Origin of the sequence: Polynucleobacter sp. JS-Polo-80-F4 (assembly GCF_018881965.1) — a bacterium.
In the GTDB taxonomy this organism is placed as follows: domain Bacteria; phylum Pseudomonadota; class Gammaproteobacteria; order Burkholderiales; family Burkholderiaceae; genus Polynucleobacter.
On the sequence record NZ_JACVPI010000001.1, the window covers coordinates 1,620,768 to 1,678,438 of the forward strand.

52 protein-coding genes (2 of these 52 cut by a window edge) are annotated in these 57,671 nt (G+C 44.6%); 39 read left to right on the forward strand and 13 right to left on the reverse strand.

All coding sequences use genetic code 11. The features are described 5' to 3' along the window. The 17 genes from ICN20_RS08330 to mnmH form a co-directional block, all read left to right on the forward strand. Positions 1-246, forward strand: partial view of a helix-turn-helix transcriptional regulator gene (locus ICN20_RS08330; protein ID WP_216239497.1) — the 3' portion only. It extends 90 nt beyond the left edge of the window; the window shows 246 of its 336 coding nt (coding positions 91-336); its start codon lies beyond the left edge, outside the window; the stop codon is at positions 244-246. Positions 247-294: 48 nt separating this feature from the next. Continuing rightward, positions 295-1,695, forward strand: coding sequence for a sulfite dehydrogenase (soxC, locus tag ICN20_RS08335; RefSeq protein WP_216239499.1), 1,401 nt, complete (start codon positions 295-297; stop codon positions 1,693-1,695). After that, entirely contained in the window at positions 1,679-2,767 is a 1,089-nt protein-coding gene (locus tag ICN20_RS08340) for a c-type cytochrome (protein ID WP_216239501.1), read from the forward strand. Before soxC ends, ICN20_RS08340 begins: the two co-directional genes overlap by 17 nt. A gap of 67 nt (positions 2,768-2,834) precedes the next feature. Continuing rightward, entirely contained in the window at positions 2,835-3,287 is a 453-nt protein-coding gene (gene soxY / locus ICN20_RS08345) for a thiosulfate oxidation carrier protein SoxY (RefSeq protein WP_216239504.1), read from the forward strand. A 56-nt stretch (positions 3,288-3,343) separates the two neighbouring features. Beyond that, entirely contained in the window at positions 3,344-3,652 is a 309-nt protein-coding gene (gene soxZ, locus ICN20_RS08350) for a thiosulfate oxidation carrier complex protein SoxZ (RefSeq protein WP_087909856.1), read from the forward strand. 55 nt (positions 3,653-3,707) lie between these two features. Continuing rightward, entirely contained in the window at positions 3,708-4,523 is an 816-nt protein-coding gene (soxA, locus tag ICN20_RS08355; RefSeq protein WP_216239506.1) for a sulfur oxidation c-type cytochrome SoxA, read from the forward strand. A gap of 18 nt (positions 4,524-4,541) precedes the next feature. After that, positions 4,542-5,180, forward strand: coding sequence for a sulfur oxidation c-type cytochrome SoxX (gene soxX, locus ICN20_RS08360; RefSeq protein ID WP_216239508.1), 639 nt, complete (start codon positions 4,542-4,544; stop codon positions 5,178-5,180). Between the two features lie 46 nt (positions 5,181-5,226). Continuing rightward, the gene (gene soxB, locus ICN20_RS08365) at positions 5,227-6,957 is read left to right on the forward strand and encodes a thiosulfohydrolase SoxB (RefSeq protein ID WP_216239511.1); all 1,731 of its coding nucleotides are present in this window, start codon (positions 5,227-5,229) and stop codon (positions 6,955-6,957) included. A 32-nt stretch (positions 6,958-6,989) separates the two neighbouring features. Then, positions 6,990-7,427, forward strand: coding sequence for a DsrE family protein (locus ICN20_RS08370; protein WP_216239513.1), 438 nt, complete (start codon positions 6,990-6,992; stop codon positions 7,425-7,427). Between the two features lie 41 nt (positions 7,428-7,468). After that, positions 7,469-8,389 carry an MBL fold metallo-hydrolase gene (locus ICN20_RS08375; protein WP_255534695.1) on the forward strand — a complete coding sequence of 307 codons (921 nt, stop codon included), beginning with the start codon at positions 7,469-7,471 and terminating at the stop codon, positions 8,387-8,389. Positions 8,390-8,453: 64 nt separating this feature from the next. Further along, positions 8,454-8,765, forward strand: a complete 312-nt coding sequence (locus ICN20_RS08380; RefSeq protein WP_216239516.1) for a hypothetical protein — start codon at positions 8,454-8,456, stop codon at positions 8,763-8,765. A gap of 20 nt (positions 8,766-8,785) precedes the next feature. Next, positions 8,786-9,907 carry a YeeE/YedE family protein gene (locus tag ICN20_RS08385; RefSeq protein ID WP_216239517.1) on the forward strand — a complete coding sequence of 374 codons (1,122 nt, stop codon included), beginning with the start codon at positions 8,786-8,788 and terminating at the stop codon, positions 9,905-9,907. Positions 9,908-9,931: 24 nt separating this feature from the next. Next, positions 9,932-10,369 (forward strand): YeeE/YedE family protein, encoded by a 438-nt coding sequence (locus tag ICN20_RS08390; protein WP_216239518.1) that lies wholly within the window; start codon positions 9,932-9,934, stop codon positions 10,367-10,369. A gap of 1 nt (position 10,370) precedes the next feature. Continuing rightward, the gene (locus ICN20_RS08395; protein WP_216239520.1) at positions 10,371-10,814 is read left to right on the forward strand and encodes a YeeE/YedE family protein; all 444 of its coding nucleotides are present in this window, start codon (positions 10,371-10,373) and stop codon (positions 10,812-10,814) included. A 55-nt stretch (positions 10,815-10,869) separates the two neighbouring features. Next, entirely contained in the window at positions 10,870-11,214 is a 345-nt protein-coding gene (locus ICN20_RS08400) for a TIGR01244 family sulfur transferase (protein ID WP_216239522.1), read from the forward strand. A gap of 22 nt (positions 11,215-11,236) precedes the next feature. Continuing rightward, positions 11,237-11,656, forward strand: a complete 420-nt coding sequence (locus tag ICN20_RS08405) for a thioesterase family protein (RefSeq protein ID WP_216239523.1) — start codon at positions 11,237-11,239, stop codon at positions 11,654-11,656. A gap of 6 nt (positions 11,657-11,662) precedes the next feature. After that, entirely contained in the window at positions 11,663-12,733 is a 1,071-nt protein-coding gene (gene mnmH / locus ICN20_RS08410; protein ID WP_216239524.1) for a tRNA 2-selenouridine(34) synthase MnmH, read from the forward strand. Positions 12,734-12,765: 32 nt separating this feature from the next. Here the strand turns inward: mnmH and ICN20_RS08415 are convergent, their stop codons facing one another. Further along, positions 12,766-13,950, reverse strand: coding sequence for an acyl-CoA dehydrogenase (locus ICN20_RS08415; RefSeq protein ID WP_216239525.1), 1,185 nt, complete (start codon positions 13,948-13,950; stop codon positions 12,766-12,768). Between the two features lie 105 nt (positions 13,951-14,055). Between ICN20_RS08415 and ICN20_RS08420 the strand changes: the two genes are divergently transcribed. Together ICN20_RS08420 and ICN20_RS08425 are read left to right on the forward strand one after the other, a co-directional pair. Further along, positions 14,056-14,766 (forward strand): queuosine precursor transporter, encoded by a 711-nt coding sequence (locus ICN20_RS08420; RefSeq protein WP_216239526.1) that lies wholly within the window; start codon positions 14,056-14,058, stop codon positions 14,764-14,766. Between the two features lie 114 nt (positions 14,767-14,880). Next, on the forward strand, positions 14,881-16,488 hold the full coding sequence (locus ICN20_RS08425; RefSeq protein WP_216239527.1) for an ABC-F family ATPase: 1,608 nt from the start codon (positions 14,881-14,883) through the stop codon (positions 16,486-16,488). A gap of 42 nt (positions 16,489-16,530) precedes the next feature. On the opposite strand, the gene ICN20_RS08430 is transcribed toward ICN20_RS08425, so the two are convergent. The 4 genes from ICN20_RS08430 to ICN20_RS08445 all read right to left on the reverse strand — a co-directional run bounded on the left by ICN20_RS08430 (position 16,531) and on the right by ICN20_RS08445 (position 20,105). Next, positions 16,531-16,794 (reverse strand): DUF1289 domain-containing protein, encoded by a 264-nt coding sequence (locus tag ICN20_RS08430; protein WP_216239528.1) that lies wholly within the window; start codon positions 16,792-16,794, stop codon positions 16,531-16,533. After that, positions 16,791-17,963, reverse strand: a complete 1,173-nt coding sequence (locus ICN20_RS08435; RefSeq protein ID WP_216239529.1) for a GNAT family N-acetyltransferase — start codon at positions 17,961-17,963, stop codon at positions 16,791-16,793. The genes ICN20_RS08430 and ICN20_RS08435 overlap by 4 nt, the downstream gene beginning before the upstream one ends. Positions 17,964-17,965: 2 nt before the next feature. Continuing rightward, positions 17,966-18,352, reverse strand: a complete 387-nt coding sequence (gene gloA, locus ICN20_RS08440; RefSeq protein WP_216239530.1) for a lactoylglutathione lyase — start codon at positions 18,350-18,352, stop codon at positions 17,966-17,968. An 82-nt stretch (positions 18,353-18,434) separates the two neighbouring features. After that, the gene (locus ICN20_RS08445) at positions 18,435-20,105 is read right to left on the reverse strand and encodes an electron transfer flavoprotein-ubiquinone oxidoreductase (protein WP_216239531.1); all 1,671 of its coding nucleotides are present in this window, start codon (positions 20,103-20,105) and stop codon (positions 18,435-18,437) included. A 158-nt stretch (positions 20,106-20,263) separates the two neighbouring features. Here ICN20_RS08445 and ICN20_RS08450 point away from each other — a divergent pair, with 158 nt between their 5' ends. Genes ICN20_RS08450 through ICN20_RS08465 form a run of 4 tightly spaced genes read left to right on the forward strand, consistent with a single transcriptional unit; the run spans position 20,264 to position 25,641 of the window. Further along, positions 20,264-20,965 (forward strand): CoA transferase subunit A, encoded by a 702-nt coding sequence (locus ICN20_RS08450; RefSeq protein WP_216239532.1) that lies wholly within the window; start codon positions 20,264-20,266, stop codon positions 20,963-20,965. Between the two features lie 58 nt (positions 20,966-21,023). Beyond that, the gene (locus ICN20_RS08455) at positions 21,024-21,674 is read left to right on the forward strand and encodes a CoA transferase subunit B (RefSeq protein ID WP_216239533.1); all 651 of its coding nucleotides are present in this window, start codon (positions 21,024-21,026) and stop codon (positions 21,672-21,674) included. Positions 21,675-21,709: 35 nt separating this feature from the next. Continuing rightward, complete coding sequence (locus ICN20_RS10345) at positions 21,710-23,581, forward strand: alpha/beta fold hydrolase (RefSeq protein WP_216239535.1); 1,872 nt, start codon at positions 21,710-21,712, stop codon at positions 23,579-23,581. 26 nt (positions 23,582-23,607) lie between these two features. Beyond that, a complete protein-coding gene (locus ICN20_RS08465; protein ID WP_216239537.1) occupies positions 23,608-25,641 on the forward strand; it encodes a bifunctional (p)ppGpp synthetase/guanosine-3',5'-bis(diphosphate) 3'-pyrophosphohydrolase in 2,034 nt (677 codons plus the stop codon). Positions 25,642-25,654: 13 nt separating this feature from the next. Here the strand turns inward: ICN20_RS08465 and ICN20_RS08470 are convergent, their stop codons facing one another. Then, positions 25,655-28,951, reverse strand: coding sequence for a hypothetical protein (locus ICN20_RS08470; RefSeq protein WP_216239539.1), 3,297 nt, complete (start codon positions 28,949-28,951; stop codon positions 25,655-25,657). A gap of 153 nt (positions 28,952-29,104) precedes the next feature. Between ICN20_RS08470 and ICN20_RS08475 the strand changes: the two genes are divergently transcribed. The 12 genes from ICN20_RS08475 (at position 29,105) to ICN20_RS08530 (ending at position 45,038) form a co-directional block, all read left to right on the forward strand. Then, entirely contained in the window at positions 29,105-29,704 is a 600-nt protein-coding gene (locus ICN20_RS08475) for a hypothetical protein (protein WP_216239541.1), read from the forward strand. A gap of 13 nt (positions 29,705-29,717) precedes the next feature. Beyond that, on the forward strand, positions 29,718-30,449 hold the full coding sequence (locus ICN20_RS08480; protein WP_216239543.1) for a hypothetical protein: 732 nt from the start codon (positions 29,718-29,720) through the stop codon (positions 30,447-30,449). Further along, positions 30,446-31,861: a hypothetical protein gene (locus ICN20_RS08485; protein ID WP_216239545.1), complete on the forward strand. Its 1,416-nt coding sequence runs from the start codon at positions 30,446-30,448 to the stop codon at positions 31,859-31,861. The genes ICN20_RS08480 and ICN20_RS08485 overlap by 4 nt, the downstream gene beginning before the upstream one ends. Before the next feature lie 63 nt (positions 31,862-31,924). Next, on the forward strand, positions 31,925-33,028 hold the full coding sequence (locus ICN20_RS08490; RefSeq protein WP_216239546.1) for an AAA family ATPase: 1,104 nt from the start codon (positions 31,925-31,927) through the stop codon (positions 33,026-33,028). Between the two features lie 3 nt (positions 33,029-33,031). Continuing rightward, positions 33,032-34,390: a VWA-like domain-containing protein gene (locus tag ICN20_RS08495; RefSeq protein WP_216239555.1), complete on the forward strand. Its 1,359-nt coding sequence runs from the start codon at positions 33,032-33,034 to the stop codon at positions 34,388-34,390. Between the two features lie 111 nt (positions 34,391-34,501). Next, positions 34,502-36,442, forward strand: coding sequence for an OmpA family protein (locus tag ICN20_RS08500; RefSeq protein ID WP_216239556.1), 1,941 nt, complete (start codon positions 34,502-34,504; stop codon positions 36,440-36,442). Positions 36,443-36,458: 16 nt separating this feature from the next. After that, entirely contained in the window at positions 36,459-37,106 is a 648-nt protein-coding gene (locus ICN20_RS08505) for a hypothetical protein (protein WP_216239559.1), read from the forward strand. 43 nt (positions 37,107-37,149) lie between these two features. After that, complete coding sequence (locus ICN20_RS08510; RefSeq protein WP_216239560.1) at positions 37,150-38,712, forward strand: DUF4407 domain-containing protein; 1,563 nt, start codon at positions 37,150-37,152, stop codon at positions 38,710-38,712. Between the two features lie 32 nt (positions 38,713-38,744). After that, positions 38,745-40,706 (forward strand): caspase family protein, encoded by a 1,962-nt coding sequence (locus tag ICN20_RS08515; RefSeq protein ID WP_216239562.1) that lies wholly within the window; start codon positions 38,745-38,747, stop codon positions 40,704-40,706. Beyond that, positions 40,703-42,349, forward strand: a complete 1,647-nt coding sequence (locus ICN20_RS08520) for a DUF4407 domain-containing protein (RefSeq protein WP_216239564.1) — start codon at positions 40,703-40,705, stop codon at positions 42,347-42,349. Before ICN20_RS08515 ends, ICN20_RS08520 begins: the two co-directional genes overlap by 4 nt. Further along, entirely contained in the window at positions 42,285-43,955 is a 1,671-nt protein-coding gene (locus tag ICN20_RS08525) for a C1 family peptidase (protein ID WP_216239566.1), read from the forward strand. Before ICN20_RS08520 ends, ICN20_RS08525 begins: the two co-directional genes overlap by 65 nt. 3 nt (positions 43,956-43,958) lie before the next feature. After that, positions 43,959-45,038, forward strand: coding sequence for a hypothetical protein (locus ICN20_RS08530; RefSeq protein ID WP_216239567.1), 1,080 nt, complete (start codon positions 43,959-43,961; stop codon positions 45,036-45,038). Positions 45,039-45,111: 73 nt separating this feature from the next. Here ICN20_RS08530 and ICN20_RS08535 read toward each other — a convergent pair whose 3' ends face one another. Beyond that, a complete protein-coding gene (locus tag ICN20_RS08535; protein ID WP_216239569.1) occupies positions 45,112-47,007 on the reverse strand; it encodes a hypothetical protein in 1,896 nt (631 codons plus the stop codon). Next, the gene (locus ICN20_RS08540) at positions 47,000-47,974 is read right to left on the reverse strand and encodes a hypothetical protein (RefSeq protein WP_216239571.1); all 975 of its coding nucleotides are present in this window, start codon (positions 47,972-47,974) and stop codon (positions 47,000-47,002) included. The genes ICN20_RS08535 and ICN20_RS08540 overlap by 8 nt, the downstream gene beginning before the upstream one ends. 137 nt (positions 47,975-48,111) lie before the next feature. On the opposite strand from ICN20_RS08540, the gene ICN20_RS08545 reads away from it, so the two are divergent. Next, the gene (locus tag ICN20_RS08545; protein WP_216239572.1) at positions 48,112-51,465 is read left to right on the forward strand and encodes a hypothetical protein; all 3,354 of its coding nucleotides are present in this window, start codon (positions 48,112-48,114) and stop codon (positions 51,463-51,465) included. A 19-nt stretch (positions 51,466-51,484) separates the two neighbouring features. Here the strand turns inward: ICN20_RS08545 and ICN20_RS08550 are convergent, their stop codons facing one another. From ICN20_RS08550 to ICN20_RS08570, 5 genes are all read right to left on the reverse strand, one after another. Continuing rightward, a complete protein-coding gene (locus ICN20_RS08550) occupies positions 51,485-51,643 on the reverse strand; it encodes a hypothetical protein (RefSeq protein WP_216239573.1) in 159 nt (52 codons plus the stop codon). Positions 51,644-51,757: 114 nt separating this feature from the next. Further along, entirely contained in the window at positions 51,758-53,590 is a 1,833-nt protein-coding gene (locus ICN20_RS08555; protein WP_216239574.1) for a hypothetical protein, read from the reverse strand. A gap of 40 nt (positions 53,591-53,630) precedes the next feature. Next, on the reverse strand, positions 53,631-53,801 hold the full coding sequence (locus ICN20_RS08560) for a hypothetical protein (protein WP_216239575.1): 171 nt from the start codon (positions 53,799-53,801) through the stop codon (positions 53,631-53,633). Positions 53,802-53,824: 23 nt separating this feature from the next. Continuing rightward, the gene (locus tag ICN20_RS08565) at positions 53,825-55,744 is read right to left on the reverse strand and encodes an AAA family ATPase (RefSeq protein ID WP_216239576.1); all 1,920 of its coding nucleotides are present in this window, start codon (positions 55,742-55,744) and stop codon (positions 53,825-53,827) included. Positions 55,745-55,791: 47 nt separating this feature from the next. Beyond that, positions 55,792-56,292 carry a hypothetical protein gene (locus ICN20_RS08570; RefSeq protein ID WP_216239577.1) on the reverse strand — a complete coding sequence of 167 codons (501 nt, stop codon included), beginning with the start codon at positions 56,290-56,292 and terminating at the stop codon, positions 55,792-55,794. Positions 56,293-56,503: 211 nt separating this feature from the next. Here ICN20_RS08570 and ICN20_RS08575 point away from each other — a divergent pair, with 211 nt between their 5' ends. The 3 genes from ICN20_RS08575 to ICN20_RS08585 form a co-directional block, all read left to right on the forward strand. Beyond that, positions 56,504-56,950 carry a hypothetical protein gene (locus ICN20_RS08575; RefSeq protein WP_216239578.1) on the forward strand — a complete coding sequence of 149 codons (447 nt, stop codon included), beginning with the start codon at positions 56,504-56,506 and terminating at the stop codon, positions 56,948-56,950. A gap of 64 nt (positions 56,951-57,014) precedes the next feature. Then, positions 57,015-57,308, forward strand: a complete 294-nt coding sequence (locus tag ICN20_RS08580) for a hypothetical protein (protein WP_216239579.1) — start codon at positions 57,015-57,017, stop codon at positions 57,306-57,308. Next, on the forward strand, positions 57,290-57,671 hold the 5' portion of the coding sequence (locus ICN20_RS08585) for a hypothetical protein (protein ID WP_216239581.1). 8 nt of this gene lie beyond the right edge of the window; the window shows 382 of its 390 coding nt (coding positions 1-382); it begins with the start codon at positions 57,290-57,292; the stop codon falls past the right edge of the window. The genes ICN20_RS08580 and ICN20_RS08585 overlap by 19 nt, the downstream gene beginning before the upstream one ends.

Genomic DNA, 57,671 nt, shown 5'->3' on the forward strand with positions numbered 1-57,671 from the left:
CTGTCTGAGCCTGCTCGTCTGCGGATCATGTACGCGGTCTGCAGCGGTGAAAAATCCGTCTCTGAGGTTGTAGAGATGTGTGGCACGAGCCAGGCCAATGTTTCTAGACATTTATTGGCGCTTCATAAAGCTGGAATTTTAATGAGGCGAAAAGAGGGCGTTACGGTTTATTACTCGATTGCGGATAACGCAACCGTAGAGATGTGTCAGATAGTCTGTGCAAAGATTGCTGAAGGCATTCACTAAGAGTTGTTAATAAGTTTTGCAGTAAATCACTTTTCAAGTAGAGGTCAAATGACTAAGAAGCAAATTGAATTAAGTGCCGAGGATATCTCGGCGGTTGAGAAGCCGGCCAATAGAGCTCGCTTGGTGAAAGCGCCGGAGCACTTTATCTCACAAGAGTTAATTGCTGATATCAATTCAAATGGTCTGGATGAAACGCGCCGTGGTTTCTTGCGTAAAGGTTTTTTATCGGCTATTGGTGGTGCGGCTGCTGGCTTGGCTGCTCCAATGGCTTTTGCTGCTGGAGAGGGTGATCCCGCCATTCTGGAAAAGCAAGAATGGCAAACCACTCTCGGTAAAAACGTTGCCACCATGCCATATGGCGTTCCATCAATCTATGAATCTAATCTCATTCGCCGTGAATCTCCCGGCTTAACTCGCGTATCTGCTGCTTCAGTGGCATTTACGCCATTGCAGGGTTTGTTTGGAACTATCACTCCTAACGGCTTACATTTTGAGCGTCATCACCAGGGTTGGTACAACCTCAATCCTGAGACGCATCGCTTGATGGTGAATGGCATGGTCAAAAATGCCCGCGTATTCACGATGAATGATTTGATGAGATTGCCTTCAGTTTCTCGTACGCACTTTATTGAGTGTGGTGCCAATACTGGATTGGAGTGGGGTAATGTTGCAGTACCAACAGTACAGTACACCCACGGTATGCTGTCATGTTGCGAGTTTACGGGCGTGCCTCTCAAGGTGTTACTTGAAGAGTGCGGCGCTGATCTCAAAAAAGGTAAGTTCTTACTTGCTGAGGGTGGCGACGGTTCTGGTATGACTCGTACCATCAATCTGGAAAGCTGCTTAGAAGACACTATTGTTGCTTGGAGTATGAATGGCGAGATGTTGCGCCCGGAAAACGGCTTCCCATTGCGCCTAGTAGTTCCAGGCGTCCAGGGTGTTAGCTGGGTGAAGTGGTTGCGCCGTCTAGAGGTTGGCGATATGCCATGGAATGCCAAAGACGAGGCAGTTCATTACATTGAGTTGATGCCAGATGGCATGCATCGTCAATATGCATCGATTCAAGAATGCAAATCTGTTATTACCACTCCTTCTGGTGGTCAGCAATTGCTGGACAAAGGTTTCTACAACGTGAGCGGCATGGCTTGGTCGGGACGAGGCAAGATTAAACGTGTAGACGTCTCATTTGATGGCGGCAATAACTGGCGCCAAGCACGTTTGGAGACCCCGGTCCTTACTAAATCAATTACCCGCTTCAATATCGATTGGGTGTGGGACGGTTCGCCGGCAATACTGCAATCAAGAGCAGTGGATGACACTGGCTATATTCAGCCATCTATTAAAGTATTGCGTGATGCACGTGGAAATCGTTCCATTTATCACAACAATGCAATCCAATCATGGAAACTGGATTCAAATGGCGAGGTGAGCAATGTACAAGTTGGATAAATTATTTGCTCGCTTGACTGTTGTAGGCTTAGCAGCCTTATCAATTCAATGTGCTTATGCACAAAATACCCAAGGATCTGTAAAGTTTCCAGGTATTGGTCGTAATGCCACGCCTGCCGAAGTGATGGCTTGGGATATCGACGTACGCCCAGACTTTAAAGGCCTGCCAAAAGGATCTGGCTCTGTAGAGCAGGGCCAAGCGATTTGGGAATCTAAATGCGCCAGCTGTCATGGCGTCTTTGGTGAATCCAATGAGATCTTCACGCCAATTGCAGGTGGAACTACTGCCGACGATGTAAAAACAGGCAGAGTTGCTTCTTTGGGCGATCGCAAGCAACCTCAGCGCACCACTTTGATGAAAGTTCCAACCGTCTCGACTTTATGGGATTACATCTATCGCGCAATGCCTTGGAATGCACCAAGATCATTAACACCGGATGACACCTATGCTCTGGTTGCATTTATCTTGAGTTTGGGTGAAATTGTTCCGGATGACTTCGTGCTGAGCAATGCCAATATTGCGGAAGTGCAGAAGAAGATGCCGAATCGCAATGGCATGACGCGTAATCATGGTTTCTGGAGTGTGAACGGTAAACCGGATGTGAATGGATCCTCTTGCATGACTAATTGCGTGAAGTTTGTGCAAATTGGTTCTACGCTTCCAGACTTCGCCAGAAATGCCCATGGCAATATTGCGGAGCAAAATCGCCTATATGGCCCGTATCGTGGCTCAGACTCCACCAAGCCGCCACTGGATAAATTGCCTGGCTCTACAGGCGAAGGCCTGGCACATGCTGCTGATACCCATGCGGCCACTACAAAAGGCCCTGCCGCGCTATTTAAGAATGAGAACTGCTCTGCATGCCATGCACCAAACGCCAAATTGGTTGGGCCATCCATTGCCGATATTGCAGCGAAATACAAGGGGCAGAGCGGGGCTCAAGAAAAGCTCATGGCTAAGGTTAAAAATGGGGGTTCGGGGGTGTGGGGGGCGATTCCAATGCCACCACAAGCGCAGTTATCGGATGAGGACAGGGCGACTCTTGTGCGCTGGGTCCTTACTGGGCAATAGGTTTACAGAAGGTTTTTTGAAATACCGCTATATTTGATACTAAGAGTAGATTATTAAAGGAGTTTTTATGAATCAGCAGCGACGCAGTTTATTGAAATACTCAGCCGTTTTCGGCTTAATGGCATCTGCGGGTCTCATTAGCGTGGCCCAAGCACAAGAGTGGAATAAAGCCGCTTTTGAAGGCAAGAGCCTCGACGATGTATTCAAGATTTTAGGTGCAGGTAGTCCAGATAAGTCTGGAGCTGTTACTTTGAACGCCCCAGATATTGCAGAAAATGGTGCGGTAGTTCCAGTTGGCATTGTCACAACTCTCAAAGCAGAGCAAATGGCAATTTTGGTTGAGAAAAACCCAAGTGCCTTAGCTGCACAATTCTTTATTCCTGCCGGTACCGAACCATTTGTTACTACTCGTATCAAGATGGGTCAAACCTCCAACGTGTATGCCTTGGTAAAAGCTGATGGCAAGTGGAGTATGGCCGTTAAGGAAGTGAAAGTAACTTTAGGTGGTTGCGGCGGTTAATCAACCCCAATCCAAATAAATACCATTAATTAATTACTAGATTACAAGAGGAAAACATGGCTGATCCAATGCGCGTTAGAGCTGCTGAGAACGGTGGAATTGTGGATGTAAAGATTTTGATGAAGCACGATATGGAATCTGGTCAGCGTAAAGATGCTGCCGGCAAAACGATTCCTGCATGGTTCATTAGCACTATTAATGTCAAAGCCAATGGCAAAGATGTGTTGAATGGTCAGTTTGGTCCAGCGGTTTCTAAGGATCCATTCTTGAACTTCAAATACAAGGGTGCTAAAGGCGACAAGATTGTGGTGAGCTGGGTTGATAGCAAAGGCGACAAGCGTACTGACGAAGCAACTGCTTCTTAATCGCAGGTTGAATCAATACATCTTTACTATCTCATGGGTTTTGAAAGGGTTGCAAATGCAGCGTAAATTTACTTTAGGGCTAGCCTCCGGATTATTGGCTACCTTATTAACGGTGTCATCGTCAGTCTCAGCGCAAAATAGTGCTGCAGACGATATTGCAAAATATCGCGAGATGATTGCTGATGGCAATCCTTCAGAACTTTATGAGGCAGCTGGTGAGGAGCTTTGGAAAAAGCCTGCTGGCCCGAAGAATGCCACTCTAGAAAAGTGTGACTTAGGTTTAGGCCCAGGAGTAGTGAAGGGCGCTGCAGCGCAACTGCCGCGTTACTTCAAAGACACAAACAAGGTTCAAGATCTCGAATCCCGTTTAATGACTTGTATGCAAAAGCTACAAGGGCGTGATCCGCAAGAGATGATTGATGCGCCGTTTCAAAAAGGTCCCAAGAAAGATATGGAGGCTATTGTTGCTTACGTAGTCACCTTGTCTAAAGGCGAAAAAATTAAAGTTAGTACAGCACATCCAAAAGAAAAAGAAATGTATGAGCTTGGTAAGCGCACATTCTTTTTCCAAGGCGGCCCAATGGATTTCTCATGTGCCTCTTGTCATGCTGAAAATGGTAAACGCATTCGACTGCAAGATTTGCCTAATTTAACTGAGCAAAAGGGTGCTGCAATGGGTTGGGGTTACTGGCCTGCTTATCGTGTTTCGAGTGGACAGTTCTGGACGATGCAACAACGCTTAAACGATTGCTATCGTCAACAGCGTTTCCCGTTCCCAATCTACGGATCTGATGTCACGATTGCCTTGTCCATGTATATGTCCAAGACTGCAAATGGCGGCACAGTTGAAACTCCTGGTTTAAAGCGTTAAGAGATAAGAGACAAAGACATGAAAAATACCAATATCAAAAAGCTCTTAACTATTGCTGGATTTATCGTTGCTTCAAGCCTGCTGCAGAATGTTGCGGTAGCACAGCAAAAGAACGACCCAAAGTTTAATAAGATGATGACCGATAGCTTCAGAGCTGATGGTATCGCTGGCTTAGATCGCATCCAACAAGACGAAACTCAAAAGTTTTGTTCTGACCCTGTGTTTACTAGTAGCAAGCAAGGTGAAAAAATGCGTGAAAAGATTCAGAAAATGAATATGGATAGCATCAAACAACCATCTGATGGCAAGTACATTGGTGATTGGAAGAAAGGTGAGGCGATTGCGCAAAGTGGCCGTGGCGCTACTTGGACCGACAAGGCTGATACTGTTATTGGCGGCGGTTGCTATAACTGTCACCAGATTGATCCTAAAGAAATTTCCTATGGAAATATTGGCCCGTCATTAACTGGCTATGCAAAGTTGCGCGGTTATTCCCAGGAAGTGGTTACCTATACCTGGAATCGTATTAATAATTCAAAGGCATACAACGCATGTAGCAATATGCCGCGGTTTGCGCACTTCAAGCTCTTAAATGAGCAACAGATTCAGGATGTGATGGCTTTGCTGCTTGATCCTGCTTCACCAGTAAATCAATAAATAAGTAAAAACAGGCCGACAGGCCTGTTTTCATAAGGGGAAATTTATGTCTTTAAGTCGCCGCGATTTTTTGCAGGCATTGGCTATTGCATCTGCAGGTGGAATGAGCTTGCAATCAAACTTTGTGAATGCGCAAAGTACTGCACAAAAATTCTATGACATGCCTAAATTTGGTAATGTGCACTTTCTACATTTCACAGACTGCCATGCGCAATTACTACCAATTTATTTCCGTGAGCCGAATGTAAACCTCGGCATTGGCGCGCAAGAAGGTAAGACGCCGCACTTGGTTGGCGAATATTTCTTAAAAGCCAATGGTATTGCCCCGGGTACTCGTGATGCCCATGCATTTACCTATTTAGATTACGTGGCTGCCGCGCAGAACTACGGCAAGATGGGCGGCTTTGCTCATATGGCTACATTGATTAAGCAAATGAAAGCCAACCGTCCTGGCGCTTTGTTGCTTGATGGTGGTGATACCTGGCAAGGCTCTGGAACTGCGCTTTGGACTAATGGTCAAGACATGGTTGATGCCGCCCTAGCATTGGGTGTAGATGTCATGACACCACACTGGGAAATGACGCTGGGTGAAAAGCGCGTGATGGAAATCGTAAATGGTGATTTCAAGGGCAAAGTTTCTTTTATTGCCCAAAACATTAAGACATCCGACTTTGGGGATATGGTATTTAATCCATACGTTATGAAAGTCCAGAATGGCATTCAGGTTGCCATTATTGGACAGGCTTTCCCATACACGCCGATTGCGAATCCTCGCTATTTCACTCCCGATTGGACTTTTGGTATCCAAGAAGAGAATATGCAGAAAACAATTGATGAGGTCAGGTCAAAAGGGGCGAAGGTAGTGGTGCTTCTATCTCACAATGGCATGGATGTAGATTTAAAGATGGCTTCCCGTGTACGTGGCCTAGATGCCATTTTAGGTGGCCATACGCATGATGGCGTTCCCATTCCAGTGAAGGTAAAAAATGCTGGTGGTGTAACACTTGTTACCAATGCTGGATCAAATAGTAAGTTCCTTGGGGTGCTCGACTTTGATGTGAAGGGTGGCAAGCCCGTTGATTTCCGCTACAAGCTATTACCAATCTTTTCGAACATGATCCCTGCTGATCCGGCGATGAGTAAGTTGATCACCAGGGTCAGGGCACCATATGAAGCTAAGCTGAATGAAAAGCTTGCCACAAGCGAAGGCCTCCTATATCGCCGTGGTAATTTCAACGGTAGCTTCGATCAGTTAATCCTAGATGGGTTGATGGCGCAGAAGAATGCAGAGATTGCTTTCTCACCAGGCTTCCGTTGGGGAACCAGCCTGTTGCCAGGCCAAGCAATTACACGCGAGAATCTTTTGGATCAAACAGCGATAACCTATCCGTACACCACCGTTACTAATATGACTGGTGAAACAATTAAAACCATTCTTGAAGATGTAGCTGATAACTTATTCAACCCAGATCCGTATTACCAGCAGGGCGGTGATATGGTGCGCGTGGGGGGCATGCAATACACCATTGATCCAGTGCAAACTGCTGGTAAGCGAATTACCGATATGCGTTTGAATGGCAAGCCGATTGAGGCCAGCAAAACCTATAAGGTCGCTGGTTGGGCTCCGGTAAGTGAAGAGGCGAAAGATGCAGGTGGCGAAGCCATTTGGGATGTGATGGAGCGACACTTGCGCGATGTCAAAGTCGTTAAAGCGGTCAAGCTTAACGAACCGATTATTAAAGGGGTTTCCAATAACCCTGGCATGGCCCCAATTTAATTGGTTTTATATCTAACTACACGAGAATCAGTATGAAAAAAATACTATCCATCATTACTGCTGCGGCACTTGCATTTGGATTTGCTTCCATTGTTTCAGCTCAGACTAGTGGCAACACTAAAGTGGTTTATCACATCGATGATGCCGAGACTCAAGGTCTGAAAGGGTTGCGTAATATTCGTAACCATCTCGATACCTCTCCAAACACCACCATTATTGTGGTGACTCATGCTAATGGCGTAGATTTGCTAATGGAGGGCGCTAAGGACAAAAAGAATAATGTCGAATATGCGCCATTGGTCGGAGCTCTTAAATCTCGTGGTGTGAAGTTTGAAGTTTGCGAAATTACGCTAAAGAATCGCAATCTTAAAAAAGATCAGTTCACACTTGATGCGGATTTCACGCCATCAGGAGTCGTACGTGTAGCTGATCTGCAATACAAAGACGGCTTTGCATACATTAAACCCTAACTGGCCGTATGAATTGTCTTAAAAGTCTTCTTAGGATCCTTTTGGGATCCTTTGTCCTATGTGGCCTAGCCTTTGGACAAGTTAAGCCCGCTGATACAGTTCAGCTAAAGCCTATTCAGGTCGCGCCGCACACTTACTTTGTACGCGGATTTCCAGAATTGGGTAGCAGTGCTAACCAAAACTTTATCTCCAACGCAGGGTTTGTGATTACTCCTGCCGGAGTAGTGGTGGTAGATGCTTTGGGTTCACCCATTCTTGCCCAAAAGTTAATTGCCGAAATTAAGAAAATTACTCCCCAAAAAATCGTCGCCGTGATTGTCAGTCACTATCACGCTGATCATGTTTATGGTTTGCAAGAATTTAAAAAAATTGGTGCAAAGATTTATGCTCAGGGAGAAGGGCGAAACTATCTGTCTTCAGAAACTGCAAAACAGCGCTTGATTGCATCCAGAATAGATTTTGCTCCTTGGGTCAATGACAAAACACAACTCACCTCAGCAGATGTTTGGGTTGATCAAAAAACCAAGTTAACAGTTGGTGGCGTGGATTTCTTGATCAGTAGGGTGGGGCCTGCTCATGCGCCCGAAGATCTCATGGTGTATGTGCCCTCAGAGAAGGTTCTTTTTGCCGGTGACTTGGTCTTTAGAGGGCGCATCCCATTTGTCGGTAATGCCGATAGTAAAGGCTGGCTCGTTGCCCTGGATGAAATCGAAAAGCTCAATCCAAATATCGTGATTCCTGGGCATGGCAATTATTCAGTTAAGCCAGTTGAAGATATCGTCTTCACCAGGAACTACCTAAAATACCTGCGTGAATCCATGTCCAAATCGGCCATCAACATGGATCCGTTTGAGGATGCTTACAAACAGACTGACTGGTCAGAATACGAAGGGATGCCGCTATTTAGGGCTGCTAACCGTATGAATGCTTATAACGTCTACCTGTCCATCCAGGCCGAGTAGGGCAAATTTGGCCGTTGGGCCTTAAAATAGGGGATTAATGCTAAATCCTTGATTTTTAATCAAAATGACTTTTCTTAGAATCCTTTCTGCAATCTTGTTGAGCGCCCTAATCAGTGCGCCAGTGATCGCTGCTCCGGATTTGGCAAATGGCAAGATCATCGATCAGCAGAAATGCTACGCCTGTCATGCCAAGAAAACTGGCTTTGGTAATGGCGACATGATTTACACCCGCTCTGATGGCAAAGTGAAGTCACGTGCGGATTTAAAGAAGATGGTTGGCTTATGTAATACCGAGCTCCGTCTTGATTTATTTCCCGAGGATGAGGCAGACGTTACCGCCTTTCTCAATCAGCAGTTTTATAAATTTAAACCTTAATTTTTCAAGATACAGTCGCTATGGATGTTGTTGATATCAGCTCTTTAAGTCAGTCAGTTCTCTGGGCAACCTTTGCTATTACCTTTTTTCTTGGCGCAGTCATGCAAAAGACAGGTTTTTGTAGCATGGGTGCCGTATCTGATGTTTTCATTATGTCTAGCTGGGATCGCTTAAAGCAATGGTTCTTAGCGATTGGTGTTGCCATTATTGGATTTACAGTCATGTCTTATTTTGGATTGATTGATCCTCTCAAAAGCATGTATACCGGCAGTAAATTTTTATGGCTTTCCACTATTGTGGGCAGTATTTTGTTTGGTATCGGAATGGTTTTAGCCTCTGGTTGTGGCAGCAAAACATTAATTCGTATCGGTGGCGGTAATTTAAAGTCTATCGTTGTATTTATGGTGCTTGGTCTAACCGCCTACATGACGATGCGCGGATTCTTGGGTGTCATTCGCATCAATACACTGGATACTTTTTTCATCGCCTTTAATACCCCGCAGGACTTGCCTAGTCTTTTAAGTACCCCTCTTGGCATTGCGCGTCCTAACCTTCACTTGGCCCTGGGCTTAATTATTGGCGCTGCATTTATTACTTACGCCTTAGTGAGCAAAGCATTTTGGACTGCTGAAAACCTATTTGCTGGTATCGCAGTAGGTTTGGCGATATGCGCGGTGTGGTGGGTATCGGGAAACCTTGGTTATGTTGCTGAAGATCCAAATACACTAGAAGAAGTATTTTTAGTAACAAATTCAGGGCGCATGGAGAGCTTATCTTTTGTAGCCCCATATGCCTATTCCCTTGACTGGTTGATGATGTACAGCGACACCTCTAAAGTGTTAACGGTTGGCATTATGGCTGTTTTGGGAATGATCCTAGGATCAGCCGCAGTTTCTATTGCGACAAAAACATTTCGCTGGGAATCCTTCCGTAATACTGAAGACACTGCGAATCATTTGGTTGGTGCTGCATTGATGGGCTTTGGTGGCGTGACTGCTTTAGGTTGCACGGTAGGGCAGGGTTTAAGTGGTATTTCAACGTTGGCACTGGGTTCATTACTAGCGTTACCAGGATTTATTTTTGGAGCTTATTTAGGCTTGCGTTACCTGCAGGTACGTCTTGCCCCTAACCCTTGCAGCTAATTTTAAAGATTGCTTGAATAAATAATGCAAATTGATTGGATATCTTTCACCCCTTTGCCTTCGCTGCTTGGTGGGATGATTCTTGGGGTTGCTGCGGCTCTATATGTATTACTTCACGGACGCATTTTAGGTATCAGCGGTATTGTTTCTGGCTTGTTGCATCCAAAGTTGACGGATTTGGCATGGCGAGTCAGCTTGGTATTAGGCTTAGTCTCAGCGCCATTTCTTGCGGCAGTGTTTTTTGGGATATTTCCAATTGTAGAAATCGAATCCGATTGGATTGCTATTGTGATCGCCGGTCTTTTGGTTGGCTTTGGTGCTCACTATGGATCTGGTTGTACAAGTGGGCATGGCATCTGCGGACTTTCACGTTTGTCGCCACGCTCCCTTGTCGCCACCATCTCTTTTATGGGTGCAGGCTTCCTGACGGTTTTTATTCTTCGCCATTTGATCGGAGTCTGAGATGAAAAAACATTTTGGTCTTTTGAGTCAATACGCCATTGGTGTTCTATTTGGCTGGGGCTTAATCATCTCAGGCATGAGTAATCCCCAGAAGATATTGGGATTTTTAGATTTAGCAGGGAATTGGGATCCATCCTTAATATTTGTGATGTTGGGTGCAGTAATAGTCGGTCTTGGTGGGTTTTATATTGTTAGCAAAAGAACAGAAGCCTTTTTTGGTAACGCTTTGCATATCCCAACCCGCAGAGATATCTCGAAGCCCTTGATTGTTGGCAGCCTCATTTTTGGTGCAGGCTGGGGAATTGCTGGTTTTTGTCCTGGTCCAGCGCTAGTAGCCTTGGGTGCCGGTCACCTGAAAGCCTTAGTGTTTGTTGCCGCCATGCTTGTGGGTATGGAAATCTGCGAACGTTTCTTTACTGCCCATAAAGCCAACCCAAACACCTGAGTCAAGCCTGATTTAAAATCAACCCTATTGCTATTTATTGAATGTAGAGGGTTTCATGAGTCTTCCTATTTCTTGCCATAACGCTCAGTTTGGCACTCTCGGTCAGATCGACCCTAGCCATTTGGCTGAAATTGCGGTGCTAGGCTATAAGAGCGTAATCAATAACCGCCCTGACGGTGAGGGTGGTCCAAGCCAGCCCTTGAATGCCGCTATTCAGGCTGAAGCTGAAAAGCTTGGTTTAACTTATGTTTACTTGCCAGTGATTCCTGGTGCCTTTACTCAGGCCCAAGTCCAAGAAATGGCCCGCCTCTTAAAAACACTGCCTGGTCCTGTGCTTGCATTTTGTCGCTCAGGCGCGCGCTCTACAAACTTGTATCAACTTGCTTTGCAGCTTGGTTAATCAAAAGAGTATTCGCTAAAGCATGCGTATCGCCATTCCCGAAGAAAGAAAGCTGGTTCATGAAATGATCATGCCCATTCGTTGGGGTGATATGGATGCATATGGACACGTGAACAATACTATTTACTTTCGGTATATGGAGCAAGCACGTTGTGAGTGGATCACCTCTATGGGGTACGACGTTGCTCCTGGCCGCGAATCGATGTTGATGCTTAATGGCTTTTGTAATTTTTATCAACAACTGACCTTTCCAGGGGATTTAATTCTCAAGACTTCGATTGGTGCGATTGGAAGAACCAGTCTCGATCTCTACACCAGCATGGCATTGACCACCGCGCCTGAGATTGAGGCTGCTATCGGCGGCGCAACCATGGTTTGGGTGGATCTCACCACCAATAAGTCTGCTCCTTGGCCAGAACATGTATTAGAGAAGTTGCGCTAGTCGATCGTGCAACCTAGCAATCCATACATCCTAAGATCCGAACAATTTCTATCCGAGCTCGATAGCTTTGATGCCATCATTGATGTGAGATCGCCGGCGGAATTTGCGCTGGATCATATTCCAGGTGCAATGAATTTTCCGGTGCTCAGCAATGATGAGCGCGTAACCATCGGCACTTTATACAAACAAGAATCTCCCTTTGCCGCCAAAAAACTCGGTGCTGCATTGGTCTCAAGAAATATTGCTAATCACCTAGAAAATCATTTACTAGAAATGCCTCGTGAATGGCGTCCGTTAATTTATTGCTGGCGTGGCGGCGAGAGAAGTGGCGCATTTACCCACATTCTCAATCGCATTGGCTGGAAGGCTAGGCAACTTGAAGGCGGTTATCAGGGTTTTAGAAGGGCCGTCATTGATGGTTTGGACCAAATGGCCAACCAGTTTTCATTTCAGGTTATCTGTGGAATGACGGGTAGCGGCAAAACAAGAGTCCTGCAGGATATTGGTGCTCTCGGTGCTCAGATTCTAGATCTAGAGGGCTTGGCTGTGCACCGTGGCTCCGTATTGGGTAATGAGCCCAATATTGACCAGCCATCCCAAAAAGGCTTTGAGACTGCACTTTGGAATGCCTTGCGCTCGCTTGATCCCGCTAAGCCCGTGTATGTCGAGTCTGAAAGCAAAAAGGTGGGTGGCTTGCATGTGCCTGATGCCTTGATGGAAAAGATTCGCAATGGCGCTTGTATCGAACTAAGGTCGAGCACTCAGACCCGCGTTTCTTGGTTAATTCGTGAATACCATCACTTCTTAACAGATACCGACAATTTCAAACAGAAGTTAGCCTTGCTCACTGCGCATTATGGAAAAGTACAAATCTCCAAATGGAATGAGGCTATTGATGCAGGTAATTTTCCAGAGCTGGTTGAGGAGTTGCTCGTAAAGCATTATGACCCCTCATACCAATCATCGATTGTGCGTAATTTTCCTCAATACAAGATCGAGAATTTTGTGCAACTGGATGATGATAGTGACGAGGCCTTTGCTAAAGCAGCAAAGGCCATTGTGGCTAAATTAAATTAAATAAATTAAGCTAAGTTCTTAGTATTGGCTGGTTAACTAAACGCTTGAATACCAGTTTGCGCACGACCTAGAATGAGGGCATGGATATCGTGAGTACCTTCATAGGTGTTCACAACTTCTAAATTCAGCATGTGACGTACAACGCCATACTCATCAGAGATGCCATTGCCGCCGTGCATATCGCGCGCCATACGTGCAATGTCTAAGGACTTGCCGCAAGAGTTGCGCTTCATGATGGAGGTGATTTCAGGAGCGGCAATGCCTTCGTCTTTCATACGACCCAGACGCAAACATCCTTGGAGACCTAAAGTAATTTCAGTTTGCATGTCAGCTAGTTTCTTTTGAATCAACTGGTTGGCGGCCAGTGGCTTACCAAATTGCTTGCGGTCCATGGTGTACTGGCGAGCAGCATACCAGCACCATTCAGCTGCACCTAGCGCTCCCCAGGCAATGCCATAGCGAGCTGAATTTAGGCAGGTGAAGGGTCCTTTGAGGCCTTCAATTTCAGGGAATTCATTTTCTGCGGGGACAAATACTTCATCCATCACGATTTCGCCGGTAATAGACGCACGTAGACCCATTTTGCCGCTTATTTTTGGGGCGCTTAAGCCCTTCATGCCTTTTTCTAGGATGTAGCCGCGGATGATGCCTTCATCATTCTTCGCCCACACTACAAATACATCGGCAATCGGAGAGTTGGAGATCCACATCTTTGAACCCGTTAATGAAAATCCTCCAGGAACTTTCTTGGCGCGGGTGATCATGCCACCAGCATCGGATCCGTAATTTGGTTCTGTTAAGCCAAAGCAACCAATCCATTCGCCACTTGCTAATTTAGGCAGGTATTTTTGCTTTTGCGCTTCACTACCAAATTCATTAATAGGCACCATGACTAAAGAGGACTGAACACTCATCATCGAGCGGTAGCCAGAATCAACACGCTCAATCTCACGTGCAATTAAGCCGTAAGAAACATAATTCAAATTCGCTCCACCATACTGTTCAGGGATCGTGATACCCAAAAGACCAAGCTCACCCATTTCACGGAAGATTGCTGGGTCAGTTGTTTCATTGCGGTAAGCATCATGAATGCGTGGCATGAGGCGTCCTTGAGCATATTCAGCGGCTGCGTCACGGACCATGCGCTCTTCTTCAGTTAGCTGGGTATCGAGAAGCAGGGGATCTGCCCAGTTAAAGCTTGCCTTACTTTTGCTCATTGCCTTGTCATCCTATATTCGGTTTTATCGTTACTTTTGACCTGCTTCCTGCGAATTTTCAGGAATACAGATATTCTTAATTCTATTATCCATTTTTCTGCGCTTATGCACTCACCAAGACGCCATCACCGCTATTACGATCTCATTCTGGCTGCATTCGTAGTCGTTTTACTGTGCTCGAACTTTATCGGCGCTGGTAAGGCGGCGGTAGTGGATTTGCCGTACTTTGGAACCGTTCCATTTGGCGCGGGAATTCTATTTTTCCCAATCGCTTATTTCTTTGGTGACATCCTCACCGAGGTTTATGGGTACGCCTATGATCGCAGAGCAGTTTGGGCAGGTTTTGTTGCTCTCGCATTTGCGGCCATCATGGCGCAGATTGTCATCGCCTTGCCAGCCGCACCAGGCGAGTACATGGCCAACTACCAGAATGGCCTGGAAGCGGTTTTTGGAAACTCTTGGCGCATCGCCCTGGCCTCGATGTTCTCCTTTTGGTGCGGCAGTTTTGTGAATAGCTATGTTTTGGCCAAAATGAAAGTCTGGACTCAGGGGCGTCATTTGTGGATGCGGACTATAGGCTCCACTGCGGTAGGGGAGATGGTTGATTCCTCATTCTTTTATGTATTGGCTTTTTATGGCGTTTGGCCAACCCATGAAGTCATTCAGGTAGCGCTGGCCCAATATGTGCTCAAGACTGCCTGGGAGGCGCTGGCAACCCCCATGACCTATTGGGTTGTGAGCTTCCTCAAGCGCAAGGAAAACGAGGATTTTTACGATATTCATACGAATTTCACCCCATTTAGGGTCAAAGTCTGATTTAGATCACTGGCTTCCCGCCAATCCAAGCGTCTAAACCGTTAAAATAACGGTCTTTGCCCCCAAAGTCGGGGGTGACTATCCAATTGAATTTCAGAAAGCTAGAAAACATCCGTGCTGTCAGCATCTAATATCACTATGCAGTTTGGGGCGAAGCCTCTGTTTGAAAACATTTCCGTGAAGTTTGGCGGCGGTAATCGTTATGGCCTCATTGGCGCAAACGGTTGCGGTAAATCAACCTTCATGAAAATTTTAGGTGGTGAGCTTGAGCCAACTAGCGGTAATGTGAGTTTGGATCCTGGCATTCGTTTGGGTAAGTTACGTCAAGATCAATTTGCATATGAAGATGTGCGCGTACTCGATGTTGTGATGATGGGTCACGAAGAGATGTGGAAAGCCGCTGCTGAGCGCGATGCAATCTACGCCAATCCAGATGCTACTGATGAAGATTACATGAAGGCCGCTGAGCTTGAAGGTAAGTACGCTGAATACGGTGGTTATACGGCAGAAGCCAAGGCAGGTGAATTGCTTTTAGGTATTGGCATTCCTATCGAGCAACACAATGGACTGATGAGCAACGTTGCTCCAGGTTGGAAGTTGCGTGTGTTGCTTGCGCAAGCATTGTTCTCTGACCCAGATGTATTGTTGCTTGATGAGCCAACCAATAACTTGGATATTCACTCCATTCATTGGCTTGAGGATATCCTTAATCAAATCAAGAGCACCATCGTCATCATTTCTCACGATCGTCACTTCCTCAATGAAGTCTGTACGCATATGGCGGATATGGACTATGGAACATTGAAGGTCTATCCAGGTAACTACGACTCATACATGCTTGCTTCTGTGCAGGCAAGAACACAGCAACTCAGTAATAACGTAAAAGCTAAAGAAAAAATTGCCGAATTAGCAGCTTTCGTAGCCCGATTCTCTGCAAATGCTTCTAAAGCGCGTCAAGCTACTTCACGTCAGAGGCAGTTAGAGAAGATTGAGATTGTTGAAGTAAAGCCTTCTTCACGTCAGAACCCATTTATTCGTTTTGATACCGAGAAAAAATTACACAATATGGCGGTGGAGTGCAATGCACTTACTAAGGCTTATGACCGAGTTATCTTCAAGAATTTCAAATTAGGCGTGCGTGCTGGTGAGAAGATTGCAATTATTGGGCAAAACGGCGCTGGCAAGACAACACTTCTAAAGACTATTTTGAGCAAGCGCTTTGATGGCATTGCTGCGGATAGCGGTGATGTGAAATGGGCTGAGAATGCCAATGTTGGTGTGATGCCCCAAGACAATACTGAGATGTTTGCTAAAGATGAGCTACTCATGGATTGGATGAATTGGTGGCGTAACACTGGTGATGATGACCAAGTCATTCGTGGCACATTGGGTCGTCTCTTGTTCTCTGGTGATGACATTGGCAAGTCCGTCAAAGTGCTCTCTGGTGGTGAAAAGGGCCGCATGATTTGGGGCAAGCTGATGCTCCAAAAATATAACGTCCTAGCTATGGATGAGCCAACCAACCACATGGATATGGAATCTATTGAGAGCTTACAAATTGCCCTTGAGAAATTCGATGGCACTTTGATATTTGTTTCTCATGACCGCGAGTTTGTATCGGCATTGGCTAATCGCATCCTAGAAGTGAAGATGGATGGAACGGTTACGGATTACTCGGGTACTTACGAAGAGTATTTGCGTAGCCAAGCGTTAGAGGGCTAAGGCAATCCTTAGCAATTAAAAAATAAGCCCACAAATAAGCCCCTAAGTGGGCTTATTTTCTTTGGCTTGTCGTTGAAAGCGCATTGCAGTTCCTTCTGCTCGAATGCGCTGCCATACTGAATCTTTTTCTTCTTGAGAAAAGAATACCCAATTGCTGACTTCACCCAATGTTCGTCCGCAGCCTTGGCAGATCTCATCGTAAAGCGTGGTGCACACACCAATGCAAGGCGAGTCAGAGTCTGCATCTCCAGTGGACAGAGAATGCGAGCCGTCTTGCAGGGCTGGTTTGGTGTCTTCAGAATTCATGGCTGTACTTTAGACGATTTCAAGGGGCTGTGCTCGGCAAGCTCATCTACATAAGCCCCTATGCCTTGATGTTCACGATCTAAAAAGTGCTGTACTGCTTTAGCAAATTGGGGGTCAGCAATGAAGTGTGCTGATTGTATGGTCTTTGGCAAGAAGCCTCTGGCCATCTTATGCTCACCTTGTGCGCCGCCCTCAAACGTTTGAATCTGATGGGCAATGCAGTATTCGATCGCCTGGTAGTAGGCAGTTTCAAAGTGTAAGCAGGGGACATGTTCGATGGCGCCCCAATATCTGCCATAAGCCTTGGAAGTAGTAGGGTCAACTACGAGCAATGATGAGGCGATTGGGCTGCCATTGCGCTCAGCAATAATGAGGTGCAGATTATTGGGCATGCGCTGCGCCCATAGCTTAAAGAAAGTCACATTCAAATAAGGGCTCGAGCCATGCTCTAAATACGTGTTTGCATAGCACTTATAAAAGAGCTCCCAATCGGCATTCGTTGATGATTCTCCTGAAACATGCCTAAAGCTGATTAGCTCCCGTGCAACCTGCTCACGCTCACGCCGAATATTTTTACGGCGTTTCATGGTGAGGGCAGCTAAGAACTGCTCGAAATTCTCAAAGCCCTGGTTATGCCAATGAAACTGCACCGAATCGCGCATCATAAAACCTTGCTCCTTCAATGCCTCGGCCTCGGTTGCATAGGGAAATAAAACGTGCGCAGATGACAGATTGTTTTGTAGAACTAAAGCCTTTAAGCCTTCAATTAAACGGCGCTCAATTAATCCAGTGTCGATATTGCCGGCACTCAGAATTCTTGACCCTTGTACTGGGGTGAATGGAATGGCGCAGAGTGCTTTTGGAAAGTATTGCATTCCTTGTTGCTCATAAGCTTGCGCCCACGACCAATCAAATACAAATTCTCCATAAGAGTGTTGCTTAAGGTAGAGAGGCAGGGCGCCTATGAGCTTCTGATCATCTCTTAGAATGAGGTGGGCAATTTGCCATCCTGTATTACCACCAACGCAACCCGTCTCTTCTAAGGCGCTAAGAAATTCGTGGCGAAGAAAAGGCCCTGAATCTGCAGGAAGTAGGGCGTTCCACTCCTCCGAAGTAATATCGCTAAGGCGATCTACTATTTCTAATTGAAACGAATCGGGCTCTGCCACGATTAACGCTGAATGAGTTCTATTTTGTAACCATCTGGATCGGTAACAAAAGCGATGATGGTATCGCCGCCAGCTACAGGTCCAGCTTCACGGGTGACATTGCCTCCAGCTGCCTTGATGGCGGTACAAGCAACGTATGCATCAGGAACTTCAATCGCAATATGACCGTAGGCGGTACCCATCTCGTAGCTAGGAACACCATGGTTATAAGTCAGCTCAATCTCAGATTGGCCATCACCATTGCCCTTGCCAAAACCAACAAATGCAAGGGAATATTTTTGCTCAGGGCGTTCAGTGGTGCGCAGTAAATTCATGCCCAGTACTTTGGTGTAGAAATGAATAGAGCGATTGAGGTCGCCGACGCGAAGCATAGTGTGTAGGATCATCATGACTTGAATATAACGCTATTTATTTTTTCGTGTTGAGATGAAAAACCCCGGTATATAACCGGGGTTAGATGATGACATTTTCTTACATGGAAGCGTAGTTTGGGCCACCACCACCTTCTGGTGTTACCCAGACGATATTTTGAGTTGGATCTTTAATGTCACACGTTTTGCAATGCACGCAGTTTTGCGAATTGATTTGCAAGCGAGGCTTGCCATCTGTTTCCACGTACTCATACACACCTGCAGGGCAGTAGCGTTGCTCTGGACCAGCATAGGTTTTGAGATTGACATCCACAGGCACAGAGTCATTTTTTAGCGTTAAGTGAATCGGTTGATTCTCGGCGTGGTTGGTATTGGAGATAAATACAGAAGAGAGGCGGTCAAAGGTGATCTTGCCATCTGGTTTGGGGTAGTCAATTGGTTTATGTAGCGCTGCAGGCTCCAGACATTCATGATCGGCATGCTTCAAATGCACCGTCCATGGCATATTGCCCCCTAAAACCTTTTGCTCCAGTCCAACCATCAATGTGCCAAGGTAAAGCCCTTTAGACATCCATGGCTTAAAGTTGCGCGCTTGATTAAGTTCGGTATGTAGCCAACTATTTTGGAAAGCAGCTGGGTATGCGGATAGAACGTCTTCAGAGCGATTTTCGTTAATCGCAGCTACTGCAGCTTCAGCAGCAAGCATGCCAGTTTTAATTGCAGCATGACTCCCTTTGATGCGAGAGGCATTTAAATAACCAGCATCGCAACCAATCAGGGCGCCACCAGGGAAGACTGTTTTGGGTAGGCTATTTAAACCACCGGCAGTTAAGGCACGAGCGCCATAAGAAATGCGCTTTCCACCCTCAAATGTCTCGCGAATCTTCGGATGTAATTTGTAGCGTTGGAATTCTTCAAAAGGAGAGAGGTAAGGGTTCTTATAAGAAAGTCCAACCACCAATCCAACAGCAACCTTGTTATCGCCTAGGTGATAGAGAAATGAGCCGCCATAGGTATCGCTCTCCAATGGCCAGCCAGCCGTATGCACAACAAGCCCTGGTTTGCTCTTGGAGGGCTCTACTTCCCAAAGCTCTTTAATGCCAATGCCATAACTTTGTGGATCTGCATCTTTATCTAATGCAAATTTGGAAATAAGCTGCTTGCCAAGATGACCACGTGCGCCTTCGGCAAAGAGGGTGTACTTGCCACGCAATTCCATTCCAAGCTGAAACTGATCGGTTGGATTGCCTTCCTTATCTAAACCCATTGAGCCGGTAATGACCCCGCATACTGCACCTTGCCCGTTATAGAGAATTTCTGCAGCCGGAAAGCCGGGGAAAATTTCAACACCGAGATTCTCGGCTTGTTGTCCTAGCCAACGAGTGACATTAGCAAGACTCACAATATAGTTACCTTCATTTTTAAAACAGTGCGGCAACATCCAGTTTGGAACCTGGTAAGAGTTATCGCTTGTCAAAAATAAAAATTGATCTTGTGTTACCGGGGTATCGAGTGGGGCGCCTAGCTCTTTCCAGTCGGGAAACAATTCAGTGAGCGCCTTGGGATCCATTACTGCGCCGGATAGAATATGGGCTCCGATTTCAGAACCCTTTTCCAGGACGCAAACGCTGATTTCTTTTCCGGAGGCGTTGGCTAATTGCTTGGCTTTAATGGCAGCCGATAATCCTGCGGGACCACCCCCAACAATGACTAAGTCATAGTCCATGGAGTCTCTGGGTCCAAATTGCTCTACAAGCTCTGCAGAATTCATTCAATTTCTCCGAAATTTCATAAAAATGGGGTAATTAAGCCCTAATAGTTTAGTTCTAACTGACAAAATCCGATTTAGTGCCGTGGCCGCCTAGTTCCGGGTGTCATAAGCGTTATGATTGCTTTTTTACCCTTTTTGGCAATATTAGGACAAAAGTTATGAATAAAACTTACCCATCGGCAGTAGATGCCCTACGGGATATCTTAAAAGATGGACAAAAATTAGCAGTTGGCGGTTTTGGTCTATGCGGCATTCCTGAAGCCCTAATTCAAGCGGTTAAGGATTTGGGTGTCCAGAACCTCACTGCAATCGCTAATAATGCAGGCGTTGATGGTTTCGGTTTGGGCTTGTTGCTCAATTCACGTCAAGTAAAAAAGATGGTTGCCTCCTACGTTGGTGAGAACAAAGAATTCGAGCGCCAGTACTTAGCGGGTGAGTTGGAGTTGGAGTTCACGCCACAAGGTACTTTGGCTGAAAAACTCCGTGCAGGTGGCTGCGGTATCCCTGCCTTCTATACCAAAACCGGTGTGGGTACTTTGGTTGCTGAAGGTAAAGAGGAAAAAGAATTCGACGGCGAGAAATACATCATGGAGCGTTCAATCGTTTCTGATATCTCCTTAGTAAAAGCTTGGAAGGCAGACAGGTCAGGAAACTTAGTCTATCGCTATACAGCACGTAACTTCAATCCAGTGGTCGCAATGGCTGGCAAGATCACTGTTGCCGAAGTAGAGGAGATTGTTGAAAACGGTCACCTCCATCCAGATGAGATTCATACACCTGGTATTTATGTGCATCGTTTGGTGCTTCATAAGACGCCAGAGAAGCGCATTGAGCAGCGCACCATGACTGCAAAAGCGTAATTCCCTAAACACTAAAGCAATAGAGCAGCAATAAAACAGAACACTTAGGAAGATCGACATGCCTTGGACAAGAGATGAGATGGCAGCGCGCGCTGCAAAAGAATTAAAAGACGGTTACTACGTGAACTTAGGTATTGGTATGCCTACCTTGGTGGCTAACCACGTTCCTAAAGACATGGAAGTGTGGCTGCAGTCCGAAAATGGATTGTTGGGTATTGGCCCATTTCCAACCGAAGAAACAATTGACGCTGACTTAATCAATGCTGGTAAGCAAACGATTACGACCTTGCCTGGCTCATCTATTTTTTCTTCTGCTGATTCATTCGGAATGATTCGCGGTGGCAAAATCAATATTGCAATCTTGGGCGCAATGCAGGTTAGTGAGCATGGTGACTTAGCCAACTGGATGATTCCAGGAAAAATGGTTAAGGGTATGGGCGGTGCAATGGATTTAGTGGCTGGTGTTAAGCACGTCGTTGTATTGATGGAGCATGTCGCTAAGAAAAAAGACGGCACTGAAGAACTCAAAATTTTGCCGAAATGCACTTTGCCTTTGACTGGGGTTGGTGTGATTAGCCAGATCATCACCGATCTATGTGTTCTGAATATCACCCCTAAAGGATTGAAGTTGATTGAATTGGCCCCAGGCGTGACTAAAGAAGAAGTCATTACTAAGACAGGAGCCCCTGTTGATACAACAGGTTTCTAATCAGCCTCATCAATTAATGGAATAATGGGTTCACCATGTCGGGCTCCCATCATTTCCACTCGAAGCCATCTAAACCCCAGAATCAATCTGGGGCTGATCCTTCCTTACATGCCCATAAAAAGGGTGATGCGCAGCATACCCATAGCAAGCAAGTTTCCAATCAAAATCTTCTATTAATTGCCTTAGTACTGACTTTAGGCTTTTCAGGAGTTGAGGGCGCAGCAGCCTACTTCGCCAATTCGCTAGCTTTGATATCAGATGCCGGTCATATGGTGACCGATGCAGCAGCCTTAGGTCTGGCTTTATTGGCGCAAATCATTTCTCGTCGTCCACCATCTCCAAAACATTCCTTTGGTTTTGGGCGTGCCGAGGCGCTAGCTGCTTTTGTTAATAGTATTGCGATGCTCGCCTTAGTGGTTTGGATTGTGGTTGAGGCAGTTAGCCGCTTCTATGACCCCCATAAAGTTGATGGTTTCACGGTTACGGTTGTGGCTGCTATTGGCTTGCTAATGAATATCGTAGTGGCCTGGGTGTTATCGCGAGACAAGAAGAGTGTTAATACTCGCGCTGCCTTAGTCCATGTGATGGGTGATCTACTGGGCTCTGTAGCGGCCTTGATTGCTGGTGTCGTCATTCAGCTGACGGGCTGGATGCCAATCGATGCCATCCTCTCTATTTTGGTCTCACTCCTCATCCTGAAATCTACCATCTCCATTCTTCATGAGTCTTATCACTTCTTGATGGAGGGTGTACCTCTTCACATTGACTACTTACAAGTAGGCAGTGATTTAAAGAATACTCCTGGCGTGCTGGCAGTACATGATCTGCACGTGTGGGAAATGACTCCCAGCTTCCCAGCCTTGATTGGCCATATTGAAATCGCTGAAATGCAAGAGTGGCCAGAAATTATGGCCAGAATTAATGCGATGCTCTTGGATAAGCACGGTATTGATCATGTGACATTGCAGCCAGAAGAGGTTGGTGATGATCATGATCATAAGCATGATGAAGGCCACGAGATTCATCATCAAGCCCAGGCGGCAAATGTATTCCATGATGGGGATACGTTTTATGTTGACTGCGCTAGCGGTGACTCAACTCATCGAATGGCTTATCACGCCTGGGGAAATCCTGGCAATAAAGTACTGTTGTGTGTTCATGGTTTAACAAGACGGGGTAGTGACTTTAAGACGCTCGCAAAGGCGATGTGTAAAGACTATTACGTTGTGTGTCCAGATGTGGTTGGCAGGGGTGACTCTGATCGTTTGATGAACCCAATGCTGTACGCTGTGCCACAGTACGTTGCTGATATTGCTGCGCTGGTTAAGAAGCTAGGCGTTTCACAAGTCGACTGGCTTGGAACTTCCATGGGTGGTTTGATTGGCATGGTGTATGCCGCAATGCCGAACTCCCCAATTCGCAGAATGCTGATAAACGATGTAGGTCCTAAGATAGAGGCAGAGGCAATTAAACGCTTAGGTTCTTATGTCGGCCAGCCATTTAGTTTCTCAGATCGCGCTGAAGCGCTTGAGCGCCTGAATGAGATCTGCGCAACCTTTGGTGAACATACTCCAGAAGAGTGGGAAATTTATAACGGCCCCATGTTGATTCAGAAAGACGGTAAATGGATCATGCATTACGACCCGGATATTTCAGTGCCATTTGCCTCCGTTAATCCAATCATGGCAAAAGCCGGTGAGATGGCAATGTGGCACGCCTTCAAACAGATCCGTATTCCGATGCTAATCCTTCGTGGCGGTGATTCAGACCTGCTTTCCAGGGCTACTGTTGCCGAAATGTGCAAAGTCAATCCTTATGCACGCAGTATTGAGATCCCGAATGTGGGTCATGCGCCTGCATTCGTAAAGACAGAGCAAATTGCTTTAGCAAAAGAGTTTTTCGGTTAACTTTCCTTAATCATTCTTAGTTGCCAATGGCAAACGCTTCTCCTCAATCAGAAAAAGTCGCATTATTCCAAGACGCCTGGTATGGGGAGCCAGCCGAAGTGCATTCGGCAGGCGTTTCACAAATATTACAAGTCTTGAATCTAGATGAAGCGACATTAACTGCCGCTAGCAACATTGCACGCACCCACGGCAAAGAAGCGCTCATTAAGCTTATTGGCGAGGAGTCTGCAAAGTTACTTATTGGCTACCGTGGCTTACGTCAAGCACAAGGAAAGTTGGTGCGTGATGACGGTGGTTTAAGTGTCGCTGGGCAAGAAGAAATGTTGCGCAAAATGCTATTGGCATTTGGTGATGATCTAAGGGTAGTTCTTATCTATCTCGCTTCACGCTTACAGACCTTGCGCTGGGTTACCCAAGAAAAAATCGAGATGCCTGCTCCATGGGCGCAAGAGATTCTCAATATCGATGCCTCATTAGCCAATCGTTTGGGTATTTGGCAAATGAAGTGGGAAATGGAGGATTTAGCTTTTCGAGCGCTATCACCACAGACTTATCGCGAGATTGCCAAGATGCTTGATGCGAAACGCATTGAGCGCCAATCTTTTATCGATCAAGTTGTTTTGCAGTTGCAGGATGAACTTAAAGCAGCCCAGATCGAGGGCGAAGTGCTTGGTAGACCAAAACATATCTACAGTATCTGGAAAAAGATGGAAGGCAAATCACTAGACTTTGCCAATCTGTACGATGTCCGCGCATTTCGGGTGCTTGTCGATGATGTTAAATCTTGCTATGCCGTATTAGGTATCGTGCATAACGTTTGGCAGCCAGTGCCAAGAGAGTTTGACGATTACATTGCGCGTCCCAAGCCTAACGGCTATCAATCACTCCATACGGTCGTCATGAATGAGGATGGCACTGCATTTGAGATTCAGGTGCGTACGCAAGAGATGCATCAGCAAGCAGAATATGGATTAGCTGCGCATTGGCGCTATAAAGAAGGTGCATATGTTGGTATGGCCACGCCACCCAACCCCGCAAAGCCAAATAAACCGAGTAACAATCATCAACAAGGTACACATAGTGCAGAAGTTGCCTATGAGAGGCAAATTGCCTGGGCCCGTCAGCTTATCTCCTGGAAAGAGGATGCCTGGGAACAACTCAAGCACCATGAAATTGATGATCACATTTATGTTCTCACCCCCTTAGGAAAGGTGATTTCCTTGGAGAAGGGTTCTACGCCAATCGATTTTGCGTACGCCGTACATACCAATCTAGGTCATCGCTGTAGAGGTGCTCGTGTTGATGGCGCCATGGTACCTCTTGAGACCGCATTAAAAAATGGCCAGACCATCGAGATTATTGCCGTCAAACACGGTGGCCCATCAAGAGATTGGATTAGTCCCGATAAAAACTATGTTCGCTCGCAAAGAGCGCGTCAACGGGTGCGTGCTTGGTTTAATGCCCTGGATGATGAGGAAACTGGTCAGTCGACCAAGCTTCTTGATAGTAAAGCCGAGCCAAATCCGGAAATTAAGCCGACTACATCTCCACCAGAAATCGTCTTGCGCAGTAGCAGTCATAAAGCAGGGCGGGGTGGTGATGTTTTAGTGGTTGGGGTGGATTCATTGCTAACGCAGTTGGCACGTTGCTGCCGACCCGTACCTCCAGATTCCATTGCGGGATTTGTCACGCAGGGTAGAGGGGTTTCGATTCATCGTCGCACCTGCAAAACATTTAGGGGTCTTCTCGAAAGGGCGCCAGAGCGCGTAATACAAACTGCTTGGACAGCTTCGGCTGCTGATCCTGAGATTAATACGGACCAAAAGCGGGTATTTCCGGCGGACTTGGTTGTGACTGGATTGGATCGACCTGAGTTAATGAGAGAGCTTTTTGAGATTCTCACCAGGCAGGGCGTACATGTAATTGATCTACGAAAATCAGCCAAAAAAGGCCTTGCCCAGATCTTGTTAACGATTGAGGTGAAGGACTCTGAGATCCTTCGAATAGTGCAAAACAACTTGGAAGAAGTTAAGGGCGTCACCAACGTGCGCCGTAGGTAATTCGCCCTTTATCTTAAGCGCCAAGCAGGTGTGCTGGAGGCGTTATTTTTGCCTCTTGGCAGATTTTTAATTGCAGAGCTTTGATCTTGCGCGCGCTGTCATAAATGCTGCTACCCAATGTGTAGGATAAGCTGCCCCGCGGGTAAAACCATAAGCCTTCGAGATTTTCAATGGGTACAAGCCAAGTTAAACCTTCCATTTTGCTGCTGATATTAAATTCAACAAAGCTTAATGTGCGTAGATTTTTAAATTGGTTAAATGATGCAAGATCAAAAGTAGATTTCGCATACCAGCTGCCCGATGGTCCTGTTGCTTGTAGGTTGATCGATGGAAGAAGGTTTAAAGTTTTTAAGAGTGCTTTAGGCAAGGTGGCAGGCTGCTTGCCATCATCCTTCTCGGGGATGACTTCTAGGACATTAATATCAATTGTTAAATTGGGTATATGGATTAGGGCGCTAGCATTAGTGATCGATAGCGGCACCCCAACAAATTCTATGGAGTCACAGTGTTGCAGCCCCTCTAGGGATTTCAGTTGACTGCAGGAGTTGGCAATCACCTTCTTTACATTCTTAGGTAGATCACCTAATTCCACGAGTGACTTGCATTTTAGGATGGAAATAAGCTCTAGCTCATTACAATCCTTGATTCCATCAAGCTTAGTTAATGAATTGCTACCATCGCAAATTAAACTTTTCAGAGTCTTAGGTAGGTATCCAAGTGATTTGAGGAGTCCGCAATTTTTTAGGCTGATGGATGTCAAAGGGGGCGACCATGAATGCGGCATATCTTGTACGCTAGAGTCGCTTAAATCTAGCGTCTCTAATTTTTCCAAAGTGCCAAGGGGTTTTGCATCATGAAGCTCAGAGCAGCCATTCAAATAGATCGCAGTTAGATTGGGCATTGCTCCAATATCTTGCAAATTACTCAGTCCACTATTGGACGCAGTTAAGCTGGAAACATTGTTTAGGGTTCGAAGTCCCTGAAAATCTTTTAGGTTATTTGTGTATTCCAGTGATAGGCAGTTAATGGCGTCACCAATCGGTGGAAAGAAAGACAGCGACTTCAGTGATGAGCAGCCATCCAATGAGAAAATAATGCTATTTTGATAATCGCTTTTGCATTCAAGCGGAATATTTTCTAAACCTTCAAGGGAAACAAGGCCTTTGCAATTCTCCAGATCGATAGTTTTTAATAATTTGCACGCAGCAAGGGCTTTGATGGATGTTATGGCCTCACATCCATTTAAGTCCAAGGATTTCAGCGAGACGGCGCTCGATAGAACATCTATATTCGATAAATTTGTACAGCGTGTCAGATTGAGTTCAGTCAGATTGGGTGCACAAGCGCTGAGCCCATCTAGATTTTCAAGGGAATTATTTCCTTGTAAATCTAAGGATGTAATTTTGGGCGAATTATTCAGAGCAGATAGATCCTGTATGTAGATCGAGCTTAGGTCTACCTTATATAGGTTTGGAGCGTCCAGGCCATTGAGCGAGCTTAGCCCTCCAACCGCATTCCATCGACGCCCAGTAATATTCAGCGTGGTGAGGCTAGGCATCGGCCCAAAATTAGAGAGGTCAGGTGTTTTTTCATCTAACGGCGTAATTGAAAGTGACTCTAAGTTTTTTAGGCCCTCTAGATGGGGTGATTGCTCAGCAAGAGTCAAGTTCAATACTTTAATTTTCTCGCGCAATTTAGCAAAGGCGCTATTGGGATCGGCTCGCTGCATGAGGCCAAAGAGTGCAAAATCAAGATAGGGTTGAGCCGGCCCAGTACCGCTAAAGCGCTTTCCACGCACAAGCTCGCCATCTTTGACAGTTACATCTGCATATAAAATTTCTAAGCCTTCATCTACCCCACATGAAAGCTCAATTCCCATGAGTATGTCAGCGATATTTCTCGATGAGAGTAGCTTCCAGACCGACCCCACGTCTGATTTGAGGGGTTTCGCTGCCTTTGTTCGCGGCAAAAGACGGCGGTCATCAACGACTATGGCTTTAGGGTCTATGCCTGGTGGCAGGCTGTTGATGCGCTTGAGTGCTGGGCAGCTGCCTAATGAAAGCGCTTTTACTGGCGATTTCCACTCGCTTGGAAGTATTTCTAGCTTGTTGCACACCTGAATGGAAACGGAATGAAGATGTTCAAGTGCGCCTAAAGCGCTCGCATCTACCAGATTAGGGCAGACACTAATCTCCAATTTTTCAAGCAGCGTTAGGCCTGCTAATGCATTAAGGTCAGTGATTTGTGCCCCATGAATTTTTAGTTCTTTGAGGCTCTCCTTCGAGGCCTTCAGGCCATCAATATTTTTGAGCTTGAGAGCCTTATTGAATGCAAGCTCTGTTACATGGCTACTCAATGGTGGGAAGCCATCGAGAGTTGGGAGGGAAAGCAAGTTGTTTAGATGGATCGAGGGGTAGGGATCTTCGCCTGGTTCATCATTTGAATTCGCTAAGCTTTTAATGGGAAGCCCGCTAAGTGATTCAAGTTTTTCGCAACCACTAAAGTCGATCACTTCTAGGTGTTTCAGATTTTTGAGATCATCCAATTTGCTAATTTGAGTGCCGGACACTTCAAGGCGCACTAGCTTCTTGGCGTTTTGCAATGCTTTCAGAGAGCTGACGCCCTTGCAATAATCTAAACAGAGGTTCTGAAGCGAATTATTGCTAGATGTGAGTGCATCGATATTTTTGATATCTGAATTGCCCTTCAAGTCCACTGTGATGAGATTGGTGCAATTAGCTAGGGCGTCTACATTTTTCAATCCCATGAAAGGGGCTGAGAGGTCTTCCAACTTAGGTGCCTGCAATCCCTCCAGACTTTTCAATGTCGGCATTGCTTGCCCAAATGCAATATATTTATCAAGTTTCAGTATCTTCAGTTTGGCTAATAAACCTAGTGCCTGAAGATCTTGCCCTTCAAACTTGGTTGGAAATTTAAGTACAAGCTCTTCTAGTCCACCGAATGACTCTAGCGAAGGCACTACAGCAGCAATGCACGTCAGTTTTTTAATTGCCATCCGAGTTTGGTAAGCCGGAGTCCCTTTTTGGGCTAAACCCAATTGCTGTATCAGTAGGGTGTCTAGTAGAGGTTGACTCTTATCCGAGCCAGTAAAACGTTTCCCTTTGATGAGCTCCCCAGATGATGGGTCGATACTGACTTCATCAAGCAACCCCTCTAAGGGTTTTCCCAATGCAGCAGCCAGCCCTAAACCTTGCAAGAGCCCTTTGCCATCCTTTTCAAGGCAAAGCTTATAAATGCGGGATGCTTCTTGCTTTAAGGGCTTCAGGCGGCTTGCTGTGACTGGGGGCATGGGACCTCATTTAACGGGGGTAAGTGGTTTATCAGAAACTTGGGCTAACTTAGGATATCGCATTGGCCTCAATAGTTCTAATTTTGAGATAGATCTCGGCTTGTTGGCGCTAGAATTGAACCCATTCTTTATTAATCCAAGTGAGTCCATGCCATGGCCAAACCTATTATTGTTTCTATGTTGGGGAAGGATTATTCCTTTGCTCCCACGAAGGTAGATCGATCCAAAATTTATGGCAGCAAGAAGCGAGTGGCACTTGATCCGCAGGGACGCTTTTGTACGCGAGCAGCATTAAGTTCTGATGGAGCACATCTAGTCCTGACTGGCATGTCCGCACAAGGTTATTTTAGGACCAATGGTGTTATGGTGGGGCGCCAAGAAATGGTGGGCTTGGATCTCAATGGGAAAGTTGTGGAACCCATTCCATCTACCTTAGGCGTATCACAGGCTCTTGAAGGTCCTGTTAGCGGTTCTGAAATATTGGGATTAGATGTGGAGAGTTTGTACTATCTTGATCCCCTCGAGTCCGGTAGCGATTTGTTAACTAAGTTGCAAGCTGGCGAGATTTACAAATTTTCAATCAATTACACATCCGGCCTAGAGCTAGAGACTGCCTATCTGGTTTCCAATGACGAGGGGTGCTTTGCAATCGTTGGCAAGCCAGCTCTGCTGAACTGGATCGAGTCAGCCACATTATTTGAGTCGGTTGAGGTCAGTGAAGACGCTGATGATCTTGATTTTGAGTCAATGTAAGGAATAATAAAAAATGACTAACTCTATTCACATTGCAAACTCAAAGGGCAGAGATGCTACGGTTGGACTTTTGCATATTCAAGCTCCAGAAGGCCCTAAGATGGGCCTCCCTAATGAACGAATGAGCTTTCAGCGTTACTTGGCTGCGACTGAATCAACAACACACGATGCATTGACAAAGCAGTTTGGTGAAAACTACGCACAGCATCTTCTAGATGGCGACCCTGAGGTTGATATGGAGTCCGTAGGGTTGCGAATCGAGCATACCCAAACCGTATATTTGGACGGTGATCAAAAGTTACTCTATGTAGAGCCACAGTTCATTGATTTACTCTTAAATCCAGATGGCGCTGAAAAAGAGAGGCGCGCACCTATCGACGTTGATATGAATGTGGTTGCTGAGGTGCCAGTTCGTTTTTCAGGACGCTTAGTGCCCATACAAGATGCGGTGAGGCGCTTTGTCTTTAAGCGCAAACTTCAGTTGCACCATGTAGATGGTTTGACCTTTGATTTCTTGTATGAGATGGCAAAGGATTTAGAAGGGCAAAAGGCCTTGATGGTAATCGGTGCGGGAGATAAGGGTACACAACCACTTATTTTTCAAGCAAACGGTAAACCATATCGCGGCTTCTTGGAAGGCAAAACACAAGATAAAAGCTACCAGCTCGTGTTGCATCTGAGTGAGATGGAGTTAAAAAAGCCAGTCTCCTCAAAAAGTACCACTAGCGAGGGAGAGGCTTCATGAGTAATGCCTTAATTACTGGAGGCGATCCGTTCGGAGCGGGCCTTGCTAATGCCGTTTTGCAAGACTTGGATTTAATTGATCATCTGAGTTCTTATAAGAAGCGTATTGCCGGTAACTACCGCGCACTATTACCAGAGGATATTGGAACTCTGCCAAGCGGGGAGATTTTGGTGTCCACCAAAATTGATGGAGAAATGTGGTTTTTGATTTCTCACAAAGGAAGTGTATTTTTTTCTAATCCACACGGTAGGGTAATCGCTGGAAAGTTAGCAATACTAGAGTCTGCTGCTGGTTTGCCGGATAACACCATTATTGCCGGAGAGTTGCATGTCAAGGTTACTGAAGGGCGCTGTCGTGTTGGCGATTTATCTACTCTCATTGCACAGGGTAAAGATGCCGATTTAGACAGGCTGTGCTTTGGCGCATTTGATGTTGTCAAGTCGCAAGAGGCTGATACCCAAGCCGCTTACCCAGAGAGATTGGCTGTACTTCAAAAACTAATCAAACCCACTGGCAATGTATTTGTAGTTGATAGCGAGGAATTGGATCGTAAGGCAGTGTCTGAGAGATTTGACGCAGAAGTACTTTCAGGAAAAAGCGAAGGGCTCATTGCTCGATTAAATACTGGATTGGTTTATAAGCTAAAGCCAGCGATTACGATTGATGCTGTGATTATTGCCTTCACACCGAATGGTGACATGGTGAGATCAGTCCTATTGGGATTAATGACACCCGATGGCTTGATGCAAGTATTCGGGGGTTGTGGAAACTTAGGAAGCGACGAAAATCGTCGAGATCTTTTAAAGAAATTAGAAGCCCTAAAAGTAGCGTCACCTATTCGGTGGGCTAGTGAGACTGGTAGCTTATATTCATTTGTGAAGCCTCACATTGTTGCTGAGATCAAGTTAACTGATTTGCAGTCAGAGCATTCGGATGGAGCAGTGTCCAAGGCCATGCGTTTAATCTTTGAAGAAAATCAATGGAAAAACACAGGGATGGCAAGTTGTCCTCGACCTATTCATCCTGCATTAGTAAATTTGCGGGATGACAAGTCGGCCAACGTCACTGACATTCGAATGAGCCAGGTGGCGGAATATACAGCCGCTGAGGAGCTTAAGGTAGTCGGAGTCCAGATGCCCCCAAGCTCGATTATTCGTCGTGAAGTTTGGAGCAAAGAAACCAAGGGTGTTGTTGGGGTGAGAAAACTGCTTGTATGGAAAACGAATAAGCAAGATCTTGGCGCTGGATTTTCGGCCTATGTCGTTCACTGGACGGACTATAGTCCAGGAAGAGCGAGTCCATTAGATAGGGAAGTAAAGCTGGCGCCGGATGAAAAAACGGCCCTGGCTTTAGCGGACTCAATGGTGGAAGACAATATTAAAAAAGGCTGGGAAAAGTATTCTGGTGCTTAGGCTATTGCGAGCCCGATAATCCCCAATTAAGAATTCTGAAGTAATTATTCGAAAAGGTAATTTATGAGTGTCTACGGAGAAACATTAAACGCCCAGGATCTGGATGAGTTTTTGGTATATTTGCTCGACTCCAATCTTAAGAATGAGACGGAAACTGGCAATAGACCAACCCCTATTTGTATCTGGGGAAAACATGGTCTTGGTAAAACTGCTTCGGTAGTAGATTTTGCGAAGAAGCGTGGTTGGAAATTGGCCTACTGCGCTCCTGCTCAGTTTGAAGAGATGGGGGACTTTCATGGCCTGCCGATTAAATCTCAGAACACTAACGAGACAATCTATCTTCCGCCTGATTGGGTTCCCAAGGAGGAAGGTCCAGGAATCCTCCTGCTCGATGATATTAATCGTGCGGATGATCGAATTCTGCGTGGCCTCATGCAACTACTGCAAAACTTTGAAATGTTTTCATGGAAGTTACCAACAAAATGGCAGATAGTTTGTACTGCGAATCCAGAGGATGACGAATACTCCGTGACTTCGATGGACGAAGCGATGTTGACCCGGATGCTGCATACCAATATGGTCTTTGATGTAAAGGCATGGGCAGCATGGGCAGTGGCTAATAAAGTCGACTCCCGCGGTATTAATTTCGTTTTAACTTACCCTGAATCAGTCACAGGTAAGCGAACAACACCGCGCTCATTGGTTCAGGTGTTTTCGCAGCTTTCAGGAATAAGCGATTTAAAGCAAGAGATTAAGAAGGTGGGCACGATTGTTCGTAGTGGTCTTGATGAATCCACCGTCAGCTCATTCTTGGCTTTTGTTAATTCGGACTTAGAGTTTTTAGTCAGCGCCGAAGAAATACTAGAAGCTAGCTCATTTGATGAGGTGAGGCCGAAGGTGGTGGCTGCCTCTAAGGGTAAAGGGTCTACAGTGCGTCTAGATAGACTGTCTGTCATCTGCACGCGCCTGGTTTTAGCCATTGCTAGCGCGCAATACGCAAAACCTTCGGCTAAAAATAAAGCCAATATTGTGTCGTTCTTGATGATGCCGGAATTGCCGGCTGATCTCAGGTTCAGCGTGCACAGGGATATCGTGGCATTGCCGGACCAAAGGCCAACCCTAGTTCAAGACGCCGCTCTTGCAAAGTTAGTATTACAAACTGTCTAAGTCGTGGCAAAAGAATCAGTAAAAACAGGTCACGCAACCGCATCTAGTTTTGCGGACTTGTTGCCATTGGCACAAGCAGAGATTTCTAAGTGCACCGTTGATCTTATTCGGAATGAACCATTCTTTGGTCATATTCTGGGTGGTATGCAAAGGCATTTTACGGAGAGTATCGATACTCTAGCGGTTGGTATGCGTGGTGATGCCATTCAGTTAATGGTCAATCCACATTTTTTGCTAAAAGAGCTGACTAAAGGAGAGAATAGGGTTGCCGTCTTAAAGCACGAGGTGCTGCATATTGTTTTTAAGCATGTGTTCAGAAATAAAAACTTGTCGCACGATCCCATGCTTTGGAACTTGGCAACGGATCTTGTCGTTAATCAATATGTAGCACCATATCATTTGCCCGAAGGCGCCATATTATTAACAACCTTTCCTGATCTAGGGCTCAAGCCAGAAGATACGGCTGATAACTACTATGCTGCTTTGAAAAAGCTGCATGACGATAGCAATAAATCTAAGAAAAAATCCCAGGGGCAGAGTGGAGCCTCTGGTTCTGACTCATCTGGAAAATCCAAATCACCATTGAGCCAAAAAGCGCTGGAAGATATTATGGGCGGCCGCTCACCTAGCGATCATACTTTTTGGGCAGATTCGGATAGCCCAGATGTGGATGGAGAAAAAACGGGATCTAAAATTTCTAGCGCAATACGCGATGCCATTGAGCAAGTTTCAGAAGATCAAGTCATTAAATCTTTTGAGAGATCTCAATACAGTAAGTCGGCTGGCAAGACACCAAGCTGGTTAGAGCGATATATCAATGAGCTGATTGAAGCTCGTAAGCCAAAGTTAAATTGGCGCAATACGATTCGAATGTTTGCCGCGTCTAGCAGAAGAAGTCAGATGGTTGTCACTTCTCAAAGAGAGAGCAAGCGTTTTGAGGCATTGGATGGAATGCCACCCAATCCAGGTTTGAAGCTAAAGCGCTTTCAGAACATGGCTGTGGCAATAGATACCTCTGGCTCTATTGATCAAGATGCCATAGCAAGCTTCTTTGCTGAAATTCATGGCATGTACAAGCAAGGCGCAAACATCACTATTGTTGAATGCGATGCCGATATCAAGCGATCCTACCCTTATGTTGGAAAGATACCTTCCTTTGTTAAAGGTGGGGGAGGCACCAGCTTTGAGCCAGTCATGAAGTGGCTTAAGACCAAAGGTCAGCGATTTGATGGTTGCGTGTACCTGACTGATGGCGCTGCACCCGCCCCAGAAACGAGGCCTCCATGTCGATTGCTATGGGTGGTTGTCGGGGGTCCTGGTGGCGAGCATCTCAAGTTTGGACGTCAGATTGTGATTCAGTGATTAGCTGTACGGCTAATAAACGTCCTAAGTAGCGAATAAAATAAATGTTTTATTGAATAGAGTAGTATTTTTCATTCTTTCTGATTTCTAACGCGATAGTGCCGTCACCCAATGGGAAAATCCCCTGCATTCCTTGCCTGTAGAAAGTGCGATTCCGCTCAATTGGATCTGCATCGCATTTGCAAGACATGCGGCCCAGTAAATGGCCTATATCAGAGTAAACCCTTATTAGATGATGCTGAAGTTGAGATCATTTGCGAGAAATGCCACCACGCACTTGAATCTGACGGTCCGGTGCGGTTGCCACAAGCCTGTTTATATTGTGGTTCCACTGATTTAGGCTGGAGAGAACTTAAGACACTTCGGTGGGTCCAGAACCCCTCTGAGGCCGATATAGATGAATCCGATATCTGGATTAGTGGCGATTTTGATGGTAATTACAGCGGTTCTCTCAGAGGCGATTCTGGTGGGTTGTTAGACCAGTCACAAGCATTTTCCATACTCATTAATAACGGCAAGCTTTATAACCCTAAGCGCGTCAAGGGCCCACCTCTAAAAAGGCACTCTGGTGAAGTAAAACCTCTTTTTCAGAAAGAAGTTAATCCGGTTGAGATATGCGAGGGAGAGCCCAATTCACATTCGGTTAAGACTATATATATCGGTCAACTAGATGACTTTAGATTGCATGAATGGTCGAACCTGAGCGAAGAGGTTGATCGTGGCAAAGTCGAATCTTTGCTAGGTCGCATCTCTGGCACCGCTTACGCAAAACTAAAGTCACCGCGAGAAAAGCAAAAGACTGAGCCAGAAAATCATCAGCCCAATACCTCTCCTTTGTCTCCGCCTCCACCTTCTAGCAAGCAAGCGCTTGCGCAGAATCCTATTGGAACAATATGGAATAAGGTTGTTCAATTGGCCAAAGAGTCAAGCCAGGCAATGGTTTCAGGGAAACAGCAGCCTTTAACTGATCCTCAGTTGCCGCCAGTTCAAGCATGTAAAAAATGCAATTGGATACTGACGATCGGAGTATTTGTTTTGGTTTGGGTTGCCTGCTCTTTGAAGCATGCTGTTATAGCAATCATCCCGTTAATCGCTATTTGCTATCTAGTAGATAAATTAAATGAAGACCTAGCTCCATCACTGAGTTGGAGTGATCGTATTTCTAATTGGGTCAGTGGACTTTTTATATTGACCGCACTTGTCATTCTGATTTTCTTTGCGATTCCCGATGTTTCTCGTCAGGAGTGCAGTACTAACTTCCCATGGTGGTTATGGTCTATTGCATTGATACTGATTTTTACTAGTCTTTTGAAGCGTTGCTGGCCCTGGTTCTTGATGGTAGTTATTTGGGTATTTGCAATCTTGATTAATTACTCTGGCCCATGCTTTTCTCATGTGTCGACAGAAAAGACATCTGAAAAAACACCAATTGCGCAGGTTATTAAGCCCAAAGAGGACGAGACCAAAAAGCAAGAAACCGGGCCCAGCAAAACCCAGTCTATTTTGGACAATATTCAGCGCGTAACCGACCGGGTTGTGAAGAATATTGATGATAATATTAAGAATGTTACTTCTTCAGATGAAGATGGTAATTTAGTCGCTGACAGTAAAACCAAGAGGGCTGATTTGGATATGGCGGTAAATAATCCGAGCAAGTATTTTAGTTGTCCGGACAGCACTCATAAGGTTGATGTTTACGATATTTATATCGGTGGAGCGGCTTTATTCCCATTTAATGACGATCAATTGAGTCCAGATGCAAAGATTTATCTCGATAAGCTAAGGCAATTAATGGCACTAAGGCCGGATGCCAAAATTATCTTGACTGGCAATTCAGATATCACTGGATCGGAAGACGTGAAGTTTCAAAAAAGTTTGGGTCGCGCCAATGCCTTAGCAAATTGGCTAGTTGAAAATAATGTGACGACGATGGACAAAATACAAGTCAAAGGGGCTAGCGATTTAAATCTCTATGTTCAAAATCCTAAACCCGAAATGCAAGCATTAAACCGCAGGGTTGATTTGCGTATTGATTGCCCAGCAACGCGATGATTGAAGTAAAAAATAAATGTTCAGATTAAAAACTCCAACAATGCCATTTAGGGTATTTTCTGCGCCTAAGTTGCTAAGCGTGGAGTCGCTTTACTCAATTACCGTTCCCAAGAGTTTTTTGATTGCCAAGGTAAAGGTAGTGGGGTGGGGCGCATTACAGGTGCAGATCAGTAGCGAAAGCTCGTCTTGGAGTGAAAAACTCAGATTCTTTGGTGGATCACAAGAGTATGAGATTGTTATCCCAGTAAATTCAGTAATGATTTTCCACGTTGGAAATCTTTTTGGAATGAAGCAATCTAAATACATTGCTAAGCCTAATATTGATCAATATCCCGAGACTCAGCCTTTGCTTTCCCAGGAGATGGTAGGGCTCGATGACTTGGTAGGCTCAGTTCATCATGATTTGAATGCACTGCCGAAGGCAGAGATTCAAATTAATAGCAGCCCCCTGCGTTTTGAGCTTAATCATGAGGTACTCAAACCACAAATGATGAGATTTAATGTCGAATTAACTCAGGGTGCCATGGAGTCTCAGATTAATAGCAGTGCAATCAAAGTAATGTTGGAAGAATTTCAAGTGCCGCTACTAGATACGCAAAAAGTAGGGCGGCAAATGGATGCTGAATCAGAGCTGGCAAAAATGCCTCGATCGATTCGCTTGTAAAAAATTAATTATTTAAAGAATTTATATTCAGAAGGAGAATTTCATGGCTGTAGATAACAAATTAAAGTTAGGTGATTTGGACGACTATAACTATGAATTTGGCGAAGAGGCTCCTAATGATGCCGATACCTTCACACGATTCCGTTATTGGTTGCAAAACAAAGTGGAGGGTATTTTGTATTTTGCGGCTGGCGTTGATACACAACTACTTCAGAACTGCCCGCATTCAGATAGAGTCAAGGAGCAGTGCATCGGAGGTACTGTATTGGCAACCGCGGTACTGGCTTTCTTATCAAGCTCCTATGCCTTTTATATTGTCTTTTCTCCAAAAGTTTCTTTGGCTATCGAGACGGCTAAGGCACCAATTCACCTTTTCACTTGTGTCGCGGCCATTTTCTTCGGGTTAATTTGGGCGGCAATGATCTTTAACTTGGATCGATTTATTGTGTCCTCTACCGGCCATGGAAACGGCAAGGAGAGCATTGACCGATCTGAGATCTTTCAAGCAATGCCTCGTATTTTGATGGCCCTTCTCATTGCAGTAGTCCTTTCTAAGCCATTAGAGATCAAGATCATGGCTACCGAGATCGACAGCGAACTTCAGGATGAGCAAAAGGCCTGGATTGATAGCACTGAAAAAGAATATCGACATGTTTTTGATGAGCGCCAAAAAGCGATTGAGACAAGAAAATCTGAGTTAATAAAGCAACGCGATGAGAAAAAAGCTGAACTTACGCTTTCTGACGAGCGAATTATTCAGCAGCAACAAGAGTTGCAGTGTGAGATTGATGGTACTTGCGGTTCAAAGCAAAAAGATTTTGGGCCGGCTGCCAAGAATAAAAAAGACAGGCTAGAGTCACTCAAGCAAATTAGCGAAGCAAAGCATGCTTCCTTAGAGCCTGAAATCAAATCAACACAAGAGCAGTTAGATGGTCTTGAGGGTGAGTTGAAGTCTTTGGCTGCTGAGCGCAAAGCAAATAGAGATGTACTCACAGAACAAGCTGCCAAAAAGAATGGTCTCATTAAGCGTATTTTGACTGCACACGAGCATTATTTCTGGAGCGGGACCTTATTGTTTTTGTTGATGGCCTTTTTAGAGATTGCACCGATTCTCTTTAAGATGATGCTAAGACTCAGTCCATATGACTATATGCAGGAAAACATTAAGCAGAAAACACTGGCTGCTAAGGGTATTGATCTTAATGAGCAACTAGATAGTCCTGCGGACGGAAAAGATAAGAACATCGAATTGAAGGACGCAAAGTATTACGAAGCTGATTTGCTCAAAGAAAATCAAGTTGGCAAGCTAAAAATCGAGCAAGAATTAACTAAGGTTGCACAGCAGGAATTTTTAGAAAGAGTTAGGGCGGATATCAAAAATAACCCTAGCAAATATATCCGCCAGAACCCACTTGTTGAAGATGGAGCTACAGTTGCTAGCTCTTCTGATGCTACAGGCTGGAAAGGTATTCGTAACTCTGTAACTGAGTGCGCTGAATCCTTAAAGACGGAAAATGCTGGAAAGAGCTATAACTACGGTATTGGTGATTGCATGAAGTCTATCGCCGCTATGAAAGCAATCTCAGACAAGAATAAGTCAGCTTAAGAAGGGTATTTCTTGGCTTATAGACATCTAAGATGATGTTTAACGTCTTGTTCTTGCGATTCTTTGGGTATAGCCCAGCTACCCTTGAGTCTATGGATGAAAAATCTATAGACTCATTGGTGCTGAGCTATTGGTTAAGCTTGGGTTCTGCATTGTTAATGGCCTTATCAGGTGCATCTATTCCATTTTTAAGGCCCGCAATAGACACCTCTTCTATTCTGACCTCTATCGGTATTTTTCTAGTGGTATTCATCTTTGCAATAAGCATGCAAAGACTATTCGTCACAATGGGCGGGTATGCCCTTCATAATGATCCAGAAGAGATCAATAGTTGGCGCCATAAGCCATTGCGAATTGTTCTAATGCTAGTGATGGCGGTTGTATTTTCACAGCCCATTCTTTTATTTCTGAATGAACACTTTTCTTTCGGTGGCACATCCATACAGAAAAATATTGATTTGTACATGGATAAAAAGGTAGCACTTTTTGAATTTAATCAATATCAAGCTACTCAAGATCAAATTGATAATTTAATCCGGGATAAGGTTTTGCTTTCTGAGAGGTTGGAGCGCTTAACTGGTAAAAGATTTGGAAAGGCCTTGGCTGGCCAGGCTAATCCAGTAGTTGCTCCGATTACGACTCAGACCATAGATGTTGAGGTTAAAAGGAAGGCGCTTCTAATTGGCTCAAAGAGTTACACCAATGGGTTTACGCCTCTAGATAACACGCTTACTGATGTCCGAGCAATGGCTGAGTTGCTAACAAGCATGGGCTATGCCGTACTAACCTCGGAAGATGAGTCAAGTGATCTAATTCAGTTAAAAATTAATAGATATATAAAATCCCTACGCCCAGGCGATTACAGCATTATTTATTATGCAGGTCATGGATTTCAAAGTGATGGACATAACTACATCACCGCAAAAGATGCGAATGGAGAAGAAATTGCCAAGGGTATCAACCGGGCAATTAAGGTAACGCCAATTGTGGAGCAGGTTGCCAGCAGAAAGCCTGCGCTCAATGTCTTGCTACTGGATGCCTGTCAGAGCTGGATCTCGACTTTAAAGGGCGGCACCGGGGGCTTAGCTGGTCAGTACCAGGGTGAGAGTGGTGGAAGCTATTTCTTTAGTATGGCCGCCGCGCCCGGCAAAGGCTCAATTGATGGCATCAAAAGTTCTGGCAAGCATAGCCCATATACCTATGCGTTACTAAAGTATTTAAATGCTCCAGAAGATATCCAGACTGTATTTTCTAAGGTGATTAAAGAGGTTAAGGGTTTGACTGGTGGGGAACAAATACCAGATGTTCGAAATAACTTAGAGGGCCCATTTTATTTGGTTGAGCCAGGGGTTATTTTTAAGAATAAGTCTAAGACGACTCAAACACCAGTTGTAGAACTCCAAAGCGAGCCAGGGAAAAATATTCCATGTAGTCAGTATGTTGACACAGGTAATGAGGCAATGAATTCACCGCTCGCAGCTTGCTTGAAATTAGAAATTGACCTTGCGAAAAATAAGATAGCCTATCTTCAGGACAATATTGATCAAGATACCGCCAGCAAAGGCACTTGGTATAGATCTGAAATTACTGGTTCAGGACTCATTGCAGAAAAACTGCATCAAATGTGGCATAAGAAATTGACGCTTCTTTTGAATCTTACAATTACCATGCTGATCATTCTGCTCATGGTCTCAGGAGATCTGCTTCGTTATTTCTGGCCTGCTGCATACCTTGCCATCTCGAGCTATGAGCGCCTTAAAAATGATGGCCTAAGACGATATTTGAAAGCGGTTCATTATGATGTTGATAAGCAAGTAGAGAATGCGCTTGAAAAATATAAATCATTTGATTCTTCTAAGATCAGAAGATATCAGTGGTGGAATGCCGACACTGATTTTTATGATGTATTTCCAGTCGTAAAAAATCTTAGTGACGAGAATCTATCGAGTCAGTCTGCTTACAACAAATTCATTCGAAAGCTGGGTGAGGCATGAGTTTCTCTGTAGACTCCAGCCGCACTGAATCTATTTTCTCGCGCACAGAGAGAGTGCTTCTCTATTTGGCGGGTATTGATACTCAGATATTGGGTAGACATCGGAAGCATTTGGGCCCCGACTTAAGACAGTTTTATTCGGAAGGCTTGTGTGTTGCCATTCTCGTTATATTGGCAACATTATCCGGGGGCATCTTTTTCTATGAATTTCTGTCTCCTGGAAGATTGATTGATTTTGGGTCTGATTACCAAGCCTCTTTTTTTAGATGGCTAGCTATTATTGTGGGGGCGACATTAAGTGGTTTATATGTCATGAATTTACAAAAGTTCATCATATTTTGTCGAAATAGTCTCGCCAATAAGAAGACCTCTGGATTCAAGCAGTATGGAAGATGGGCTTTTGCAGTGATTTTCTCTGTGCTTTGTGGATTTATGATTGCTATCCCACTACAGGCTGCCTTATTTAAGTCTGAAATTCAAATTGCATACCATTATCAGTTACATCAAAAGCTAGATGTAGCGTTTGAGAGAATCTCAAATAGTTACCAACCTTATTTCCGAGAAGTCTTTCAGCGCGCATATGAAAATGGCCTAATTACCAGCACAACAAATCCTAAGGTAAACAGTCAAGACAAACCGGCCGAAAAGATCGAGAGCTCTACGAAGGATAGGGGGATCAAGGTTGAGAACTTAAGCATGAATATCTCAACCTTAAATCCTGCAACCGGAAAATATGAGTCACAGGTTAGCCCTACCAAGGACCCCGTATCGGATAACCCAAAAATAGTTTCCCCTGATAAGGTAAACAAAGAGCCTTCTCAGAAGATCATCAAGAATGAGGCCCAAGATCCTCCTGTAGTGATCAAATCAGATAAGACTGAAATCAAGAACAAAGATACAACTACTATTACTCCGCTTAATGAGACGAAAGTGGTGACCACTGTTGTAGTTGAAGCTCCAAAAAATAATGAGTCTCCAACTATTGTGGTTCCCGCAAACTCAGATCTCTTAAATATCCGTGGCCGAGATCTTGCTTGTTATAACGAAGCAGTTGCCCCCAATAGGTTATCCAATCTTGTGCTCTATAAAGATAGCATCTTGTCATGCGTAAAAGAGATAGATGACTTGTTGCAAGGAGTAAATACACAAATTACTGCTTTGGAAGCAAATAAGGGCGAGGCCATGACCCTGGTTAATCTCAGTGTAGATCAGTTAAATCTGCAGATGCAAAAAGAAAAGCTAAATGCTCTCTTAAGCGCTTCACCAACTCCAGGAATCATTAGGGCTAGTACGATTGCTTTTGAGGAGCTCAAACTTTTTTCATGGCTTCTGATTCTCAGCATTATCTTTATTCAAACGATGCCCATTTTGATGAAGGTATTTGGGTCTAGAAATGCATACGATTACCTAGTTGATGAGCGTATGAGGTTATCTCTGGCAAAGAATGCTGGAGTTGAATACCAAGCTTATGAGATCTTCGATGGAAGAGGTCGTCCTGTATATAAAACAATTTACCATCAAGTTATCTCCTTACGAGATGCTTTCATGGAGCATATAAGCCAGTTAAGGCGAGATTTGAATGAGTCTCGCATGGAAGTCATGCGCGCTAAATTCAATGCAATTCGTAAGTCCTCCAAAAGATAGTCTGACCATGTATAAATTTATCTACTACCTTCTGATTTTCTTGAGCCTTTTCGCAAAGACCGGGATTGCAAATGCTCAGACTAATCAAGAGGGATTTGGCGTCGTATTTGCCAGTCCCGAGCAGTTAAGTCGAGTCCCTGTTGCTGTCAAATACAGGGGTTACCTGCCGCCCAGTGCCGATCTGTCAAAGAGAATGCTCCCACCGGGCGCTCAGGGAGGGCAGTATTCTTGTGTGGCATGGGCTGTAGGGTATAGCGCTGAAAGTTACTATACAAACGCGTCTGAAAATAACACTGGGCGCTCAAGGTTTGTCGGCAGTCCTGCATTTATATACAACCAATTAACTCCTGATAAGTATTCCTGTAAATCTGGAACCGTTGTTACGGATGCGCTTGCGCTATTGAGGCAGCAAGGCATTCCAAGCATGAGTGAGTTTCCTTATAGAGAAGATTCGTGTTCTGCAATGCCAAGTGCGGAGGTTCGGGAATTTGCCTCTCTTCATCGCATTCATGACTTTCATCGCATTCAGAGTCGTGACATTGAGGCTGTTAAGTCGCAGGTTTACTCTGGCCATCCGGTGATATTTGCAATGAAAGTGCCTCAATCCTTTTTGGATCATCGTGGATCGGCTATCTATAGAGATATGAATAGCAGGGCGGTTGATGGGCATGCAATGGTTGTTGTCGGTTATGACGATAACAAGAGTGCGTTTAGGGTCATCAACTCCTGGGGAAGTTGGTGGGGTGATAAAGGTTACGCATGGGTTGATTATCAAACCCTAATGTATCGCAGTGAAGAATTCTATGTGATTGATCCTGGCTTCCAGGTTAAAAAAGCAGATGACTATATTGAGCCTCAAAACAATCCTCCACCAGTCGTGGTGACGCCTAATATTGTTCTTCCGGTGATTAAGGTAAATCCCGTCATTAAGCCTGTAGAGGTAATTCCGAAAGTTGTTGTAACGAATGCTGAGATAAAACAAAAAATCAATGAGATCGGCTCATCGTTACAGTGCTCCCATACGGAGACTACTGTCAGCGATGTCGGCGATGTTGTTATTTCAGGCTATGTGAAGGATATGGCGGATCTTAATAAACTAAGAATCCAGGCTAAAGCTATTCCTGGAGTCAACTCAGTCAGCACTAAGATTTCAATAAATCCCTGGCCTATCTGCGAGGTTAATCAAACACTAGGTAATGCGCGTGTGAGCACTGCTGGCGTGAAGGTGGAAATCCCAGATCATTCCAACGGGATCTTGAAAAAAGGTGAGCAAGTCAATATCCAGGTGAAAACGACAAAGGCTTCGGGCTATCTTTATCTAACCTACCTGCAAGCCAATGGAGAGGCTGTTGAGTTGATGTGGGGCCAAAAGGTTCCAGCTGATAGTTTGGTAAAGCTTGCTGGAAAGTTAGAAATATCTGAGCCGTTTGGTCAGGAAATGCTGATTGCCATTGTTTCGCCAAAACCGCTTTTCGCATCCAGTAATGGTGTTGTCACAGATAGGCGATTCCTAAGTTCGATACGAGAGACTTTGACTAAGCTAAACCAGGAAGATCAAAAGAAGGTGGTGGTCAATGTATTGCCCATTAAAACCCTAGAGCATTAGTGCATGGAAATTGCTTTTACGAACTTCTATCCACTAGAAAGATTGACGCCAATCATTCTGGATGGCTTTCTAGATAAACGCTGGAATCGTCAATATTCGTCAGTAAAGGTCGGTGGTAAGAACTATATTTATCCTGATGATCTAGGTTGTGGGCAAAATCTTGTTCCCCCAAAACTCTTGAATGAAAATCTTTTGCCCCCAGAAGTGCAAAGAGTCAGCCTTGATGTCCGTGGATTGATTTATGTTCTTACAAGCACGGCATACCCAATTCTATATGTGGGAATATCTTCTAAAAATTTGGGTGAGGGCTTATTTAACAGTGGTCGAATCTCTCACCATCTGCGTAAGCTCTTTGCGGTTCACAATAGCTCTACCAGCCATACCCAGGGCTGGCAATCACACGCTATTAATAGATATATAGATAGGGTTGCTATCTCAGCCAAAGCGGCTGCTGAAGGGCCATTCTCAGTTGGGATAAGTTCCGTTGGATCCGATCTTCAAATTGCTTTTGGTTATACATCAGAAGATGTATGGAATTGCGAGGATTTTGAGGGGACCGTATTTGACTACTTTGAAAAGAGATTGAAAGTATTTCATCCAAATCTTGTAGCTATGAATACAGGGAAAATGCAGCGTCACACAGCCAGCATTAGTGAGCCAAAAAATACTCTCGAGACGATTCAATCATTTTCATCAAGCGATCTTACGCAAATTGAACACTCACTCGACTTAAAAGCTGCGTGTGACTGGTATGGGTCCATGAAAGGCCAAAATAGCAACATCAACGCTATAGCTGCTTCTTTGTCGAAAGTTTTTAAAACCCTCTGGGACGATGGTTGGCGAGATACGCTTAACGATATGGCGGAAGAGTGGCAGGTTATTGATGATTGCGCCGAGATGATTCTTGATATTGCCTTGCAATCCTCAGTGAAACCTCAGTTCTTTAAAGAATATATTGAAATATTAGAAGTCTATAAAAAATCAACGAATATTCACATGCAGGATATAGACGGCCAAGGTGAATGGAAGTTGGATAAGATAAATCAGCTGATAGCGACTGCCAAAGGAGCTCTAGAGGAATGAGCGAACATGCCCGATTCAAAGAAAGACTAGCCTAGCAATTACCCGAAAGTAGGTTGATTACAGCTCCCATCCTTTACTCTCCAACCGGATTCTTAAACTCCGTTCTGGAGTTAACGATGTACCAGTCTGCCACCTCATCAAGGACTGATTGGCCGAGAGTCAGATAAAGGCCTTGCAGCCTTTCTTCTTTATTAATTTGATTGGCTTTGGCAACTGCATCATCAAGACTAATCAGCTCGTTGTGTATGTTTTGACTTTGTACATAGACGTGCAGCGAGGATTCGTATCGCTTGATCAGCACATCAAAAGCATTCATCTTGCAGTATCCCTTGGATAGAGCAAGGAAAATCAAGGCGGAGCCGCTAATAGCGTTTACTAGCTCCAATGGCAGGGGAAAGCCTTCTAATTTGCTGAAGATAAATTCACGCCCCAAAATGAAGAAGATGCCCGTGATCACACCTAGTGCCAGATTTAACTGATCAAATTTTTTGAGTTTGCGCTCAAAATCTGCAATTTTCTTGCTTAGGTACTTAATTTGATCCTTCACCCAAATAGCATCTAGATTCTGAATGCTACTAATTAAGGCTTGTTTAGAAGGGTTCTGGGTTTCAGTCGTGGCGATATCCATGAACCAGGCCGTTCTGAGAGCGCGCCTTACCCAAGAGTTGTCACCAATTTGAGTGGACAGGAAAAAATCGGCCGGTATCTTTTTAATTCCTGCTTGATGCCAGTACTCCTGAATACGAAGCGCTTCACTTAAGGCTCGATAACTCTCATAAATATCTTTATAGCCATTTTTCTTTGCAACGTACCAAACTGATAAGCCAATACCTGCAAATATATATTTTACGAATGGATTTTCTTCAAACCAGGAGAGATGCTCTAGAAGACCTTCAAATCCATGAAGTAGTCCAATCATGATGGACAGTATGAAGACCCAATTCAGGCAGCGTTTGTATTTTGCCTGAAAGTCAGACGCTAATTTATCGCTTGTTCCACGTAAATGCTGGGTATAAATATCGCCGCTAGAGAGGGAGGTTTTATTCTGGTGATCATAGATTTTATATAAGCTCTCTGTGGCCCAGTCGCGCTCAGGAATAGGGCCCCCGTTAGTCATCGAGGCCTTAAATGCAGAAATTAATTCTAGCGAGCGACTATTAAGCTCTTCTAGTTCACTAGCTACAGTGATGGATTGCTCGCCTGGTTGTACGTAGCTCTTAATCTTTTCAATGAGCCGCGTTTTCTTCTTCTCATGCGATAAGCCTAAGGCAACCCTGGCCTCTTCTGCATGATCTTTGTTGTTCACTATAGGGGTGATGTAGCAGGCGTCGTCTTTTTCATTCGGTGCCGGCAATTCCTTTTCATAACTACGCCTTACTCGAATTTCATAAAGCAAGCCTTCTTCAGCGCAACGGATATTGGAGTCGCTCACTTCTAGTAGATCAATGCATCCTCTTTTTCGAAACTCCAGAATTTCAGCAGTCCCACCCTTTTTTAGGGCTGGTTCAGTATTGCATAGGGCAAACAAGACATAGGAGTTGATAGCAACAAACTCCCCCACATCTCGATAGGCTTGGTTCTTCTCTTCTTCGGTGGGGCTTGCAATATCGCTATTAAGTACCACATGGTCAATGACTCTTTGGTGAGTGCTTAGGGCATCAAATTTTTCACGCCATTCAGGCCCAATCGATTTTTTATATTCCTCTAGAACATATGGATACACTACATGCAGATAGCAGCGCTCATCTTGCTCAAGAATCATTTCAGCTGCAATACAGTCGGCACCCTCTGCCAGTGGGGTGATCAGGACTATAGGTGTATTGGGATAGCGCTCTCGAAAGCTTTTGATCACTTTCTGGATGCATTCTTTGGCTCTAGCAATATCTTGGTCGACAATATCTCTATGCCCGGTGATGCCAAATGTAATCGGGGATAAATAGGTTTCAGGGCGGGATACAGTATTAGTCATCTTCGCGCATTTCTAAAGTTTCTATTGCGAAGTCGACCGCATTTTCAAGGCTAATGATTTCTTTGGCGCCAATAATGGTAAGTACATCGAAATGCATCGTGAATGATTTAGTTAATGAGAGGCAGGTTTTATCTTGATACCCGCAAAGTGCATAGAGGTTATCAGTCTTTTTCAGTTTGGAAGGATCTATATTTGGAACCCCGAGCGCATCTAGTAGTTTGGCGATCACCACTGGCACTTCTTTCTTGGCATTCTTGGGGGTGACTGTCTTAAGCTCTAATGGAGTCTTAAGGCCAATACGTTTACTCAGTATTTCGGGGCCGAGGGCTGCTACTTTTAGTTTCGAGAATTTAGTTTCAATAACGCCATCACAATCAATTTCTAGATTGAACCCGGGATATTCAGCTACATCAAAGTCATTAAATGGTAGGTTGCCCATTGCTTCAGAAATCACGTCGATATTCAACAGGTCGTAAAGCTTTAGCTTTTTCTTCAGCTTACTAATCTTAGGGTCAGAAGCCGTCCAGTCATCTGCCTTTTGGAAGAAGGAGAGAAGGGTGGCCCTTGCCATGGAATCTAGAGAGTCATCCTCAGGAATGGAGACAACGAAATTTACCAATACATGAAGGTTGTCATCATTCCAGCCATTCTCTTCATCTATAGAAAAGATCTCTTCATCTTGCGAATTTGGGTAGACCCGAACATCGCAATAGACTTCAGGAAAGCGCTTATCGAGTATTGCACCAATATTTTCCTGCAGGGCAGGGGTGATCTTGCGATCAATTAGGCGCTTCAATTCGATACTGATGCCTTCTAGACCAGGCCCAACCCTTTTAGCGTAGCTTTGATATGGCGTTCCATTGTCAGTCAGTATCTTGAGCCTTCTTGCTTTCTCTCTAGGACTGGCTGTACCGCGGTCTAATTCATAGATCTCAGAGTTGCTAACAGTTTCAACTGGCTTTTTCATTTCAATGGCTTGCTTTGAGGTTAGATAATTGGGTCTAAAACTGCTATAGTTTTTGGAATTAATTACATAATACAAGGGAATAAACATCCTGTATTTTGCTCGTATTTTCAATAGTTTGATCTAGTTTAGGTGGTGATATGGCAACCGAAAAGAAGGCCGCAGTAAAGCTAAATAAGGATGAGTCAAGTCTTTGGAAGTTGCTGTCATCTAGGGAGCTAGGGTCTATCCAGCAGGGCATTGATATTGCCTGCTCCTTGGGCGATGAGGTCTCTGGGCTTTTGTCGGGTGTCAGCATTAGGGAGGCGACTGGGGAGTTATTGCGCAACAGTCGCTTTTCTGGAACTGGGCCAGCGCAGCCATATCTCGACTTTGCACTATTGGCCATCTTATCGGGTGCTCCTGAGGGCAGCAAAGCAGCTGAACTCAAAACCAAGGTGCGAAAGTTGGTAATTACCATTCCAGGCGTTCCTCGATTGCAAGGTTTTACAGCCCTAGAGGATCTGCAAATAATGATTCAGGATGGTTGCCATTTGGAAGATCTCACTGCATTTGGCGCGTTTCCTGCTTTAACGCATCTTTCCATTTCGGGAGAGATGAAGACGAATTATGGAACCAAGAACTCAAGTCTCAACTCTCTAAAAGGCTTGGATGCGCCACAACTGACGGTTGTTAATCTAGCTGAATTAAAGCTACAGGATATTGGCAGCCTTGGTGAGGGCGGATGCCTCAAGGAATTAAACCTTCAAAAAAATGAAAACTTGCTCAGTATTGATTCTCTAGCCCCTTCGGCCTCAAGCTTGAGCTCTCTTAATTTGGCTGACTGTAAGCTCATTAAAAACATTGATGCTTTGAAGGGTGCCATCAATCTAGTGAATATTGATTTAAGCTCGTGCGAATCCTTGGAATCTATCACGGGTTTGAAAGAATCAGCAGCCCTCTCTACGATTGACTTGGTAGGGTGCGAGGCCTTAAGAAGCCTAGAAGGACTTGAGGGTAAAAAAATCCTCGCCAAAGATGAGTCTCAATATATTCATTCCAGCACTTTCTCGTTGCATGGTTGCAGTGCTTTAGTCAATCTTCAGTATTTCCCGGATCTTGATCCTGAGATAAGCACTTTGAAGCTGTCAAACATGGAAAGCTTAAAAGACCTTAGTGGAATTCCTGGGGCTCATTACATTACCGACCTTGATTTAAGTTGGTCCGGGGCGGAAGATATGGGTTCGATTGTTGAATTTATTAATCTGACTACCCTCGACTTAAGTAACGCCCCCTCCTTAGTGGATGCAAGCCCCCTAGGAAAGCTGAAGAATCTTACAAAACTAGAATTATCGTACTCAGAGGGGCTCAAGAAGCTTCCGAAAAGCTGGGATTCAGAATTAGTGGAGATTGGCTTAAATGGATGTAAATCCCTAGAATCGATCGAAGGTCTTCCTGCAACTTTAGGCGACGTATCTGGTCGATGGGGGGTGGATATCGATTTAGGTGGCTGCTCTAACTTAAAAGACATTGGTCCGCTAAAGCATACAAAGCTTATAGCCAAAAACAAAATTGATTTAAGTGAATGCGATCAGCTAAAGACGCTCGCGGGCTTAGACGCCTTCCATGACATCACCTTAATACAGCTTCCAGCATGCATAGAAGATGTTTCTTCTCTTCAGAAATTTAAAAGCCTCACCATTACCGTAGATCTTGAGGCGGAGAAGAAATTTCCAAAGTCACTTGCCAAGGCTTTAAGTCAGCTAGACGTAATTAACCTGGTTGTAAAAGGTTTTATGCTAGAAGATTGTTCAGCGTTATCTGTAGTGAATGGTTTAAGCACTTTGAATTTGGAGTCATGCAATGACGTGAAGTCCCTCAAATTCCTCGTAGGCCTTGGCTCTTTGGCGAGCCTTAGGATAAGTAAGGACGGCTCTGCGTTTGAGGAGGTGGGGTCTGCTCGATACGATAACCGGACACAAATCTCTAAGCTGCAGGACAAGATCTGTGAAAAATATAAGCTCGATAAGCCTATACAAAAAATATCTCCAGCTACTATTTCTAAACCCGCCATCAAGTCTGATTTATATAAAAAACTGAAGCCATTATTGGCCTCTAATAATCATATTGACGTCACTCAGGGTTTCAGCTTGCTAAATGGGTGCTCCGAGCCCTTTGTCTTTAATGAGCTAGTTGATGGCGTTAATGCAAGTAAGTTTTTTACTGGGAATAGTGACGATTTAGGAAAAACATTTAAAGCTACGCTTGCCGCAGATAGAGACTTTGCCCGATGGAAAATTCTGTACATCCTCTCCATTGCTCCTGTGGAGGCAACGGAAGCGATTCAATTACGCGAATCTATTCGCTCGATCACTTTTGACTGTAACGATAGCTACAATGATCTCCCTCCGCTCTCGCTACAAAGTTTCACCAACCTTGCTGAAATAGAGTTGGTCAGCTTTAGGGGGCAGGATCTTTCTATGTTGAGTGGTTTGTCTGGCCTTGAGAAGATTACGTTTAGAGATTGCCCAAATTTAAGCTCTTTAAATGGCCTTGAATGCGCCTCTCATTTGCGGAGCTTCCAAATTTATAGCTGGGATGGTGGAATGCCTCTAGCTAACGCAATTGCGCTAGCGAACAAGCCCAAGCTCTCAGCAGAGGATGGGAGTTTGGACCTGTCTTGTTGGGGTAATAGCCCCAGTTTTCTAGAGAGTATTGAATTTGTGACAAGCCTAAAGTCTGTAAATTCATTAACGGCAAATATTTCAGCATCGACAGACTTAAAACCTCTATTGGAGGTATCTTGGATGCATAAATTTTCACTCAAGTTTGATAGTCCAAAAATTGATATTCAACACCTCAAGAATGTGGTGGATTTGACTATTGAATTTCCCGATCAGGATGAGGCTCCCAAAAAGAAGAAAGATGCTCCTTTGCGTTGGAACTCCGTGTTTACTGAATTGACTTCACTGTATTTATCACATGGGGCACATGATTTTTCTCAATTCTCAGCCCCCAATATCCAGAGCGTAACCCTGAATAGTGCTGAGCTCAACAATTTAGAGGGTTTTAATGGGGCTATTGAATTAGATATAACGTACTGCTCTCTCCCAACTTTAGCGGGCATCGAACAATGCCAGTTAACGAAGTTTGACCTCTCTAATATTGATGAGACAACCAAGAATATTGAGTCCTTAAAAGAGATTGCGACCTTGGTTGAATTGACGATTAAGGAGTTGCGGTTTTATGACAAATCAATCCCAAATCAGTTGAAGAATTTTTCTCAGATTCAGAAGTTGAGAGCAACTCGCTTTGCTGGTTCACTTTCCTTCTTGGAGGGGTGGAAGAGCCTAGAGGTATTAGATTTGAAGCAATCCGGAGAGCTGACAGATCTCGAGATCTTAAATACATTACCTAAGCTGGAGAAGATCCGGCTTAATGGCGCTCAAATGAAGCGGGAATCATGGCCCGCCCATTTGCAAACCTTATTGGACTACAAGTCAAATGATTGGTAATGCTGCAAACATCCCGCGTTTAGGTGCGTTCTGCGCAGAGTGGATACATATCGGGGTATTGCGACTTAGCAACTTCACAAGCATGAACTTCACTATAGGCGTTTACATTGATACCCATTGATGAGCCGCTGCCATCAACGTTATAGGACATTGTGACTAAATAATTTTGCATATCCATGGTGTTCCTCTTACTTGTTGGTTAACAATCTGCACATTCTGATAATCAAAATATCCGCTGTCAATAAATATATTTTATATGCTGTGTGAGGGCAAAATTTAGCTGTTTTGGGGATCACCCGCCTTGGGGGGATTTAAATTTCAGGCGGCTATTCATGACATACCAATCAGAGTTTTCCTCAAGCACTGATACTCCAAGCATTTGGAAGAGGTCTCTGAAGCGCTTCATTGTTTCTGGTGCCATTGGGGCTTTATCCTTCAGAAGCTCTTGATAGACCCGATCAACTTGCTCAAAAATATGTTTTGAGGCCGTATAACGCTTTACTAATACTTCGTATGCCTGAATCTCAGTAAAACCTTTTGCAAGACCAAAAAGAAGAAAAAATAGTAAGTAGAAATTACCTAATTCCAAATGGGCATGAAGGTACTTGGCAATAAACTCATGACTCAAAATGTAGGAGCTAATGCCCAGAAATAAACATAAATAAGCAATTTTTCTAAGGATATGAAGTTTATTTTCAAAACCCTTGATGCGATCTTCGAAGAAGGTAATTTGATCGGCAATCCAGCCCCGTTGGATTGAATGAATGTTCTTCATCATTCGTTCGGCTGACATAGATTGATTGGCCTGGGCCAATGGGGTATCGAGTACTGCCACAGATCTTGCTGTTCGTCTTACCCAGGAGCTATCGCCAATTTGGGCAGCCAATAAGTAGTCGGCAGCAGACTCTTTTATACCCAGATCAACCCAATAGCCCTGAACCTTCATTGCTTCAGCTGCTGCGCGTGTAGATTCAAAGCGATGCTTATAGCGATTAATGAGCTCGCTAATTCCGATGATGAAAAGACTTGAGATCAGGGTGAATTTGATGATCTTTGTGACATGTTCTAGCGGAATCCCGCCAAGCAGTTCAATGTTAGTTTCGCCAACAAAAGAATCAAATGTTTCAAGTAGCGCAATAAGTATGGCGATAACAAAGGCTGGGTATAAATGAAATTTGGTGTAGGTATTTTTAAGAGAGGAGGCAATATTGTCCAATCTTTTGGCGTGCAGGGAAGAGTGATTTATATGTGAGTGAGCGCCCTCAAGAATTAATTCCTCATTATTGAGGGCCTTATTTAGTGCATTGGTTTCAAATGCAATGAGGTCTGGGTCATGAAGATGACTTTGTTGGTCAAGAATTGTCTCTAGTAGGTTTTTGAGCCAAGATTTTCCAATCCTATTGGAGTCTTTAACAATAGGATTTGCATTGATTTTGGACTCTAGATTATGGCGTTCATGCCTAGGAGTGCTATAGCAGTAGTCTATTTCCAAATCCTCATGAGGATGCTGCGTGCGCCTGACCCGTATCTCGTAGAGATAGCCTTCTTCAGCGCATCGAATATTGCTAATGCTCAGATCATGTGGATTGGTGCAGCCATTTCTGCGGAAATGAATAATATCGGCTGTACCGCCAACGAAGCGTTCCTTTGTACCCCAGTTGTCCTTGAGGGCGAACAACACATGTGAGTTAATTGCCACGAATTCGCCGGCCTTTTGATACATTCTTTCAATGCTTACATGGTTGGCAGCTGTTTCATCGGAAACAATAATTTCAGGTAGCCGCCTAGGCTGACTCATTAGTCTATCGAAGCGACTCTGCCATTCTTGGGAAATTGTTTCTCGATAGCGTATTGCCTCAAAAGGAAGTATTGGTAATAGATGTAAAAAGGGATCGTGTATTGAGATAGCTGCTTCTGCGGCTGTAATGTCAGCCCCTTCAGCGAGTGGGCATATAAATATGAATGGTGTATCTGTAAACCGCTGTCGATATCCCTTCAGCACTTCTTTAATTTTCTCAGCGCCACTTGCAAGATCTTCGGGGATGCAATCTCTATGACCGATGGAGCCAAAAATAAGAGGCACCTTGCCATCAATATCTAATAGGAATGCGCTGGCATCTAGCATTTGATTTAATTCCTATCGATGTTATTTGGAATATCCAAGTTTAAGGGAATATGAGCGGTTTTAGCTTGGTGATGACGGCTTGAGCCTTTTCGGGTTCAATTTTTCTCTCTCTTAACTCAACTAGACCATCAAAAATAACATCGTATTCTTCTTGGGTTAACTCTACTTCTGTAGTCTTATTTTTACCAATGTTTTTAATGATTCTGTACATGACAATTTGCTTTCAATGTAAGGTTACTTTTTTTGACTTAAAAAATTCTGATAAATTTCCCGCATCTCATTGCCTGTAATTTCTTCAGACTTCATTACCGCCGCTACTAGGTTTTCAACGAGTTGCCAGTTTTGACTTAGGGTATCCACAGTTGCCTTGTATTGGGATTTGAGGAGATCATCGATCTGCTTGCGCAGTTCATCGTTTCTCGATAAATCCGGCTCCCATGATACGAGAGAGCCATTTGGCCCAAAGCCACATGAGGTCAGCATATAGGCGGCTACATTGGTAGCGGATTCTAAATCTGAGCTTGGCCCAGTTGAAATGCCATCGGGCCCCATATGGATTTCTTCGGCAGCACGTCCACCCAGTTTGACGCGAATGGTCTCCAGGAGATTATTTTGGGTCTCATCTGGATCGTCTTCGTCAAAGCAATAGCTGGTGAATCCCAAATAATCATCTTTTGGCACCACCGATAGATAGGTGATGTTCTTTTGACCTCGGTTGGTTAGCAGCATCATTGCTGCATGTCCTGCCTCATGAAACGCCGTATCTCTAATTTTGTCTACCGGTAAGGTACGAGCAGAGTTGGTTGGGATTTCATAGATTTGATCAATCAGATCCATCAGAGTAATGGACTGATTTTTTCTGCGAGCCTGTCTTTTAGCGGACCTGACTATTTGTTCAGCTCTGGCTAATGAACCAACATAGCCTTGCGAGCTATTGGCTAATTGATCAAGCTCTGCCGAAGTTAGCTCGCAGTTCACCGCTTGAAGAAGCGGTTTGTATACCTCCTTCAAGATTCTTGCCGTCGGGTAGGGGATCTCAAACACCCTTTCAATGCGCTTTGCCCTAATAAGGCTGTCAGGCACTTTATTTTTATTGCGCGCCATCAGAATGAATACAGGCTCATCCTCATCAAAGCTATCAAATAGGAAGGGGGTGGAGTCTAGATCGGCTACGGCGGTATGAACATACAAAATGGCAGGCGAGAGTGTCTTGGCTTCTTTTAAGCGAGCTTTAAGGTAATCCTTAATATCTCCAGAGCTAAGTTCCTCGATGGAGCACTCAATGAGATGAATGCCTGACGCTTTAGCGACTGCCTTCGCAAAATCCAATTTCCCCATCCCATGCTTGCCGACCAGCAATATTCCGCGCTCAAGGTCGCCCCATTTCAGATTGGTTTTGCCTGCGAGGATCTCTTTAACATCCTTGCTCCAGTCAAAAGCCCAGTCTCGCGCCTCTCCAAAAGCATAAAGCTCTTCTAGATTGCGAGCATCCTTACATTGATACTTAGCCAATCGATGGCTAAGTGATTCGTGGATGTGGGGGAGCGGGGCATCCTTGACTTTGGCGTTGATTAAAAAGTCTTCTGGCGCCAGGAATCTGGACCATGCCAAATCTTCACTTTGATTTACTTGGTGTTTGAAGAATATCTGACATGCCTTTTGCAGGCTTGCTTGGGTAAATCGTGGAATGCTAATGATGCCAATAGCTAGATCTCGATATCTAGAATTAATGGCCTCGAGATCATGTTGAACAATAAAGACATCTTTCCCCTGGTTCACAAGACCGATGATTTCGTCAAAGTCTGGGGCAGTCTTACTATCAAATTCATTTTTATCTAACAGTTCGCTAAAAACATAGCCAGGGTATTTATCCTGCGCTGACTTGGATTCAAGTAGTTTTCTGGATAGATTTAGTAACTCCGCAAGAGCATCCGCAAACTCATGGTCAAAATTGGCAAATCTTGACTCAATTAAATAAAGCCCTGGTTTTCCAATAGACACCTTGTGTTGCTTGTAGCTAGCCGCAACTTCATCGGCAATATGCAGCGCTAAGGTCTTTTTGGTTACTGCCGGATCAGCAATCGCGGATTTGCAATTCTTGCAATAGGCCGCTCCAGCCCGATTTTCGTAGCCACATAACTGGCATGTACTCATAGTCTAGTTACCGTTTTCTGGATGTTCGTTGTTGGGTAAAGCAAGCATTAATCTTCAACATGATCAATCACATTGCCTTTGTCGTCTGCAGCAATGATGCGTACGACTTCACCTTTATCGTTGGATATTTGAATTGGTCCCCATACCCAAACTTCAGTTCTATCTAAAGTCCATCCCTTGGAATCTTCAAGGGAATAGGATCCATTCTTCTCAACTATTTTATGAAGACGTTTTTGGTCTGACTTACTCATGCTCTCTGGGTAGTCCATGTTGAGCCAGTGCCCACCATCCAGCATTGCAAAGAGCTCGCTCGACTTAATATTTCCAGTAAGGCAATTATTTAAATCAATACTATCTTTTTTGCCATCGCCGCCTGGGACAAGCCCAAATTCAAATTCAGGGGGATTCTGATCACTGGTGACGATATCGTATTCGCAGGAGCGAAAGCCTATGCCTACTACAAGCTCTCCTTCAATATCTTTGTGATAAAAGTATTCTATTTGCTCGCAGGATTTGCGGTAATACGTTTTTACTCGCCAGATAGCCATTAATTAACTCAATTTCTATAGTTTTTAGTTGATCCACTGCACATTTCGCTAACTTCAGAGTCAAAAGCTATTAAAAATGCTTTACTAGAATCTCCCTCTAATTTAGGATCTTACCTATGATTTTTAGAAGAATATCCAACTTGTTTTGGCTTGTCCATATGGGTTCGTATTCCATAAAAAGGGATAAAACAGAAAGAGCTAGGGGCGGTATATGCGTGTAAGTGGTCTAAGGAGTCTTTGTGGGTTAGCTTTATTGCTGCTACTAGCTTCTTGCGGCTCCCCTAGAAAACCGATTGACTATATTGACGGCGTCTATGCAACCAAGGTTGATCCCCAGCTAGCCTATAAGGCTGGTCAATGCCAGGCCATTACCGAAGGTAGCGTAAATGCTATGAAACGCTTGAGTCTTGAGGGTAAACGCTATGCCCATTATTGTAAAAACTGTATTTCGACTGAAGTTAGCGGACCCTTCAGGATTGAGCGGGTTGTTTATCAGCCCGTCACCAATATTTCCTGGTTCTTTAAGTTCAACTCAGGGGCTGGTCTAGATGCCGCCAACATCTATATTGAAACCTCGCCCGGTCATTTTTATAACCTTTCTAAATTAATTGGATGCCCGGCAACCAATATTTCGACTGAGTTAGTTTTAAAGCCATAAATTTAGCAAATAAGTTCTATATGATATTCATTTTTAAGACCACAAATGCGCATAGGAGAGTTACGTGACGGATCGATATAACTACGATGCAGATGGAAATTACACTGGTAAATCTTCGGATACCCCTCCTGGAAGTGGCTGCGGTGGACTTGTAGGCTTAATCATATTAGTGGTGATTGGTATGGCATTTTGCGGGAAGAGCAATGACTCAAGCACTTCAAATCCGCCTGCGACCCAAACTCAAACTCAAACGCAGACTCAAACTAGTTCACCCCCAGTTTCTGTGCCGACAACTCGACAGAATGACGCTGTACAACCTCAAAATGAGAACAACCCAAAATGGGAAATAAAAGACTAGCCCTTGCATGTATCGCGTCTCTCATTAGTGCGGGGGCTCTTGCTGATCAGTGCGCTTGGGTTGCGCCAAATGTTTCAGCGCGCATGGACCAATTAGCAGATTCAGGTCAATTTACCGGTAAGCGTTATGTGGAGTACTGCAAAACCTGTGGTGATAATGAGCCCCGAGGCCCCTTCAATGTTAGCGGTATAAAAAAGAAGCGGGTTGATGCTAATTACAGCGAATATTATTTCGTGACTAATGGTAAAGATAAGTCAGTCGACTTGGCTTACGTTTTTATTGAAACGCGTCCTGGAGTCTTTAGTAATGTTGGCATGATGACGAGCTGCCTATCAAATTTAGACACGTCTTCAGAGATTAGGC

Bases quoted from the DNA above. Each gene is read 5' to 3' on its own strand.
- soxC (WP_216239499.1), top strand. From the start codon at position 295: ATGACTAAGAAGCAAATTGAATTAAGTGCCGAGGATATCTCGGCGGTT.
- ICN20_RS08340 (WP_216239501.1), top strand. From the start codon at position 1,679: ATGTACAAGTTGGATAAATTATTTGCTCGCTTGACTGTTGTAGGCTTA.
- soxY (WP_216239504.1), top strand. From the start codon at position 2,835: ATGAATCAGCAGCGACGCAGTTTATTGAAATACTCAGCCGTTTTCGGC.
- soxZ (WP_087909856.1), top strand. From the start codon at position 3,344: ATGGCTGATCCAATGCGCGTTAGAGCTGCTGAGAACGGTGGAATTGTG.
- soxA (WP_216239506.1), top strand. From the start codon at position 3,708: ATGCAGCGTAAATTTACTTTAGGGCTAGCCTCCGGATTATTGGCTACC.
- soxX (WP_216239508.1), top strand. From the start codon at position 4,542: ATGAAAAATACCAATATCAAAAAGCTCTTAACTATTGCTGGATTTATC.
- soxB (WP_216239511.1), top strand. From the start codon at position 5,227: ATGTCTTTAAGTCGCCGCGATTTTTTGCAGGCATTGGCTATTGCATCT.
- ICN20_RS08370 (WP_216239513.1), top strand. From the start codon at position 6,990: ATGAAAAAAATACTATCCATCATTACTGCTGCGGCACTTGCATTTGGA.
- ICN20_RS08380 (WP_216239516.1), top strand. From the start codon at position 8,454: ATGACTTTTCTTAGAATCCTTTCTGCAATCTTGTTGAGCGCCCTAATC.
- ICN20_RS08385 (WP_216239517.1), top strand. From the start codon at position 8,786: ATGGATGTTGTTGATATCAGCTCTTTAAGTCAGTCAGTTCTCTGGGCA.
- ICN20_RS08390 (WP_216239518.1), top strand. From the start codon at position 9,932: ATGCAAATTGATTGGATATCTTTCACCCCTTTGCCTTCGCTGCTTGGT.
- ICN20_RS08395 (WP_216239520.1), top strand. From the start codon at position 10,371: ATGAAAAAACATTTTGGTCTTTTGAGTCAATACGCCATTGGTGTTCTA.
- ICN20_RS08400 (WP_216239522.1), top strand. From the start codon at position 10,870: ATGAGTCTTCCTATTTCTTGCCATAACGCTCAGTTTGGCACTCTCGGT.
- ICN20_RS08405 (WP_216239523.1), top strand. From the start codon at position 11,237: ATGCGTATCGCCATTCCCGAAGAAAGAAAGCTGGTTCATGAAATGATC.
- ICN20_RS08415 (WP_216239525.1), bottom strand. From the start codon at position 13,950: ATGAGCAAAAGTAAGGCAAGCTTTAACTGGGCAGATCCCCTGCTTCTC.
- ICN20_RS08420 (WP_216239526.1), top strand. From the start codon at position 14,056: ATGCACTCACCAAGACGCCATCACCGCTATTACGATCTCATTCTGGCT.
- ICN20_RS08430 (WP_216239528.1), bottom strand. From the start codon at position 16,794: ATGAATTCTGAAGACACCAAACCAGCCCTGCAAGACGGCTCGCATTCT.
- gloA (WP_216239530.1), bottom strand. From the start codon at position 18,352: ATGATGATCCTACACACTATGCTTCGCGTCGGCGACCTCAATCGCTCT.
- ICN20_RS08445 (WP_216239531.1), bottom strand. From the start codon at position 20,105: ATGAATTCTGCAGAGCTTGTAGAGCAATTTGGACCCAGAGACTCCATG.
- ICN20_RS08450 (WP_216239532.1), top strand. From the start codon at position 20,264: ATGAATAAAACTTACCCATCGGCAGTAGATGCCCTACGGGATATCTTA.
- ICN20_RS08455 (WP_216239533.1), top strand. From the start codon at position 21,024: ATGCCTTGGACAAGAGATGAGATGGCAGCGCGCGCTGCAAAAGAATTA.
- ICN20_RS10345 (WP_216239535.1), top strand. From the start codon at position 21,710: ATGTCGGGCTCCCATCATTTCCACTCGAAGCCATCTAAACCCCAGAAT.
- ICN20_RS08465 (WP_216239537.1), top strand. From the start codon at position 23,608: ATGGCAAACGCTTCTCCTCAATCAGAAAAAGTCGCATTATTCCAAGAC.
- ICN20_RS08470 (WP_216239539.1), bottom strand. From the start codon at position 28,951: ATGCCCCCAGTCACAGCAAGCCGCCTGAAGCCCTTAAAGCAAGAAGCA.
- ICN20_RS08475 (WP_216239541.1), top strand. From the start codon at position 29,105: ATGGCCAAACCTATTATTGTTTCTATGTTGGGGAAGGATTATTCCTTT.
- ICN20_RS08480 (WP_216239543.1), top strand. From the start codon at position 29,718: ATGACTAACTCTATTCACATTGCAAACTCAAAGGGCAGAGATGCTACG.
- ICN20_RS08485 (WP_216239545.1), top strand. From the start codon at position 30,446: ATGAGTAATGCCTTAATTACTGGAGGCGATCCGTTCGGAGCGGGCCTT.
- ICN20_RS08490 (WP_216239546.1), top strand. From the start codon at position 31,925: ATGAGTGTCTACGGAGAAACATTAAACGCCCAGGATCTGGATGAGTTT.
- ICN20_RS08500 (WP_216239556.1), top strand. From the start codon at position 34,502: ATGGGAAAATCCCCTGCATTCCTTGCCTGTAGAAAGTGCGATTCCGCT.
- ICN20_RS08505 (WP_216239559.1), top strand. From the start codon at position 36,459: ATGTTCAGATTAAAAACTCCAACAATGCCATTTAGGGTATTTTCTGCG.
- ICN20_RS08510 (WP_216239560.1), top strand. From the start codon at position 37,150: ATGGCTGTAGATAACAAATTAAAGTTAGGTGATTTGGACGACTATAAC.
- ICN20_RS08515 (WP_216239562.1), top strand. From the start codon at position 38,745: ATGATGTTTAACGTCTTGTTCTTGCGATTCTTTGGGTATAGCCCAGCT.
- ICN20_RS08520 (WP_216239564.1), top strand. From the start codon at position 40,703: ATGAGTTTCTCTGTAGACTCCAGCCGCACTGAATCTATTTTCTCGCGC.
- ICN20_RS08525 (WP_216239566.1), top strand. From the start codon at position 42,285: ATGAGTCTCGCATGGAAGTCATGCGCGCTAAATTCAATGCAATTCGTA.
- ICN20_RS08530 (WP_216239567.1), top strand. From the start codon at position 43,959: ATGGAAATTGCTTTTACGAACTTCTATCCACTAGAAAGATTGACGCCA.
- ICN20_RS08535 (WP_216239569.1), bottom strand. From the start codon at position 47,007: ATGACTAATACTGTATCCCGCCCTGAAACCTATTTATCCCCGATTACA.
- ICN20_RS08540 (WP_216239571.1), bottom strand. From the start codon at position 47,974: ATGAAAAAGCCAGTTGAAACTGTTAGCAACTCTGAGATCTATGAATTA.
- ICN20_RS08545 (WP_216239572.1), top strand. From the start codon at position 48,112: ATGGCAACCGAAAAGAAGGCCGCAGTAAAGCTAAATAAGGATGAGTCA.
- ICN20_RS08550 (WP_216239573.1), bottom strand. From the start codon at position 51,643: ATGGATATGCAAAATTATTTAGTCACAATGTCCTATAACGTTGATGGC.
- ICN20_RS08555 (WP_216239574.1), bottom strand. From the start codon at position 53,590: ATGCTAGATGCCAGCGCATTCCTATTAGATATTGATGGCAAGGTGCCT.
- ICN20_RS08560 (WP_216239575.1), bottom strand. From the start codon at position 53,801: ATGTACAGAATCATTAAAAACATTGGTAAAAATAAGACTACAGAAGTA.
- ICN20_RS08565 (WP_216239576.1), bottom strand. From the start codon at position 55,744: ATGAGTACATGCCAGTTATGTGGCTACGAAAATCGGGCTGGAGCGGCC.
- ICN20_RS08570 (WP_216239577.1), bottom strand. From the start codon at position 56,292: ATGGCTATCTGGCGAGTAAAAACGTATTACCGCAAATCCTGCGAGCAA.
- ICN20_RS08575 (WP_216239578.1), top strand. From the start codon at position 56,504: ATGCGTGTAAGTGGTCTAAGGAGTCTTTGTGGGTTAGCTTTATTGCTG.